The organism is Streptosporangium sandarakinum (assembly GCF_050942225.1).
Classification (GTDB): domain Bacteria; phylum Actinomycetota; class Actinomycetes; order Streptosporangiales; family Streptosporangiaceae; genus Streptosporangium; species Streptosporangium nondiastaticum.
Window position 1 is genome coordinate 6,468,578 of the sequence record NZ_CP192034.1, and the last position, 56,785, is coordinate 6,525,362.

At 73.4% G+C, this 56,785-nt stretch carries 52 protein-coding genes and 1 tRNA gene (1 of these 53 only partly in view); 42 read left to right on the forward strand and 11 right to left on the reverse strand.

Going from position 1 to position 56,785, the window contains the following annotated elements:
- Window positions 1-19 precede the first annotated feature (19 nt).
- The 4 genes from ACQP10_RS29750 to ACQP10_RS29765 all read left to right on the forward strand — a co-directional run bounded on the left by ACQP10_RS29750 (window position 20) and on the right by ACQP10_RS29765 (window position 6,672).
- Complete coding sequence (locus ACQP10_RS29750) at window positions 20-1,081, forward strand: lysylphosphatidylglycerol synthase transmembrane domain-containing protein (protein ID WP_346019491.1); 1,062 nt, start codon at window positions 20-22, stop codon at window positions 1,079-1,081.
- A gap of 38 nt (window positions 1,082-1,119) precedes the next feature.
- A complete protein-coding gene (locus ACQP10_RS29755; protein ID WP_433540109.1) occupies window positions 1,120-4,518 on the forward strand; it encodes a BTAD domain-containing putative transcriptional regulator in 3,399 nt (1,132 codons plus the stop codon).
- Window positions 4,519-4,937: 419 nt separating this feature from the next.
- Window positions 4,938-5,480, forward strand: a complete 543-nt coding sequence (locus ACQP10_RS29760) for a DedA family protein (RefSeq protein WP_346019489.1) — start codon at window positions 4,938-4,940, stop codon at window positions 5,478-5,480.
- Window positions 5,481-5,640: 160 nt separating this feature from the next.
- Window positions 5,641-6,672 carry a D-alanyl-D-alanine carboxypeptidase family protein gene (locus tag ACQP10_RS29765; RefSeq protein ID WP_390000108.1) on the forward strand — a complete coding sequence of 344 codons (1,032 nt, stop codon included), beginning with the start codon at window positions 5,641-5,643 and terminating at the stop codon, window positions 6,670-6,672.
- 19 nt (window positions 6,673-6,691) lie between these two features.
- On the opposite strand, the gene ACQP10_RS29770 is transcribed toward ACQP10_RS29765, so the two are convergent.
- The gene (locus tag ACQP10_RS29770; protein WP_346019487.1) at window positions 6,692-7,057 is read right to left on the reverse strand and encodes an ArsR/SmtB family transcription factor; all 366 of its coding nucleotides are present in this window, start codon (window positions 7,055-7,057) and stop codon (window positions 6,692-6,694) included.
- Between the two features lie 168 nt (window positions 7,058-7,225).
- Between ACQP10_RS29770 and ACQP10_RS29775 the strand changes: the two genes are divergently transcribed.
- Together ACQP10_RS29775 and ACQP10_RS29780 are read left to right on the forward strand one after the other, a co-directional pair.
- The gene (locus ACQP10_RS29775; protein ID WP_433540110.1) at window positions 7,226-8,332 is read left to right on the forward strand and encodes an NADH:flavin oxidoreductase/NADH oxidase; all 1,107 of its coding nucleotides are present in this window, start codon (window positions 7,226-7,228) and stop codon (window positions 8,330-8,332) included.
- 204 nt (window positions 8,333-8,536) lie between these two features.
- A complete protein-coding gene (locus ACQP10_RS29780) occupies window positions 8,537-8,824 on the forward strand; it encodes a hypothetical protein (RefSeq protein WP_346019485.1) in 288 nt (95 codons plus the stop codon).
- Window positions 8,825-8,887: 63 nt separating this feature from the next.
- On the opposite strand, the gene ACQP10_RS29785 is transcribed toward ACQP10_RS29780, so the two are convergent.
- On the reverse strand, window positions 8,888-9,703 hold the full coding sequence (locus ACQP10_RS29785; protein ID WP_179824231.1) for a TrmH family RNA methyltransferase: 816 nt from the start codon (window positions 9,701-9,703) through the stop codon (window positions 8,888-8,890).
- 117 nt (window positions 9,704-9,820) lie between these two features.
- On the opposite strand from ACQP10_RS29785, the gene ACQP10_RS29790 reads away from it, so the two are divergent.
- The 15 genes from ACQP10_RS29790 (at window position 9,821) to ACQP10_RS29860 (ending at window position 29,747) form a co-directional block, all read left to right on the forward strand.
- Entirely contained in the window at window positions 9,821-10,501 is a 681-nt protein-coding gene (locus ACQP10_RS29790; RefSeq protein WP_390000097.1) for a cation transporter, read from the forward strand.
- 327 nt (window positions 10,502-10,828) lie between these two features.
- Window positions 10,829-12,607 carry a substrate-binding domain-containing protein gene (locus tag ACQP10_RS29795; RefSeq protein ID WP_433540111.1) on the forward strand — a complete coding sequence of 593 codons (1,779 nt, stop codon included), beginning with the start codon at window positions 10,829-10,831 and terminating at the stop codon, window positions 12,605-12,607.
- A gap of 230 nt (window positions 12,608-12,837) precedes the next feature.
- On the forward strand, window positions 12,838-13,860 hold the full coding sequence (locus tag ACQP10_RS29800) for an RNA polymerase sigma factor (RefSeq protein WP_433540112.1): 1,023 nt from the start codon (window positions 12,838-12,840) through the stop codon (window positions 13,858-13,860).
- An 880-nt stretch (window positions 13,861-14,740) separates the two neighbouring features.
- Window positions 14,741-15,112, forward strand: a complete 372-nt coding sequence (locus tag ACQP10_RS29805; protein WP_179824237.1) for a hypothetical protein — start codon at window positions 14,741-14,743, stop codon at window positions 15,110-15,112.
- A gap of 11 nt (window positions 15,113-15,123) precedes the next feature.
- The gene (locus tag ACQP10_RS29810; protein WP_218912648.1) at window positions 15,124-16,293 is read left to right on the forward strand and encodes a GNAT family N-acetyltransferase; all 1,170 of its coding nucleotides are present in this window, start codon (window positions 15,124-15,126) and stop codon (window positions 16,291-16,293) included.
- A gap of 135 nt (window positions 16,294-16,428) precedes the next feature.
- On the forward strand, window positions 16,429-17,259 hold the full coding sequence (locus ACQP10_RS29815; RefSeq protein ID WP_179824241.1) for a glycosyltransferase family 2 protein: 831 nt from the start codon (window positions 16,429-16,431) through the stop codon (window positions 17,257-17,259).
- A gap of 2 nt (window positions 17,260-17,261) precedes the next feature.
- Entirely contained in the window at window positions 17,262-18,203 is a 942-nt protein-coding gene (locus tag ACQP10_RS29820; protein WP_346019481.1) for a glycosyltransferase family 2 protein, read from the forward strand.
- Entirely contained in the window at window positions 18,200-19,024 is an 825-nt protein-coding gene (locus ACQP10_RS29825) for a polysaccharide deacetylase family protein (RefSeq protein ID WP_179824245.1), read from the forward strand. Before ACQP10_RS29820 ends, ACQP10_RS29825 begins: the two co-directional genes overlap by 4 nt.
- Window positions 19,017-21,161 carry a lipopolysaccharide biosynthesis protein gene (locus ACQP10_RS29830; protein WP_433540113.1) on the forward strand — a complete coding sequence of 715 codons (2,145 nt, stop codon included), beginning with the start codon at window positions 19,017-19,019 and terminating at the stop codon, window positions 21,159-21,161. The genes ACQP10_RS29825 and ACQP10_RS29830 overlap by 8 nt, the downstream gene beginning before the upstream one ends.
- A gap of 72 nt (window positions 21,162-21,233) precedes the next feature.
- Complete coding sequence (locus tag ACQP10_RS29835; protein ID WP_433540114.1) at window positions 21,234-22,142, forward strand: glycosyltransferase family 2 protein; 909 nt, start codon at window positions 21,234-21,236, stop codon at window positions 22,140-22,142.
- 277 nt (window positions 22,143-22,419) lie between these two features.
- A complete protein-coding gene (locus ACQP10_RS29840; protein WP_433540115.1) occupies window positions 22,420-23,547 on the forward strand; it encodes a glycoside hydrolase family 26 protein in 1,128 nt (375 codons plus the stop codon).
- A 173-nt stretch (window positions 23,548-23,720) separates the two neighbouring features.
- Window positions 23,721-27,467 carry a glycosyltransferase gene (locus ACQP10_RS29845; protein ID WP_433540116.1) on the forward strand — a complete coding sequence of 1,249 codons (3,747 nt, stop codon included), beginning with the start codon at window positions 23,721-23,723 and terminating at the stop codon, window positions 27,465-27,467.
- On the forward strand, window positions 27,464-27,889 hold the full coding sequence (locus tag ACQP10_RS29850; protein ID WP_179824254.1) for a hypothetical protein: 426 nt from the start codon (window positions 27,464-27,466) through the stop codon (window positions 27,887-27,889). The genes ACQP10_RS29845 and ACQP10_RS29850 overlap by 4 nt, the downstream gene beginning before the upstream one ends.
- A gap of 182 nt (window positions 27,890-28,071) precedes the next feature.
- Window positions 28,072-28,653: an RNA polymerase sigma factor gene (locus ACQP10_RS29855; protein ID WP_433540117.1), complete on the forward strand. Its 582-nt coding sequence runs from the start codon at window positions 28,072-28,074 to the stop codon at window positions 28,651-28,653.
- Between the two features lie 2 nt (window positions 28,654-28,655).
- On the forward strand, window positions 28,656-29,747 hold the full coding sequence (locus ACQP10_RS29860) for an LCP family protein (RefSeq protein ID WP_433540118.1): 1,092 nt from the start codon (window positions 28,656-28,658) through the stop codon (window positions 29,745-29,747).
- A 55-nt stretch (window positions 29,748-29,802) separates the two neighbouring features.
- Here ACQP10_RS29860 and ACQP10_RS29865 read toward each other — a convergent pair whose 3' ends face one another.
- Both ACQP10_RS29865 and ACQP10_RS29870 read right to left on the reverse strand, forming a co-directional pair.
- Window positions 29,803-30,861 carry a phosphotransferase family protein gene (locus tag ACQP10_RS29865; protein ID WP_433540119.1) on the reverse strand — a complete coding sequence of 353 codons (1,059 nt, stop codon included), beginning with the start codon at window positions 30,859-30,861 and terminating at the stop codon, window positions 29,803-29,805.
- 44 nt (window positions 30,862-30,905) lie between these two features.
- A complete protein-coding gene (locus ACQP10_RS29870) occupies window positions 30,906-32,528 on the reverse strand; it encodes a PLP-dependent aminotransferase family protein (RefSeq protein WP_433540120.1) in 1,623 nt (540 codons plus the stop codon).
- Between the two features lie 34 nt (window positions 32,529-32,562).
- Here ACQP10_RS29870 and ACQP10_RS29875 point away from each other — a divergent pair, with 34 nt between their 5' ends.
- The 8 genes from ACQP10_RS29875 to ACQP10_RS29910 all read left to right on the forward strand — a co-directional run bounded on the left by ACQP10_RS29875 (window position 32,563) and on the right by ACQP10_RS29910 (window position 38,922).
- Window positions 32,563-33,210 (forward strand): pyridoxamine 5'-phosphate oxidase family protein, encoded by a 648-nt coding sequence (locus ACQP10_RS29875; protein WP_433540121.1) that lies wholly within the window; start codon window positions 32,563-32,565, stop codon window positions 33,208-33,210.
- A gap of 115 nt (window positions 33,211-33,325) precedes the next feature.
- Window positions 33,326-35,074, forward strand: a complete 1,749-nt coding sequence (locus tag ACQP10_RS29880) for a protein kinase domain-containing protein (RefSeq protein ID WP_433540122.1) — start codon at window positions 33,326-33,328, stop codon at window positions 35,072-35,074.
- Between the two features lie 169 nt (window positions 35,075-35,243).
- Window positions 35,244-36,071, forward strand: coding sequence for a hypothetical protein (locus tag ACQP10_RS29885; protein WP_433540123.1), 828 nt, complete (start codon window positions 35,244-35,246; stop codon window positions 36,069-36,071).
- Window positions 36,068-36,463 (forward strand): hypothetical protein, encoded by a 396-nt coding sequence (locus ACQP10_RS29890; RefSeq protein WP_433540124.1) that lies wholly within the window; start codon window positions 36,068-36,070, stop codon window positions 36,461-36,463. The genes ACQP10_RS29885 and ACQP10_RS29890 overlap by 4 nt, the downstream gene beginning before the upstream one ends.
- Before the next feature lie 52 nt (window positions 36,464-36,515).
- Window positions 36,516-37,706, forward strand: coding sequence for a DUF2510 domain-containing protein (locus tag ACQP10_RS29895; protein ID WP_399500109.1), 1,191 nt, complete (start codon window positions 36,516-36,518; stop codon window positions 37,704-37,706).
- 22 nt (window positions 37,707-37,728) lie between these two features.
- A complete protein-coding gene (gene orn / locus ACQP10_RS29900; RefSeq protein ID WP_179824271.1) occupies window positions 37,729-38,331 on the forward strand; it encodes an oligoribonuclease in 603 nt (200 codons plus the stop codon).
- Window positions 38,332-38,407: 76 nt separating this feature from the next.
- Window positions 38,408-38,483: transfer RNA gene (locus ACQP10_RS29905), tRNA-His, on the forward strand.
- Between the two features lie 154 nt (window positions 38,484-38,637).
- Window positions 38,638-38,922: a helix-turn-helix domain-containing protein gene (locus ACQP10_RS29910; RefSeq protein ID WP_179824273.1), complete on the forward strand. Its 285-nt coding sequence runs from the start codon at window positions 38,638-38,640 to the stop codon at window positions 38,920-38,922.
- On the opposite strand, the gene lat is transcribed toward ACQP10_RS29910, so the two are convergent.
- From lat to ACQP10_RS29930, 4 genes are all read right to left on the reverse strand, one after another.
- Window positions 38,919-40,220, reverse strand: a complete 1,302-nt coding sequence (gene lat / locus ACQP10_RS29915; RefSeq protein WP_390000053.1) for an L-lysine 6-transaminase — start codon at window positions 40,218-40,220, stop codon at window positions 38,919-38,921. The two genes, ACQP10_RS29910 and lat, sit on opposite strands and share 4 nt — an antisense overlap.
- Before the next feature lie 191 nt (window positions 40,221-40,411).
- On the reverse strand, window positions 40,412-40,972 hold the full coding sequence (locus tag ACQP10_RS29920) for an HdeD family acid-resistance protein (protein WP_346019468.1): 561 nt from the start codon (window positions 40,970-40,972) through the stop codon (window positions 40,412-40,414).
- A 124-nt stretch (window positions 40,973-41,096) separates the two neighbouring features.
- On the reverse strand, window positions 41,097-41,957 hold the full coding sequence (locus ACQP10_RS29925) for a universal stress protein (protein ID WP_346019467.1): 861 nt from the start codon (window positions 41,955-41,957) through the stop codon (window positions 41,097-41,099).
- A gap of 123 nt (window positions 41,958-42,080) precedes the next feature.
- A complete protein-coding gene (locus ACQP10_RS29930; RefSeq protein WP_346019466.1) occupies window positions 42,081-42,692 on the reverse strand; it encodes a hypothetical protein in 612 nt (203 codons plus the stop codon).
- Window positions 42,693-43,077: 385 nt separating this feature from the next.
- Here ACQP10_RS29930 and ACQP10_RS29935 point away from each other — a divergent pair, with 385 nt between their 5' ends.
- Window positions 43,078-44,277 (forward strand): M20 metallopeptidase family protein, encoded by a 1,200-nt coding sequence (locus ACQP10_RS29935; RefSeq protein ID WP_346019465.1) that lies wholly within the window; start codon window positions 43,078-43,080, stop codon window positions 44,275-44,277.
- Between the two features lie 85 nt (window positions 44,278-44,362).
- Here ACQP10_RS29935 and trhA read toward each other — a convergent pair whose 3' ends face one another.
- Window positions 44,363-45,037: a PAQR family membrane homeostasis protein TrhA gene (trhA, locus tag ACQP10_RS29940; protein WP_346019464.1), complete on the reverse strand. Its 675-nt coding sequence runs from the start codon at window positions 45,035-45,037 to the stop codon at window positions 44,363-44,365.
- Window positions 45,038-45,303: 266 nt separating this feature from the next.
- Here trhA and ACQP10_RS29945 point away from each other — a divergent pair, with 266 nt between their 5' ends.
- The 7 genes from ACQP10_RS29945 to ACQP10_RS29975 all read left to right on the forward strand — a co-directional run bounded on the left by ACQP10_RS29945 (window position 45,304) and on the right by ACQP10_RS29975 (window position 51,899).
- A complete protein-coding gene (locus ACQP10_RS29945) occupies window positions 45,304-45,867 on the forward strand; it encodes a carboxymuconolactone decarboxylase family protein (RefSeq protein WP_346019463.1) in 564 nt (187 codons plus the stop codon).
- Window positions 45,868-45,913: 46 nt separating this feature from the next.
- Window positions 45,914-46,762, forward strand: coding sequence for a spermidine synthase (locus tag ACQP10_RS29950; protein WP_246424470.1), 849 nt, complete (start codon window positions 45,914-45,916; stop codon window positions 46,760-46,762).
- Window positions 46,763-46,866: 104 nt separating this feature from the next.
- Window positions 46,867-47,202, forward strand: a complete 336-nt coding sequence (locus ACQP10_RS29955) for a hypothetical protein (RefSeq protein WP_346019462.1) — start codon at window positions 46,867-46,869, stop codon at window positions 47,200-47,202.
- A complete protein-coding gene (locus tag ACQP10_RS29960) occupies window positions 47,199-48,149 on the forward strand; it encodes a hypothetical protein (RefSeq protein ID WP_346019461.1) in 951 nt (316 codons plus the stop codon). Before ACQP10_RS29955 ends, ACQP10_RS29960 begins: the two co-directional genes overlap by 4 nt.
- A 120-nt stretch (window positions 48,150-48,269) precedes the next feature.
- Window positions 48,270-49,241 (forward strand): pirin family protein, encoded by a 972-nt coding sequence (locus tag ACQP10_RS29965; RefSeq protein ID WP_390000033.1) that lies wholly within the window; start codon window positions 48,270-48,272, stop codon window positions 49,239-49,241.
- 182 nt (window positions 49,242-49,423) lie between these two features.
- Complete coding sequence (gene bioB, locus ACQP10_RS29970) at window positions 49,424-50,572, forward strand: biotin synthase BioB (RefSeq protein WP_433540125.1); 1,149 nt, start codon at window positions 49,424-49,426, stop codon at window positions 50,570-50,572.
- Window positions 50,565-51,899: an adenosylmethionine--8-amino-7-oxononanoate transaminase gene (locus ACQP10_RS29975; RefSeq protein ID WP_433540126.1), complete on the forward strand. Its 1,335-nt coding sequence runs from the start codon at window positions 50,565-50,567 to the stop codon at window positions 51,897-51,899. The genes bioB and ACQP10_RS29975 overlap by 8 nt, the downstream gene beginning before the upstream one ends.
- Here the strand turns inward: ACQP10_RS29975 and ACQP10_RS29980 are convergent.
- Entirely contained in the window at window positions 51,880-52,593 is a 714-nt protein-coding gene (locus ACQP10_RS29980; RefSeq protein ID WP_433540127.1) for a hypothetical protein, read from the reverse strand. The two genes, ACQP10_RS29975 and ACQP10_RS29980, sit on opposite strands and share 20 nt — an antisense overlap.
- A gap of 107 nt (window positions 52,594-52,700) precedes the next feature.
- The gene (locus ACQP10_RS29985; protein ID WP_179824293.1) at window positions 52,701-52,991 is read right to left on the reverse strand and encodes a 4a-hydroxytetrahydrobiopterin dehydratase; all 291 of its coding nucleotides are present in this window, start codon (window positions 52,989-52,991) and stop codon (window positions 52,701-52,703) included.
- A 121-nt stretch (window positions 52,992-53,112) separates the two neighbouring features.
- On the opposite strand from ACQP10_RS29985, the gene ACQP10_RS29990 reads away from it, so the two are divergent.
- The 5 genes from ACQP10_RS29990 to ACQP10_RS30010 form a co-directional block, all read left to right on the forward strand.
- Window positions 53,113-53,760 (forward strand): class II aldolase/adducin family protein, encoded by a 648-nt coding sequence (locus ACQP10_RS29990; RefSeq protein ID WP_355642507.1) that lies wholly within the window; start codon window positions 53,113-53,115, stop codon window positions 53,758-53,760.
- 170 nt (window positions 53,761-53,930) lie between these two features.
- Complete coding sequence (locus ACQP10_RS29995) at window positions 53,931-55,142, forward strand: DUF4032 domain-containing protein (RefSeq protein ID WP_346019455.1); 1,212 nt, start codon at window positions 53,931-53,933, stop codon at window positions 55,140-55,142.
- 163 nt (window positions 55,143-55,305) lie between these two features.
- Window positions 55,306-55,683 (forward strand): roadblock/LC7 domain-containing protein, encoded by a 378-nt coding sequence (locus ACQP10_RS30000; RefSeq protein WP_179824297.1) that lies wholly within the window; start codon window positions 55,306-55,308, stop codon window positions 55,681-55,683.
- Window positions 55,684-55,696: 13 nt separating this feature from the next.
- Window positions 55,697-56,656, forward strand: a complete 960-nt coding sequence (locus ACQP10_RS30005) for a hypothetical protein (RefSeq protein WP_433540128.1) — start codon at window positions 55,697-55,699, stop codon at window positions 56,654-56,656.
- Between the two features lie 58 nt (window positions 56,657-56,714).
- A protein-coding gene (locus tag ACQP10_RS30010) for a roadblock/LC7 domain-containing protein (RefSeq protein ID WP_433540129.1) crosses the window boundary here: on the forward strand, window positions 56,715-56,785 show its 5' end (the start). 667 nt of this gene lie beyond the right edge of the window; only the first 71 of its 738 coding nucleotides appear in the window; its start codon is at window positions 56,715-56,717; its stop codon lies off the right edge, out of view.

Consider the following 56,785-nt stretch of genomic DNA (forward strand, 5'->3'; position numbering starts at 1 on the left):
ACTGGTTCATGGGGGTGTGATGAAGAACAAGTGGGTCCAGATCGGATTGTCGGCGGTGTCGCTGGCGCTGGCCGCCACGCTGGTGCTCTTCCTGCCGGAGATCCTGCGGGCGATGACGGGTGAGCACGTCTCCTGGTCGACGATCGGCGCCCAGTTCGCCAAGCTGAGCTGGCAGACGGTCGCGCTGATGACCGCCGTCTGGCTGGCGAGCCTGCTGGCCTACACGTTCGTGCTGACCGCCTCCCTGCCGAAGCTGACCCACCTTCAGGCGCTGACGCTCAACGCGGGCGGCAGCGCGGTGAGCAACCTGCTGCCGTTCGGCGGCGCCGCCGGGGTCGCGATGACCCTCGCGATGACCAAGGGCTGGGGCTTCCCGCTCCGGGCCGTCGTGGTCTCCACCCTGGTCAGCGGCATCTGGAACACCCTCTTCCGGTTCATCCTGCCCGCCGTGGGCATCGTGGCGCTGCTGTTCAGCGGCCAGGACCTCAACCCCGCCGTGACCGGCGCGGCCTGGGCGGGCGTGCTGTCCATCCTCGCCCTGGTCGCCGTGGTGACCGCCGCCCTCTACTGGGACCGCGCCGCGGCCCTGCTCGGCCGCGCCCTCGACGCCCTGGCCCGGCTGCTCCCGGCGAGGATCCGGCCCGACCGGCACGGGCTGTCGCAGGCGCTGGAGAAGCTGCGCGCCGACACCTCCGAGATCGTCCGGCGCCGCTGGTCCGGGCTGACGCTGGGCATGATCTCCTTCCTCGCGCTGCAGTGGCTGATCCTGGTCTGCTGCCTGCAGGCGACCGGCGCCTACACCGGGCTGGCCCAGTCGGTCGCCGCGTTCGCCCTGTCCAGGGTGCTGACCACCGCCCTGGTGACCCCGAGCGGGGCCGGGATCATGGAGGCCGGCACCGTCGGCGCGCTGGTCTTCTTCGGCGCCCCGGTCGATTCGGCGACCGCCGCCGCCCTGCTCTTCGGGTTCTGGACCTACACTGTCGAAATCCCCTTCGGCGGCCTGGCGCTCGGCGCGTGGGCGCTCCTGCGCCGGCGTGACAACGCCGCCCCGGCCCGCGAGGAGGAGCCGGTCCGCCGTTAGGAGAAAAACCTTGTGCGCGATTCGAAGGCACGCATAGCGTGGCGCCTGACATGGTGGCGTTCCGGGTTCTCGGGCCGGTCGAGGCGCATTCGGATGATGACGAGCTCGACCTGGGTGGGCTGCGCCAGCGCGCCGTCCTCGCCCGGCTGCTCGTGGCACGCGGGCAGGTCGTCCCGGTCGACTCGCTGCTGTACGACCTGTGGGACGACGACGGCGCCCGCGGCGCCCAGGCCAACCTCCAGGTGTACGTCTCCAGGCTGCGGCGGGTCCTGGAGCCCGGCCGCCCGCGCGGGGGCCCCAACCGGCTGCTGGTGACCGTCGCCTCGGGATACGCCCTGCGGGCCGGCCCCGACCAGGTGGACGCCCTTCGGTTCGAGGCGCTGGTCCGCACCGCCGGGGAGCAGCTGGAGGGCGACGACCCCGTCTCGGCCCGGGCCCGCCTCGCGAAGGCGCTGGGGCTGTGGCGCGGCACGCCCTACTCCGACTTCGCCGACCAGCCGTGGGCCGAGGCCGAGGTCAACCGGCTGGCCGAGCTGCGCCTGGTGGCGCTGGAACGGCACGCCGACAGCGGCCTGCGCCTGGGCATGCCCGCCGAGTCGGTGCCCGACCTGGAGGCGCTGACCGCGCGGCACCCGCTGCGCGAGGAGGGCTGGCGGCTGCTGGCCCTGGGCCTGTACCGCTGCGGGCGGCAGGGCGACGCGCTCGCCGCGCTGCGCCGGGCCCGCGCGATCCTCGCCGACGAGCTGGGCATCGACCCCGGCCCGGCGCTGCGCAAGCTGGAGTCCGACATCCTCGCCCAGGACCCCGGGCTGGAGCTGGCCGTGCCGGTCACCCGGCAGCGCGTCGCGGTCCCGGCCGACACCTGGCCGCCCAGGCCCGCGGCGGGCGCGGGCGGTACGGCGGGCGTGGTGGAGCCGCCGCCGCTGGAGACCGAGCCGTTCGTCGGCCGGGACGCCGAGCTGGGCCGGCTGACCGCGGCCGCCGCCCGGACCGCCCGCTTCACCGTCTCGCTGGTCGGCGGCGACGCGGGCGCCGGCAAGACCACGCTGGTCCGCCGGCTGGCCGCGCGGCTCGCCGCCGACGGCTGGGTCGCCGCCTCCGGCGCCTGCCCCGACAGCAGCGCCACTCCGCCGGGCTGGGCGTGGGTGGAGATCCTGCGGACCCTGGTGGACGCGGCCGGCCCCGGCGAGTACGCCCAGCTGCTCGCCCCGCTGCTGGACGACGCGGCTCCCGAGCCGGACGACGACCAGGCGTCCGGGGGTTTCCGGCTGCACCGGGCGGTGGGCGGCTACATCGCCGCCGCCGCCCGCGCGACGCCGATCCTGCTGACGCTGGAAGACCTGCACTGGGCCGACGACCAGACCCTGGCGCTGCTGCGCGCGCTGCCGAGCCTGCTGTCCACCAGCCGCGTGCTGCTGGTGGTGACCTGCCGCGACAGCGAGCTGAGCGACCAGCAGGCCGACGTGCTGGCCGCGCTGGCCCGGCTTGGACCGGTCCGGGTCGGCCTGGACGGTCTCGACGCCGAGGCCGTCGCCGAGCTGGTCCGGGCGACCTGCGTGCGCGAGGTCGACGAGGACGCGGTCGGCACCATCGCCGAGCGGACCGGCGGCAACCCCTTCTTCGTCCGGGAGACCGTCCGCCTGCTCGACGCCGAGGCGACGCGCGACCGCGCGACGGCCGCCGAGGTGCTCTCCGGCGTGCCGTCCGGGGTGCGCGACGTGCTGCGGCGGCGGATCTCCCGGCTGCCCGCCGCGGCCCAGCAGATCCTGCTGCAGGCCGCGGTGATCGGCCGCGACGTCGACGTCGACGTGCTGGTGGACGTCGCCGGCGACGAGGACGCCGTGGTGGACGCGGTGGAGGCGGCGCTGCTGGCCGGGCTGGTCACCGAGCCGGGGCCCGGCCTGCTGCGGTTCGACCACGACCTGGTCCGCGACACGATCTACTCCGACGCCTCCCGGCTGCGCCGTTCCCGGCTGCACGCCGCGGTGGCCGCGGTGATCGAGCGCAGGAACCCCGGCGACGTGGCGGCACTGGCCCACCACTACGACGCGGCGGGCACCGCCGAGACGGCGGGCAAGGCGGTCCACTACGCCCGGCTCGCCGCCGCGCAGGCCGAGCGCCGCTTCGCCCACCGCGAGGCCGCCACGCTGTGGGAGAGGGCCGTGGCCGCCTTCGACCGTTCCGGCGCGGCCCACACCCCCGAGACCACCCGCGAGCGGCTGCTGCTCACCCTGAACCTGATCAAGGCGCTGGCGCTGTGCGGGGACATGGCGGCGGCCCGCAGGCGGCGGCGCGAGGCGATGGACGCGGCCCGGCCGCTGGGCGACCTGGAGCTCACCGCCCGGGTGGCGGCCTCGCTGGCCGTACCGCACAAGGGCATGGCCCGCGACTTCACCCGCACCGCGTGGGAGATCGTCGACGTCGCCGAGCAGGCGCTGGTGGAGCTGCCGGCCGCCGAGCAGTCGCTGCGGGCGAGCCTGCTGGCCACGCTCGCGCTGGAGCTGGAGGGCTCGGCCACGTCGCGCGGCGAGCAGGCGTCGTTGGAGGCCGAGGAGCTGGCCCGGCGGACCGGCGACCCTGCGCTGCTGGCGACCGCGCTGAGCGGACGGCTGCGCCAGTCCTACGGCATCACCCCGGTCGGTGAGCGCGAGGTCATCGGCCGGGAGCTGCTGGAGGTCGGCGAGGCGAGCGGGCAGGTCTCGGTCCAGGCCCTGGCCCACCTGGTGCTGATGGAGTGCGCCGCGGCGCAGGGCGCGTTCGCCGAGGCCGACGCGCACGTCGCCGCCGCCGAGCGGCTGGCCAGGCGGTACGGCCTGCCCGCCCCGGCCGCCGTGGGCGCCTGGTACGCCGGGCAGCGCCTGATGATCGCCGGTGACTTCGCGGGCGCGGAGCGCGCCTACCGCGACGCGGCGCGGCTGACCGCGCGGGCCGGGATGCTGGAGGGCCGCCAGGACCTGCCGCTGATCACCGCGTTCTGCCTGCGCCTGGTGAACGGCCGGGCCGCCGAGATGGTGGAGTCCCTGGCCGAGGCCCACCGGCGCGGGGCCAAGTGGACCACCGACGCCTACGCGGTGGCGTTGGCCTCGGCCGGGCATCCCCTCGACGCCAGGGCGGTCATCGCGGTGAAGACGCCGGTGCGGCCCGACTTCCTCTACGAACTGGCGATGATCTGGCGGGCGCTGGCGGGCATGCTGCTGGACGACCGGGAGCGGATGACCGAGGCGTACGACACGCTCAAGCCGTTCTCCGAGCGGATCGCGGGGGCCGGTACCGGCGTGGTGGCGCTGTGGCCGGTGGCGCTGACGCTCGGCGACCTGGCGCTGCGGCTCGGTTTCACCGACGCGGTCCGGCCGCACTACGAGAAGGCGCTCGCGGTGGCGCGGCGGGTCGGGGTGACCCGCTGGATCGAGGCGGCGCAGCGGTCGCTCGGCGGCTGACCCGGCAGATCCGCTCCGGACGCCCGTCCGTGGTGACGGCCGCCGTGCCCGGGCCGGAGCGGGCCTGGCGGGCCGCCGTGTCCGGGGCGGAGCCGGCGTGGCGGGCCGCCGCACCCGGTGCGGGACCGGCGTGCTCCACGGCCGTGACGGTCGTGCCGGCGTAGGCTCCGGCGAAGGCGAGGCTCGCCACCAGCAGTCTCGTGACGCTCGCGGTTCCGCTCGCCAGCACCGTGACCCATCCGCTCCGCGGACCCATGACCGCACACCTTCCCCTCTTCGTGTCAGGTGTACGCCCGGCCGGTTGATCTTTACTTGACGCTCACTTGCAGGGGGTCCGTAGTATCGAACAGGTAAGCCTGACCTAATATCCGACACATCCGGCATGTGCCGACGATTCAAGCGCGAGGCGGTGTTCACCGGTGCGATCTCCGGCGGCGGGCATCCCCGACCCCACCTCCGCGGCGCTGTGGGGCCTGCCGCTGTGGCTGTGGGTCGTGCTCGGCGGCATCGGGCTGTTCGGGGCGTTCCAGGTCTACTACTGGGTGGGCCACCGTCTCGGCTCCCGGCTCTACGCCTCCCGGCTGGGCCGCAGGCTCGGCCGGGACAACATCCGCCGGGTGGAGAACGCCGTCCGGAGATGGGGGGCGCTCGCCGTCTACGGCTGCTTCTGGGTCCCCGGGCTGCGGCACACGCTGCCCTGGACCGCCGGGGTGCTGCGAATCTCCTACCCCTGGTACGTCGTGGCCAGCGCGCTCGGCTGCCTGACCTGGGTGCCCGTGACGTCCTTCGGCCTGTACTCGGTGATCTGGGGCTGGCTGCGGCTGGCCGCGCGGTCGCCCGCGCTGGCGGTCGTGGTCGCGGTCGTGGCCGTCGCCGCCGTCGCCGCCCTCGTCCTGCGGCGCCGCCGTCGCCGTCGCCGCGAGGCCGAGCGGCGCCCCGAGGACACCCTGACCACCGCCTGAGATCGCCGCCGGGCCGGGGAACTCCGCGGGAAAGAACACCGGGACTTCACGGGGGAGAACGCCGGGGAACACCGAGCCCGCAGGGGCCGCCGAGGCGACATCTCACCCGGAAAACGGTCAAGGGTCGTGTGCCGGCGGCCGGTTCTGTCACCATGATCCCATGCAGATCGGGGGAATCCGCCTCGGCGCGTGCGCCGCCCTTGCCGCCCTTGCCGTCTTCGGCACCGGCCTGTCCGCGCCGGCCCACGCCCACCCGGCGCCCGCCGCCGCGCGGGCCGGGTGGACCGCGCCGACGGTCACCGGCGCCCCCGGTACGGCGGGCTCCGCCGTACCGGCCCGGCTCACCGGGGCGGACGGGCTCGCGGGCGCGGTGGCCCGGCCGGTCGCCGACCGCGCCGCGCCGGCGATCACCGGAAAGGCCGCCTACCTCTTCGACGCTGCCACCGGGACGGCCTACTTCGGCAAGCAGGCGGGCAGGCGGCTGCCGGTCGCCAGCCTGACCAAGGTCATGACCGCCTACGTCGTGCTGCGGCAGGCGAGCCTCGACGCCGTCGTCAGGATCGACGCCTCGGACGTGCGGCACGCGCGGGCCAACGACGCGACCTCGGCGGGGCTGCGGGCCGGTGAGCGCCTGACCGTCAGGGACCTGCTCTACGGCGTGATGCTCCCCTCGGGGGCGGACGCCTCCCACGCCCTGGCCCGCGTCTACGGGCCGGGCGCCGCCCGTTTCACGGCCAGGATGAACGCCGCCGCGCGCGCCCTCGGCCTGTCGCTGACCCGCTACGCCAACCCCGACGGGCTGCCCGAGCCGGGCGGCGGCTACTCCACCGCCATCGACCAGGCCAAGCTGGCCCGGGTGGCGCTGAACGACCCGGTGCTGCGGACCATCGCCTCCACCAGGCGCCACGTCGTGCGGGCGTCGAAGCTGCACCGGGCGCACACCTGGACCAACAGCAACAAACTGCTCGGCAAGACCCCCGGGGCGCTGGGCGTCAAGACCGGCTACACCCGGGCCGCCGGGTACTGCCTGTCGTTCGCCGCCGACCGCGACGGCCGCCTGCTGATCGGCGTCGTCCTGGGCGAGTCGAGCTCCGACCGGCGGTTCAGGAGCGCCGACCGGCTGCTGGACTGGGCGGCCGGGCAGGCCGCGGAGCCGCCGGACCTGGGCGCCGGGGTCGTCCGGAACCTCTGAGGGCGCGTCCTCGCGGGTCTCAGAAGGGCACGGGCTCGGCGTCGCCCTCGCGGCGGCGCTGCGCGGCGCGGGCGTGCAGCACGGCGTCGAGCAGGCCGGGGAAGAGCTCGTCGAGGTCGCGGCGGCGCAGCGCGTTCATCTTCGCGGTGCCGCGGTAGATCTGGCTGATCACCCCGGCCTCGCGGAGCACCCGGAAGTGGTGGGTGCTGGTCGACTTGCTGACCACCAGGTCGACCGCCGAGCACGGGGCGCCCTCGTCGTCCACCCCGGACAGGAAGGCCACCACCCGCAGCCGCATCGGGTCGGACAGCGCGTGCAGCACGGCCTCCAGCCGGATGTCCTCGCGGCGGGGGTGATCGAGAGCCCTGTCGGACGTGACCCGCATGACGACTCCTTCCCTCGGGATCACCCGATTGTACGAGAAACATCGTAGTTTGACATACCTCGTACTACGAGGTTTATCGTACAAGGGTGCCCGGACGGCGAGACCCCCGCTCCCGGCACGGAGTGCCCGGAGCGGGGCGACCCCGCACGACGACGAAGGAGCAAGGCCGTGAGCGCGCTGTTCGAACCCCTCACCCTGCGGGGGCTGACGATCCCCAACCGCGTCTGGATGGCGCCGATGTGCCAGTACTCGGCGGAGGCCGAGGGCCCCGAGCAGGGCGTTCCGCACGACTGGCACTTCTCGCACCTGGCCGCCCGGGCGGTGGGCGGGACCGGCCTGATCCTCACCGAGGCCACGGCCGTCGCGCCCGAGGGCCGCATCTCCCCCTTCGACCTCGGCATCTGGAACGACCGCCAGGTGGAGGGGTTCGCCCGCATCACCCGCTTCCTGAAGGAGCACGGGGCCGTCCCCGGCATCCAGCTCGCGCACGCCGGCCGCAAGGCGTCCACCGACACCACCTGGCACGGCGGCGGTCCGGTCGGCCCCGACCGGTACGGCTGGCAGCCCGTCGCGCCGAGCCCGCTGCCCTTCACCGACCGCCACCCGACCCCGGAGGCGCTGAGCGTCGAGGAGATCGAACGGCTCGTCGAGGGGTTCGCCGCCGCGGCCCGGCGGGCGCTGGCCGCCGGCTTCCAGGTGGCGGAGGTGCACGGCGCGCACGGCTACCTGATCAACGAGTTCCTGTCGCCGCACACCAACCGCCGCACCGACGCCTACGGCGGCTCGTTCGAGGGACGCACCCGGTTCGCCCTGGAGGTCGTGGACGCCGTGCGCGCGGTGTGGCCGGAGGACCTGCCGGTCCTCTTCCGCGTCTCGGCGACCGACTGGCTGACCGAGAACCCCGAGGACGACCGCGAGGGCTGGACCGCCGACGACACCGTACGGCTGGCCAAGGAGTTGCTCTCCCACGGCGTCGACCTGCTGGACACCTCGACCGGCGGCAACGCCCCCGGGGCGCGCATCCCGACCGGCCCCGGCTACCAGGTGCCGTTCGCCGCCCGGGTGAAGGCCGAGACGGACCTGCCCGTGGCGGCCGTCGGGGAGATCACCGAGCCCCGGCAGGCGGAGGAGATCATCGCCTCCGGCCAGGCCGACGCCGTACTGCTCGGCCGGGAGCTGCTGCGCACGCCGTACTGGCCGAACCTCGCCGCCCGCGAGCTCCGCGAGCTCGGGGCCGAGCCCCGCTGGCCGAACCAGTACCACCGGGCGGTCTGACCCATAGTTCCCTATAATCCGGATATAAGGGCATTAATATCCAAATAACGCCTTACGCTTATTTATTTCTTATTTATGCCCACCCTACGGCCTTTGCCGAAGCATAGGTTCTTTGCGGTTTAATGGTCGACCCCTGTCCGGCAGTGTTGTTCCTCAGGGAACCCCGAGGACGAATCCTGTCCTCACTTTCACCCGGAGGGTCGCATGAGGACGAAGATCACTGCCCCGGCCGTCGCCGGCGCCGTGGGGGCGGGCCTGCTGGCCGGCACCCTGTTCGCCGGCCCGGCGGGAGCCACGGTGACGCCGGCGTCGGCGCCGCAGACCGTCTCGCAGAGCGTGGCGGCCACGACGCGGACCGCCGGCCTGCAGTTCCACCCCTGCCACCGCTGCCACCGATTCCACCATTTCCACCGGTTCCACCACTGGCACGGGTGGGGTAACTGGGGCGGCGGCTGGCGCTGGAACAACTGGAACGATTGGGGTGGCTGGTGACCGGATTCATCCGTACGGCGGTCCGCCCGGACCGCCGTACGGGCGGACCCCCACCCCCGGGACTCAGCGCCCGCGCATCAGGCCGTGGCAGGCGATGGCGGCCGCGGCGACCACGTTGAGGGAGTCGACGCCCAGGTCCATCGCCCGCGGGCTCATCGGGATGCAGACCGGTTCGTCGGCCTCGCGCAGCCAGCGCGAGGAGAGCCCGTCGCCCTCCGAGCCCAGCAGGAGCGCCACCCGCTCGGTCATGACGGCCCGGTCCAGGGGCGTGGCCGACTGGTCGGGGGTCAGCGCCAGGGTGCGGAACCCGGCCGCGCGCAGCTCCGCCAGCCCGCCGTACCAGTCGGTCATCCGCGCGTACGGCACCGCGAACACCGCCCCCATCGAGACCTTCACCGACCTGCGGTAGAGCGGGTCGGCGCAGCGGGGCGACAGGATCACCGCCTCGACGCCGAGCGCGGCGGCGCACCGGAAGATCGCGCCGACGTTGCCGTGGTCGACGAGGTCCTCCAGGACGACGACCCGGCGGGGCCCTTCGGCGGACGGCCCCCCCAGGACCCCGGCCACGGAGGGCAGCTCCCTGCGTTCCATGGCCGCCAGCGCGCCCCGGTGCACCGGGAAGCCGGTGACCTCCTCCATGACGGCGTCGTCCACCACGTGGACCCGATCGCCGAGGCCCTCCAGCACGTCGGAGAGGGAGGCGACCCAGCGGCGGGTCAGCAGCACCGAGCGCACCGGATAGCCCGCGGCGACGGCCCGGCGGATCACCTTCTCCCCCTCGGCGACGAAGAGGCCGTGCCGGGCCTCCAGGCTCTTGCGCAGCTCGACGTCGCGCAGGTTGGCGTAGTCGGCCAGTCGGGGATCGGAGGCGTCAATCACCCTCGCATACTGCCACGACGGCCCCGCGCCGCCACCCGGCGGTCCGTTCCCCCGCGGGCGGGCCGCGCCGCGTTCCGGCGGGAGCCTCGCGTACGCGCCTCCGTGACGCTCCGTGACATGTATGTTGCTGGGAGCTTCATCGCGGAGATCGGGGGCGTCGTGACCGACCAGGTCGTGCTGTCACAGCCGGTGGCGGGAGACGGGTGGCTGCGCGACGCCCGGCGGGCCCGGCTCCTGTCGCTGGCGACCCTGGCGTGGCTGGGCGTCGAGAGCGTGCTCGGCCTGGCCGCCGGGCTGGGCTCCCACTCGCTGGCGCTGATCGGCTGGGGGGTGTCGTCGCTGGTGGAGGCGGCGGCCAGCCTCATCGTCGTCTGGCGGTTCACCGGGTCGCGCACCCGCTCGGCGGACGCAGAGGTCAAGGCGCGCAGGGCGGTGGCGGTCAGCTTCTGGGTGCTCGCCCCCTACCTGGTGCTCCATGTGGCGCACGACCTGGAGGCGGGGCACCGGGCCGCGCCCAGCCTGCTGGGCGTGGTGGTGACGTCGGTCAGCCTGGTGAGCATGCCGCTGCTCGGGCTGGCCAAGCGGCGGCTCGGCGCGCGGCTGGGCTCGGCGGCCACCTCGGGCGAGGGCACCCAGAACCTGCTGTGCGCCGCGCTGGCCGCCGGGGTGCTCGCGGGGCTGGCGCTGAACGAGGCCGGCTGGTGGTGGGCCGATCCCGCCGTGGCGACGCTGCTGGCGGCGGTCGCCGTGCGCGAGGGCCGCCGGGCCTGGCGCGGGCACGCCTGCTGCCACCACTGAGGACCCGCGAAGGGCTCATCCCGGCACACGCTGTGATCTCCGCACCACGAGTGGTGTTTCGTCGCACCGGTTATTCCCAGTACAGTTCCCCGCACATTGCTGGACATCTGCCTATAAGGTGACCGGCCAAGGCGCGTTCCGCACGTCGTGCCCGCCGTACCGGCGGGTCGGCGCGGCGGGTCTCCCGGCGTGGCGAGACCGCCCGCGCGGACGCCTCCGGACGCCACCGGACGGCGGCATCCCCGGAAAGGACGAGCCCGGCGCGGTCGCCGGGGCGGATCGGCGTAGCGTGCCCAGCATCGGACTTCGAACCCCTGAGAGGGCATCGTGGGCGGACGCCACCGGACGGATGAACTCGACGACGGCCACCCGTCCCCCTCTCCCCGGCCGGCCAGGCGGCGCCGTACCCGGCCCGGCATGGTGCTCGCCCCGCTGGCCGGCGCGGTCGCGCTGGCCGTACTGCTGGGCGTCGCCGCCTTCGTGGTCGTCAACCGGGACCGGGGGTGCACCGGGGGGCAGGTCGCGGTGCGCGTCACCGCCTCGCCGGACATCGCGCCGGCCGTGTCCCGGATCGCAGAGCGCTTCACCAGGGCCCGGCACGACGTCGGCGGCCGCTGCGTCAAGGTCGCGGTGACGAAGGAGGCGCCGGCGACCGTGGCCTCCGCGCTGGAGGACGGCGCCGGCACGCCGGGCGCGATGGACGTGTGGATCCCCGACTCGTCGCTGTGGGTGACCGGGCTGCGGGAGAGGAACCCCGGCGTGCCGGCCCCCGGCGCGTCGCTCGCCCGCTCCCCCGTCGTCCTGGCGGCGTCCGAGGCCGTGGTCGGCGACCTGCGGAAGAACCTCGGCGAGGTGAGCTGGCGCGGCGTGGTCGACGCCGCGAACGTCGCCAACGTCGAGGGGCCGGGCCGCGAGGTGCGGGTGCTCGCGCTCGACCCCGCGGCCAACGCGGCCGGGCTGGGCGCGCTCCTGGCCGCCTCCGGAGCGGCCACGGCGGCCGGGACGAGCCAGGAGCAGCTCGCCGGCGCGCTGAAGACGCTGTCCGGCTCCGCGGTCCGCGACCCGGAGGCGCTGCTGTCGAGCCTCGGCGTCAAGGGCAGCCGCGCCCCCGTGGGCGTCGCCTCCGAGCAGGCCGTGTGGGCGTTCGGCGCGGCGGGCGGGCCCGAGGTCCCGGTCGTGCCGCTCTACCCGGCCGAGGGGACCCTCGACCTGGACTACCCGATGGTGGTCATCGGCGACGACCCGGCCGTGCGCCGGGCGGCGGCGGCGTTCGCCGCCGAGTTCGGCACCGAGGCGGCCCGCGAGGTGCTGCGCGGCCAGGGTTTCCGCGCCCCGGACGGCACGGCCGGCGCGGCGCTGTCCGCCGCCGGCGGTTTCAGGGCCGAGGCGCCCCGGCGGCTGGAGACGCCCGGTCCCGCGGAGATCGCGCGGATGACGCGGTCGTGGTCGCGGCTGAACCTCGGCACGCGGCTGCTGGCGCTGGTGGACGTCTCCGGCACGATGGCCCTGCCGGTCCCCGGCACCGGGCGCGACCGGATGGAGGTGATCTCCAGGATCGCCATCGAGGGCATGCGGCTGTTCCCGCCCAAAAGCGAGATCGGCGTCTGGGAGTTCTCTACGGACCTCGACGGCCCGGGGGTGGACTTCCGGAAGACGGTCCCGGTCGGCCCGCTGGCCGAGCGCGTCGACGGCGTGCTCCGCAAGGACCTGCTGGCCCGGAGGCTCTCGGCGATCCGGGCCGTGCCCACCGGCGACACCGGGCTGAACGACACGCTCCGGGCCGCCTACGAGCAGATGACCGAGGAGTACCGGAGCGACAAGATCAACACGGTTCTGGTGCTGACCGACGGCGCGGGCGACGACGACCCCGGCGGGGGCCTGTCCGACGCGGAGATCCTGAAGTACCTGCGCAAGACCTACGACCCGGACAAGCCGGTCAGCATCCTGCTCATCGCCTTCGGGCCGGACGCCGCCCGGGGCAAGGCCCGGATGGACGCGCTGGCCAAGGCCACCGGCGGCGAGGCGTTCATCGCCAAGGACATCCTCCAGGTCCGCGCGTTCTTCCTGGAGGGCATGCGGCGCCGCACCTGCCTGCCGGACTGCTGAGCCCTCCGGTCCCGAACGGCCCCGCGACGGGTGCTGTGACGGGTGCTGTGACGGGCGTCGCGAGGCATTCACAACAGCCCCATCAATCACTGTTTTACCAGTTCATGCCGTGTCGGCATGGGATGGGGCGATCAGGACAACCCGCCGCCCGGGGGTGGCGTCTCCTACGCGTATGGGGTCTCGGGCGTGGCCCGTGAACGAACGAGCCCGTCCCGCGGGGAGGAATGTACGTGCCCGGATGGCCGGCCGTGGGCCGAACCGACGATCAGCGACTGGTGGAGGAGCTCCGGCGTGCCGACGCGACGGCGGCGGCGGGCCTCTACGACTCCTATGCCGAACGTCTCTACGACTACGCCCGCTCGCTGCTGGGCGACCGTGACGGCGCGGCCGGCGACGCGGCCGACGCCGTGCACGACGCCCTGGTCACCGCCCGGGAGCGGGTCGGCCTGCTGCGCGAGCCGGAACGGCTGCGCCCATGGCTGTACGCGCTGACCCGGGTGGAGTGCGCGGAGCGGTCCCGGACCCCGCGGGAGCCGGCCCGCACCGCGGTGCTGGACCCCGGCGACCTCCCCGACGACCCCGGTGAGCGGGAGCTGGCCCTCCTGGTGCACGAGGCCCTGGCCGAGCTGGGCGGGCAGGAGCGCGAGGCGCTGCTGCTGTCGGTCCGGCACGGTCTCGACGCGGCGGAGGCCGGCGCCGTGCTGGGCCTGAGCTCCCGGCAGGCCGCCGCCCGGCTCGCCCGCGCCCGCGACCACCTGGAGAACACCGCCGCCGCGGTGGTGCTGGCCAAGGTCGGCCGGGCGCACTGCCCGGACCTGTCGGCCATGGTGGACTCGCTGGAGGGCCCGCTGCCGGCCATGCTGCGCAGGCGGCTGTCGAGCCACATCGGCCGGTGCGAGGTCTGCGTGGAGCGGCGCGGCCGGCACGTCTCGGCCGAGCGGCTGCTCGACCTGGTGCCGGCGGCCTTCGCGCCGCTGTCCCTGCGCCGCCGGGTCGTGGAGACCTGCGTGAACCCGGAGCTGCGCGACGCCCGGGCCGCCGCGGCCTGGCCGGTCGGCCGCTTCGACCGGTCGGGGTTCCCGGTGGCCGCCGGGGAGCGCGGGGGGCGGCGCCGTACGGCGGGGGCGCGGCGCGCGAAGGCGGGCCGGGGACGTGAGACCGCGGGCCGGGCGGATGGGGCCGCGCGGCGTGCCCCGCGGGGGCGAAGCCGGTGGTCGTGGCGGCGGCGTGCGTGCTGGCCGCGACCGGGGTGATGGTGGCCGTCACCGGGGGCGGCTTCGCCGGTGGCCCGCCGCATGGCGCCGCGCCCGCCGGGGAGCCCGCCGTGATCTCCCTGGAGCCGGGACCGGAGGCGGACCCTTCCGAGCCGGTGCCCGATGACCCGGCGGACGACGGGGAGACCGCGCCGGCGGCCCCGGAGCCGACCGGGGACGGGGAGGACGGAGAGGACGGCGGAGCGGACGGGGCCGGCGGGTCCAGGACGTCCGCCCCGGCCGTCCCCACCCCCTCGCGGGCCGCCGGCCCGGCCCGGCCGGCCCCGCCGCGGCCCGCTCCCCGGCGCAGCCCCTCGCGCCGCGCCTCCGCGACCCCGGCGGCCGGGCGGCCGGCCGTCTCGTGCCCGGCGGACCTCGGCAGGGGCGCGGGGCGGGTCCTCCTGACGGCGAGCGGCGGCGCGCTGTCGTGGTCGGCGTCCGCCTCCGGCGGGCTGGATGTCAGCCCCGCCTCGGGCCGGTTGACGGCCGGTGGAAGGGCTGTGATATGGGTCACAGCCGCCGATCCGAGCGAGAGCGGTTCCGGCCGGGTCTCCATCAGGGCCGCGGGCCGCACCCTCGGCTGTGCTCTTTCTTGGGAAGTGCCTGGTCAGGAGGATGATGACCCGCCGGGCGACCCGCTGCCCGTCCCCTCGTCCGACCCCTCGGCGGCCACTTCCGCGGACGTCCCGTCCGCGCCGGAGGCGACCTGATCTCGTGACCTTTCGCTGACTGGATTCGGCACTTCCTTTTGCGATCCGGTAAACCGGAAACTTCCGCCAGGCGTCGGCATTGACGTGCGGTGCAGTGGTTGGTCACATGAGGTTGCGATCAACCGTGCGAAGAAGAGTGCGAAGACGAGATCGGATCGGGGAGCCAGGAGATGCCGGGTCACCGCGTGGTGCTCAGGTGGATCCTGGTGCCGGCCTGCGCCGCGGGCGCAGTGATCGCGCTGACGGGGTTCGACACCCCACTGCGTCCGGTATTGACGGGTTTGTTCATTTTGCTTACCCCCGGGGTTGCCGTGGTAGGACTGTTGCGTGATCGTGACCCTCTCGCGGCAATATCGACCGGGGTAGCGGCAAGTCTGGTCATGAACGTTTCCCTTGCCACCTCGATGCTGATCCTTGACGCATGGTCGCCTCGCGCCGGAGTGGCGACGATCGCGGTGCTCAGCGGCTTCATCTACGTACTACGCCTGCTGCAGCCGAAGAACGCACGCTTGCAGACCGAACAGGGGGCCGGGTCGAAGTGAAGATCACCGTCGTGAGTCCGAGGGATCTCGGGGAGTCCGAGGCGTCACGGTGGCGCGAGCTCCAGAAGGCCTCTCCCAGCCTCGACAACCCCTTCCTGTCGGTGGAGTTCACCCAGGCCATGGGCCGGCTGCGCGACTACGTGCGGGTCGCCGTGATCGAGGACGGCGGGACCGTCGCCGGGTTCTTCCCCTACGAGCGGCACGGCCTGGGCGTCGGCAGACCGCTGGGCGGCTTCCTGACCACCTGCCACGGGCTGATCTCCGTACCGGGTCTGCGGCTCGACTCCCGCGAGCTGCTGCGGGGCTGCGGGATCTCGGCCCTCGAGTTCGAGTACCTGGTCCCGGGCCAGCCGACGTTCGCCCCGTACGAGACGGATGTACGGCCGGCCCCGCTCATGGATCTCCGCGGCGGCTTCGACGCCTACATCGAGCAGGTGCGCGCCCAGTCCGCCAAGAACTACAAGACGGTCCGCTACAAGGAGCGCAAGCTCGGCCGCGAGCAGGGCGAGATCCGCTTCGAGTACGACTCCGCCGACCCCGCGACGCTGCGCACGCTGCTCGACTGGAAGTCCGACCAGTACCGGCGGACCGGCCGCGTGGACCGTTTCGCCCAGCCGTGGATCGTCCGGCTCGTCGAGGAGCTGCACGCCCGGCCGTCGGACGGCTTCGCCGGCGTCCTGACGATGCTCTACGCCGGTGACACCCCCGTCGCCGGGCACTTCGGCCTCCGTACGGAGACCACCCTCGTCGGGTGGTTCCCCGCCTACGACCCCGAGTACGCGCGGTACTCGCCCGGGATCATGCACCACCTGCACATGGCCGAGCACGCCGCCGCGGCGGGCCTTGAGCAGGTGGACATGGGCAAGGGCGGGCGCGAGTACAAGGACTGGCTCAAGACCGGCTCCGTCATGGTCGCCGAGGCGCGCGTCTCGCGGCCGTCCCCCGTCGCGGCCGCCCAGTGGCTGCGACGGGTACCGGTGAACCGGCTCCGCGCCGTCGTGGTGGAGAACCCCACGCTGTTCCGCGCGGCCGACCGGGTGCTCAAGAGCTACGGCCGGGCACGGTCGAGCCTCCAGGCGCGCCCCGCCCCGCGGGAGGCCGGCCTCGCGTCGCAGCCCGCCGCTCCGGAACGATCCGCCGCGCCGGAACGGCCCGCCCCGGAGTCGTCTCGGGCGCGCTGAACCTCCCGGCCCCATTTTCTCCCCTCCAGCCCCTGTCCCTGTCCCCAACGCAAGGCTCCCTCTATCGAAGCCGCGCCGTTCTCATTTCCCGAGTGAGGGCGAGCGGGCGGAAGGACCAAAGGAACATCCGTCATCATGAACCCTGACACCGTCAGACAGAACTCCAAGCAGCTCGGCGTGCTGCGCTCGGTACCGCCCATCGAGCGCTTCACCCCCATCACCCCGCACGTGGCCGTCTCCCCGACCGTCAGCGTCGTCGTGCCCGCGATGAACGAGGCGGAGAACCTCCCACACGTCTTCGCCACGCTGCCGCAGTGGATCGACGAGATCGTCCTGGTGGACGGCAACTCGGTGGACGACACCGTCGCCGTGGCCCGGCGGCTGCGTCCCAACGTGAAGGTCGTCACCCAGCGCGGCAAGGGCAAGGGCGACGCGCTCTCGGCGGGCTTCGCCGCGTGCACCGGCGACATCATCGTGATGATCGACGCCGACGGCTCCACCGACGGCCGCGAGATCATCCAGTTCGTGGGCGCCCTGGTCACCGGCGCCGACTTCGTCAAGGGGTCGCGCTACGCCGCCGGCGGCGGCAGCGACGACCTGACCTTCAGCCGCCGGTTCGGCAACACGGTCCTGACCACGCTGGTGAACTGGTTCTACGGCACCCGCTACACCGACCTGTGCTACGGCTACAACGCCTTCTGGGCCCGGCACCTGCCGGCCCTCGACCTCGACTGCGAGGGTTTCGAGGTCGAGACGCTGATGAACATCCGCGCCGTCAAGGCCGGGCTGCGCATCCAGGAGGTGCCCAGCCACGAGCGGTGCCGGATCCACGGCCAGAGCAACCTGCACGTCGTCCGCGACGGCCTGCGCGTGCTGCGCACCATCCTGCGCGAGCGTTACCGGCGTCCGTCCGCCGCGCTGCCGGAGCCCGCGACCACCCCCGCGGCGGATCAGGGCGCGGCATAACCATGAAGATCAGTGTCGTCATCTGCGTCTACACCGAGGACCGCTGGGAGGACATCCGGGCGGCCGTCCGGTCCGTGCGGGACCAGCGGCGCACGCCGCACGAGATCATCCTCGTGGTCGACCACAATCCGGACCTGCATCTGAGACTCAAGCGGGAGTATCCGGACGTGGTCGTGGTGGAGAACACGCACCAGAAGGGCCTGTCCGGTGGCAAGAACACCGGCGCGGAGATCGCCACCGGCGACGTCGTGGCCTATCTGGACGACGACGCGGTGGCGGAGCCTGGCTGGCTGGAGGCTTTGGAGGAGGGCTTCCAGACCCCGTCCGTCGTGGGGGTGGGCGGGCTGACCAGGCCTCTGTGGGCCACGGGGCGCCGCCCCCGCTGGTTCCCCGAGGAGTTCGACTGGACCGTGGGCTGCACCTACCGGGGCATGCCCACGGTCCGGGCGCCGATCCGCAACGTCATGGGCGGCAACGCCGCCTTCCGCCGCGAGGTCGTCGGCGAGGTCGGCGGCTTCCACACCGGGATCGGCCGCAGCGTGCAGGGCCGCAAGAGCCGCCCGCTGGGCTGCGAGGAGACCGAGTTCTGCATCCGCCTGTCCCAGCGGCGTCCCGGCTCGGTGATGCTGTTCGAGCCGGGGGCGGTGATCGGCCACAAGGTCCCCGCCCCCCGGATGGGCTTCGCCTACTTCCGGTCGCGCTGCTACGCCGAGGGCCTGTCCAAGGCCCTGGTCGCCTCCAGCGTCGGCACCGAGGACGGGCTGTCGAGCGAGCGCAGCTACGCGACGAAGACGCTGCCCCTGGGGGTGCTGCGCGGCGTCGGCGCGGCGCTGCGGGGCGACCTCGCCGGCCTCGGCCGGGCCGGGGCGATCGTGGTCGGCCTGGCCTGGACCGCCTGGGGGTACGCCGTGGGCACCGCGCGGCTGAGGCTGGGACGGTCATGACCGGCGTTCCGATCCTGATGTACCACTCGGTGAGCGACACCCCGAACGACGAGACCCGGCCGCTGGCCGTCTCGCCGCGGCGCTTCGCCGAGCAGCTCGGTCTGCTGCGCGACCGGGGCTTCACCCCGATGACGCTGTCGGACCTGGTCGCGGGAGTGCACCGGACCGGGAAGCTGCCGGCCAAGCCGGTGGCGATCACCTTCGACGACGGCTACGCCGACTTCCACAGCGAGGCGCTGCCGGTCCTCGACCGGTTCGGTTACCCGGCCACGGTCTTCGTGACCAGCGGCTGGATCCAGGACGCCGGCCCCGACGAGGCCGGGCGCAGGCTGGCTCCGATGCTGACCTGGAGCCAGGTCCGCGAGGCCGTCTCCTGCGGCATCGAGATCGGCGGGCACAGCCACAGCCACCCGCAGCTCGACCAGCTCCCCGACGCCGAGCTCCGCAACGAGCTGCGCACCAACAGGGCCCTCCTGGAGGACCAGATCGACCGCCCGGTGGCCACGATGGCCTACCCCTACGGCTACTCCAGCGCGCGGGTGCGCCGGGAGGTGCGCCGGGCCGGGTACTGGACCGCCTGTGCGGTGGCGAACGACGCCTTCGAGGAAGGCGACGAGATGCTCACGATCCCCCGCCTGACGGTCACCGAGCGGACGTCCATGACGAAGTTCGCCAGGGCCGTCGAGGGAGAGGGGATCCCGCTGCTCTATCTGCGGGAGCGGGCCCTCACCAAGGGCTACGCGCTGGTGCGCCGCGCGCGCTACGGGTTGCGCCAGGTCTCGACGATGTACACGCGGGGGCGGGTAACGGCAGGTGAGTGACACGAGTCTCTCCGGCGGAACGACGGGGACCCGGGCGACGCGGGGCGGACCGCTGAAGAACCTGTGGAGCCGTCTTCCCAAGGACCTCAACGATCCCCTGCTGCGCAACGCCTACTCGCTGATCGTCAACGCGGGCGCCGCGGGCGCCCTGGGGCTCGCCTACTGGACGGTGGCCGCGCGGTTCTACGACGAGGGCGACTACGGCCGCTCCTTCGCGCTCATCGCCGCGATGCGCCTGCTCGCCGCGATGACCGCGTTCGGGTTCGTCGGCGCGCTGACCCGGTTCCTGCCCGAGGGCGGGCGGGCGACCGGGCGGCTCGTCGGCGCCGCCTACCTCGTGGGCGGCGGCGCGGCCGCCCTGGCCACCGGCTTCTTCCTGACCACGCTCGACCAGTGGGGTTCCAACTACGGGAGCCTGCACGGGATCGGCACGGCCGGGTGGTTCCTGCTCTCGGTCGTCCTGTGGTCGGTCTTCACCCTCCAGGACGTGGTGCTCACCACGCTGGGCAAGGCCACCTGGGTGCCGCTGATCGGGGTGGGCGTCGGAATCGCCAAGATCGTCCTGGTGGCGGTGCTGGCCCCGATCTTCCCCGGCACCGGGATCTTCCTGGCCTGGACGATCCCGGTGGCGTTCACCGTCGTGCCGATCAGCATCGCGATCTTCGGCAGGCTGTCCCCGCTGGCCGCCGCCCGGGGCGCCCACCGCACCCCGCCCCGCCCGCGCCGTATCGGCCGCTTCCTCGCCGGGGACTTCCCCGGAACGCTGCTCACCCTCATCAGCGTCTACCTCATGCCGGTGATCGTGTCCGGCGGCGTCAACGCGGAGATGGCCGGATACTACGGCGCGGCCGTCACACTCGTCGGCGTCTTCGACATGCTCGCCCTCAACATGGCCATCTCGCTGACCATCGAGGGCTCCGGCGACCCCTCGCTGCTGGCCGGCAAGTGCCGCCTCGCGCTGCGGCGGACCCTGATGCTGCTGGTCCCGGTGGTCACCGTGACCGCGCTGAGCGCGCCGCTCATCCTGCGCCTGGGCTGGGGCGCCGCCTACGCCGAGCACGGGGCGGCGGTGATGCGGCTGCTGGCCCTCGCGTGCCTGCCGCACGCGGTGATCGAGATCTACCTCGGCGTGCTCCGCGCGCGCAGCCGGGTGCGGACGCTCCTGATGCTCCAGGCGCTCCTGTGCGTCCTGGTCGTGGGGCTGTCGTTCGTCTTCTTCCGGCTCTACGGCATCACCGGCGTGGGCTTCGGCACGCTGACCGCCCAGCTGGTCGTGGTGGCCATCGTCGCGCCCGGCCTGGTCTCCGTGCTGCGCGCGGCGCCGCGGGCCCCGGCCGCGGAGGCCGAGCTCTCGCCGGACGAGACCCCGACCCTGGTCATGATGATCGTGGACGCCCAGCCCACCGTGGCGACCGTGGCGTCGGCCGCCCACGACCCGGGACGGGCCGCCGGACGGGAGGCGGCGCCCGCACGGCCCCGCGTGCCCCTGGTGGTGCGGGCCAGGGCCTGGCTGCCGCCGCTGATCACCGCCGAGGGGCTGGCCGTGGCCGCGCTGGCCGCCCTGGCCGGCGGCGCCCTGTCGTTCCCGTCCACCACCGCGGCCGTCGCGGCCGCCGGGCTGGTGATCGTGGCCTTCGCCGCCGAACTGCTGATGAACCGCCGCCGTCCGGTGCTGTGGACGCAGCTCGTCGCGGTCGCGGTGTGCCTGAACGCCACGGCGGCGCAGACCGGCCCGGCCGCGGAGCTCGCCGGCCGGGTGACGCGCATCATGACCACCGGCGAGGCCACGGGCGGCGACCTGCTGCTGGCCCTGCCGGCCTTCCTGGCGCGCGCCCTGGGCCTGACCGACCCCACCTGGCTGCTGGCGTGGGCGCCGGCCGCCTTCGCCGTGGCCGCGCTGGCCCCGACGGCGCTGGCCGTACGGACGATCCGTCCGGGCGGGCGGCTGCGCTGGCCCGCGGTGATGCTGGTGACGATCGTCTTCCGGCTCGTCTCGGCGGGTTCCCCGCAGGTGGCCCTGGCCGTCCTGCTCGGCCTGTGCGCCGCCGCGCTGGCGCTGGTACCGGCGCGCAGGACCCGGCGCGGGCCCGAGCCGGCCGTCTCCGCGACGGACGAGACCCTGAGAACGGCGGCCTGAACCGCCTAGACTGCCGCCGCGGGGCTCGACCTGCGTCCCCCCACGGCTCAAGCTCCATCGAAAGGACCCATCGTGAACGACTGGCCGGCGGTCACCGCAGTCATTCCCACCCGTAACCGCCCGGACATGCTCCGGGAGACGATCGGCTCGATCCTCGGCCAGGACTACCCGGGCGACGTGACCTGTATCGCGGTGTTCGACCAGAGCGACCCGGACGAGTCGTTCGTGTCCGACACCCCGGGCCGCCGCGTGCTGGTCACCCCGAACAAGCGGCAGCCGGGGATCGCCGGAGCCCGCAACACCGGCAGTCTCATGGCCGACAGCGAGCTGGTCGCCTTCTGCGACGACACCGACCTGTGGCTGCCGCACAAGCTCCGCGCCCAGGTGGCCGCGCTCGGCGACGGGCACTTCGTGACGTGCGGGGTCGAGCTGTTCAACGACCGCGTCTCCTACCCCAGGTCGATCCCCCTGACGTCGGTGACCCTGCGCGACCTGCTGAACAAGCAGCTCCCCACGATGCACCCCTCGACCTACCTGATGCGGCGCGAGGCGCTGGTGAACGGCTTCGGGCTGGTCAGCGAGGAGCTGCCCGGCGGCTACGGCGAGGACTACGAGCTGCTGCTCCGCGCCGCCAAGATGGGGCCGATCGTCAACCTCACCGAGGTCGGGACGCGGCTGCGGATGCACAACTCCTCCTATTTCTCCATCGTCGACACCAGCGCGACCATCTCCGAGGCACTGCGCTGGATGCTGGACCGGTATCCGGAGTTCTCCGGGGCGGGCGGCTACGCGCAGCTCGCCGGGAAGATCGCCTTCGCCGAGGCGTCCCTGGGCCACTCGTCGCAGGCGCTGCGCTGGATCGGCCGCACCGTCCGCAAGCGTCCCTGGGAGCCGCGTGCCTACCTCGCGCTGGCCGTGACCGCCGGGGTGCCCGCCGACGCGATCGTGAGCCGGCTGCAGCGGATCGGCCGCGGCATCTGAAGGACGCGGGCCCCGCGGCGGCGGGCTCGCGTCCACGGTGGGACCGGAGCACCCCCGGCGGAATCCGGCGGAATCCGTGGGTTCACGGATTCACAGGAAACCGTAAGAAACGGCCAGAACGGCGATCACCTGCGGCTAAGCACTTTTCCTTATGCTCGCCATAACAACGGACGAGCATGATCTCATATAAAAATCAATTAAAACTCGAACGACCCGGAAAGCCGCGCTCTATGTTGATCATCACCGGTCCACCGGCCTCACCCACTCGGACGGATTCATGATCCAGCCTGGAAACAGAAAGCGCGCCGGAGCCGCGGCGAAGTCCCCGGCCTCACGGTGGCTGCTCGCCACCCTGGCCGTCGTCCTCGTGGTCGCGGCGGGCGTCTACGCGCTCGTCTCCAGGGGCGGCGGGAGCAACGAGACCGCCGCGCCCCCTCCTCCCCCGACGATCCCCGGGGAGAGCACCCCGCCCGCCTCTTGCGCCCCCACCGACAAGCTCGTGCCGCCCTGCGGGGCCTGGTGGGGCATGCACGTGCCGGTGTCCAGCGACGCCGAGCTCGTCTCCGGCGTGGAGGGCATCGAGAAGCAGATCGGCCGCAAGCTGGATGTCACTATCAGCTACCACGACATGTCCGACAGTGAGGCAGGACGGTTCTTCCGGGACGGCGAGGTCGCGCTGAGCTCCGACCGCATCACGTTCCTCGGCTGGGAGTCGTCGATCTGGAGCGACAACCTCGACATCCCCTGGCGGGAGATCGCGGCCGGATACTACGACCAGGCCATCACCGACCAGGCCGCCCGGGTCAAGGAGTACGGCAAGCCCGTCCTGGTCGGCTTCGACGGCGAGAAGGACCGCGACGAGACCGGCCAGGACCCGAAGGACTACATCGCGGCCTACAAGCGCATCGTCGACGGCTTCCGCCGGGAGGGCGCGACCAACGCCGTCTGGGTCTGGGGCGTCACCGGCTACTACCCGTTCCGCGACCGGTGGAAGGCGTACTACCCGGGCGACGAGTACGTCGACTGGATCAGCTACGACCCCTACAACTTCGCCTCCTGCCGCAACGCCTCCTGGCAGAACTTCGAGGAGACCGTGAGGCCGACCTACGACTGGTTCCAGGAGAACGGCTTCGCGGGCAAGCCGATGATGCTGGCCGAGTACGGCACCGAGAGCGACAAGGGCGACTCCTCGGCACGGGCCGACTGGTACCGCGACATCCCGAATGTGGCGAAGACCATGCCCAACCTCAAGGCGTTCATCCAGTGGAACAACGTCGACGGCGACTCCTGTGACTTCCGGCTGACCGGTTCCGGTGTCATGGAGGCGTTCGCCGAGGCCGGCCGGGACCCCTACTTCAAGCAGCCGGGCGCGGCCCAGGGCGACGCGGCGCAGGCCACGGGCTGAGCGGACGGCATACCCCCGTCCGGATCGTCCCCGGACGGCGGTATGCCGGGAACGGGGTGGATCCCGGCGGAACACGCCAGGCGGGAGTCCCGGCCGACACGCACGGAGAAGAATCCGCGCGGAGTAAAGTCGTGGTCTGGCATTGACATGGCGGGGACCGGGAAAGGGCGAGCGTGGAGGGCAGGAAGGCCGAAGAAGTGATCGAGGAACCGGCCACCCGAGTGTTCGCACGACCGCCGTCCACCCCGGCCGCGCCCCCCGGCCACCCCGCGGAGACCGGGACGTCCGGAACGCCGGAACGCTCCCCGGACGACGAGAAGACCCCGGACCACGTGGAGCCCCCGGGCGAGGGGGAACCCTCGGACGGCGGGACCGCGTCCGAGAAGCCCTCGGACCGCACGGCCGCGTCCGAGAAGCCTTCGGATCGCACGACCGTGGCCGGGGAACCTTCGGACGCCGCCGACTCGGACCGTACGGCCGGCGGAGCGGCCCCGGATCGCACGGACGGCGAGAAGGACGAGTCTCCCCCCTGGCCCGTGTGGCGTGCCCTGCGGAACGAGGACTTCGCCGGGGTCGGGGACGAAACGGGGGACGGGGTCCCCGACGCTGACGGACCTGCCGGTGACGGACCCGCCGGAGAGGGGCCCGCGGACGGGCCCTCCACTGACGACGAGGCCACCGACGGACCCTCCGGTGACGACGAGACCGCGGACGGGCCCTCCACTGACGACGAGGCCATCGACGGACCCTCCGGCGATGACGAGACCGCCCACGGGCCCTCTGACGGGGGCGAGTCCGCCGACGAGGACGAGATCGAGATCCTCCTCGAAGACGCGGACGAGGACGCGGGCGCCTCGCCCGGTGACGAGGACGCGGAGAGCGGGAAAGCGGACGACGCCCCGCCCCGGACCCCGTCCGGCGACGCCTCACCCGAGGACGAGAGCGACGACAGCGACGAAGGCGACGCGCCCGGCGAGAAGGCCGGGGAGGACGAGGGGGACGAGGAACTCGTCGTCGTCGCTCTTCCCATAGAGGACGACGACGCCACCGTGAGCTGGCGCATCCCGGCCGACCTCCTGAGCGGACAGGCCCGCGGGTCCTCCGTACCGTCCGCCGGATCGTCCACCTCGCCGGCCGCCGGTTCGGTGCGGACGGCCACGAGGACGGCGGTGCGGACCGCGGACCCGTCCCTGTCGGTGGTCCTCGCCGGCGACTCCATGGACTCCCGGGCCCGGCTGACCGCCACGGTCGCGGCGCTGCGCGCCCAGGACCCGGCGCCCGAGGAGATCATCCTGGTCGTCGACCAGTGCCCTGAGCTGGCCTCCTGGGCCGAGACCGAACTCGCCGGCGTCACGGTGCTGCCGGGACGCGAGGCGGGCGGCTCGGCCGCGGCGCGCAACCTCGGGCTGGCGAACGCGCACGGCGACGTGATCGCGTTCCTGGACGAGGGCTCCCTGCCCGAGCCGGGCTGGTCGGCGTCCCTGCTGGCCGCCTACGCCGACGACGACGTGGTCGCGGTGCGCGGCCGGGTGACGCCGCGCTGGAGCGCCGGCCGTCCCGACTGGTTCCCCACCGAGCTGTCCTGGGTCCTGGGGGTGCCGTGCACCGGCTCGCCCGACGAGACCGAGGAGATCGACGACCTGTACGGCGGCGCCCTGTCGTTCCGGCGCCGGACGCTGACCGAGGCGGGCGGCTTCCCCGAGACGCTGGACCGCCGGGCGGGCGACGCCGCCGCCGAGCCCGCCGGGGGGACCGCGACCGAGCTCCGTTCGCGCCTGCGGGAGCTCGCGCCCGAGGCGAAGCTGGTCCACGAGCCCTCGGCCGCGGTGCGGCTGAACGTCCCGCCGCGCCGGGCCCGCCTCTCCTACTTCCTGGCCCGGTGCTTCGCCGAGGGCCGGTCGCAGGCGGGCGTGCCGCAGCGGGCCAGCGGGCGGGAGGGGGCGCTGGCCCACCTGGCGCCCGTCAGGGCCGGGCTGCCCAGGGCGATCTTCCGGGCCGTCACCTTCACCGGCCCGGTGGACGTCAAGGGCTGGAAGGCCCTGATGGTGATGCTCCTCGGCCTGCTGACGGTCAACGCCGGTTACGTCGCCCGGCGGCTGCGCACCACGCGCACCGAGGGGACCGCCCGGCAGGTGAACACCCTGACCTGGTTCGTCTCCCGCACGTCGCTGCCGCTGGCCAGCATCCTGTGGGGGTTGTCGCTCCGCGGCGTCCATCTCGACGGGATGACCGATCTCGGGCTGATAACGGTCATGCCGGTCACGTTCTGGCTGGCGATCGCGGTCATGGTGATCGGGTTCGTCTGTTTGCTGGGTGACCGGGAGGCGCTGGAGTTATGGCACGCGGGCTACGTGCTCGTGCTGATCGCCGTACTCCACGCGACCCCCGCCCTGCTCTACCCCTCGCTGCGCTACTCCTGGGCGTGGAAGCACGTCTCGGTCATCGACTACCTGATCAGGCACGGCGCGACCGACCCGGACGTCACGCCGCTGTCGGCCTACCACCAGTGGCCCGGGTTCTTCTCCTTCTTCGCCCTCATGACGAGGGCCGCGGGGCTGGAGAACGCCCTCGGCATCGCCGTGTGGGGACCGGCCGTCTTCAACGTCGCGCTGCTCCTGCCGCTGCTGCTGCTGTGGCGTACGGTGACCCGCAACCGGCAGCTCGTGTGGGGCGCGGTGTGGGTGTACTTCTCCTGCTCCTGGGTCGGGCAGGACTACTTCTCCCCGCAGGCCACCACCCTCGTCCTCTACCTGATCGTGCTCTCGGTCGTGGTCAGGCGCTTCCGGCGCGGGCCGATCCGGGCGGGTGATGATCCCGAGGCGCTGGGCGCCGAGCCGCCGCCCGTCTCCGACACCCGGACCCGTCTGGTCTGGTCGTGCCTGCTGTTCGTCGTCGTCCTGGGGATCGCCTCCTCCCACCAGCTCACCCCGCTGGTGCTGACGGCCGCGCTCTTCTCCCTGGTCCTGCTGCGCCGCCACCGCAACGTGGGCATCCTGGTGGTCACCGGGCTCGTCGTGGCGGGGTGGGACCTGCTGGCCGCCCGGCAGCTCCTGGAGGAACGCTTCGGGGACATCGTGGAGTCGCTCGGCGACGCCGGCGGCAACCTCGACGACGGGCTCATCGCCCTCGGTGACGCCTCCCCGGGCCAGGTGATCGTCGCCTACGCCGACCGCGCGCTGTCCGCCGGCCTGTGGCTGCTGGCTTTCGCCGGAGCCTACAAACGCCGCCACCTGCTCAGGCGGGCGTGGCTGCCGCTGGTCGCGATCGGGCTGAGCCCGCTGCTGTTCCTCGCCGGCGGAAGCTACGGCGGTGAGATCGTCTTCCGGGTCTACCTGTTCACGCTGCCGCTGACCGCTTTCCTGGCCGCGGCCCTCTTCCTGCCGGCCCGCCGGGAGTGGATCCGCCTGGCGGTGCTGCCGCTCGTCTTCCTGCTGATGGTCACCGGCTTCTTCTTCGGCAACTACGGCAAGGAGCAGACGAACTACTTCACCTCCGCCGAGACCGCGCTCGTCCAGGCGGTCTACAAGGTCGCGCCGAACGGCTCGCAGATCGTGGCGCCCACGTTCGTCCTTCCGGGGGCCTACGACTACTACGAGCGCTACGACCACACCTGGCTGGACGAGCTGCCGCCGACACGCACCGCCGTGAAGAACCTGCCCGACTACGTCCCCACCCTGCCGGAGATGATCAAGGATCCGATACCGTCCCTGACCAGCCTGATGTCGAGGCTTCCACCGGGAGGAAAGGCTTATCTGATCATCAACCGGGCGCAGAAGGCCGCCACCGAGACGGCGGGCATCTTCCCCAAGGGGACGGTGGACCGGATCGACAAGGGCGCCGCCGCGTCAGACCGTTTCAAGCTGCTCCTGCGCACCTCCGGGGGCGTCGTCTACGAGCTGGTCCCGGAGAAGAGCAAATGACCCCCTCGAACCGGCCGAGCTGGCCGATGCCCCTGCTCGCCCTCACCGGATGGCTGGCCCTGCTGGTGACGCACGTGGCCGACCCCGGCTTCCTCCGGGTCACGGTGACGATCGTCTTCATGCTCACCTGCCCCGGGGCCGCCGTGCTGGCCCTGGCTCGCCCGCTGTTCGGACGCCGTGACCACGCCGGGGACGCCACGGAGAGCACGGCGCTCGCCCTGGCCCTCAGCGTGGCCATCGGGATGATCGTGAGCGAGGCGTTCTTCATGAGCGGCACGTTCACGACGGACCGGGCGATGATCGCACTGGCCTCCATCACCACGGTCGCCGCGCTGGGCGCGCTGCTGACCGGGCGGCTGGCGCGGCGTTCCCGCCGTGACGCCCGCCGCCGCGCCGTGGCGGCTTCCACCGACCCTTCCTGACGTACGGCGCGCCGGGGTCGCCGTACGCCCGGGAGAGCCGTACGCCGGGGAGAGCCGTGTGCCGGGCGGCGGCGCGCCCCGGGGCGGCGCGGCGCCGAGCGTGAACCCGAAGGCGGGTGTGTGGCGATACATCACGACCACCCGTCCCACGGAAGGCCGGCCTCGATGCCATGGTGCCCGCGATGACCGCTCCGCCCACCGTCCGGAGCCTCGACTCCGACCTCGTCAGGGAGTCCCTGACGCGGCCGGAGGCGTTCTCCGCGCTGTTCGACCGCTACGCGGCGATGCTCTACCGGTACGTCTCCCGCAGGCTCGGCCCGGAGATCGCCGAGGACCTCGTCGGCGAGACGTTCCTGGTCGCCTTCGCCCGCCGGAAGAACTACGACCTGGCCTGCGAGGACGCCCGCCCCTGGCTGTTCGGCATCGTCACCAGGCTGGTCTCCCGGCACCGCCGCACCGAGGCCGCCCGCTACCGGTCGCTGCTGCGCACCGCCCCCGAGGACGTCGTGGAGTCGCCCGCCGACCGGGTGGCCGCCGGGGTCACCGCCCAGGCGTCCCGGCCGGCGCTCGCCCGCGCCCTGGCCGGGATCGCGGCCCGCGACCGCGACGTCCTGCTGCTGGTCGCCTGGAGCGACCTGTCGTACGAGGAGGTGGCCCGCGCCCTGGACATCCCGGTCGGCACCGTGCGGTCCCGCCTCAACCGGGCCCGGCGCAAGCTGCGCGCGGCGCTCGGCGACACCAACCCGCTGCACGAGGAGGCGTGACCATGGACGACCTGACGACGCTCCGCGACCTCGGCCGCGACCTGGAGCACGAGCCGCCGGCGACGCTGGCGCACCAGCGGCGGCGCCTCCTCGACACCGCCTCGGGCCCGCGCCGGACGTTCCGGGCGGTCCGGCCGCTCTGGACGCTCCGGGTGACGCGCGGCTGGGCGGCGCTCGGCCTGGCCGCCGCGGTCACCGCGGCCGCCGCCGTCGCCGTCCCCGTGGTGTTCCGGACCTACGGCTTCCAGGCGGCCGTCGGGGACCCGTCCGTCACCGCTCCGCGGGGCGAGCGCCCGCCCGGAGCGGACGAAACCCTCGACATCCTGTTCGTCGGAACCGACAGTGAGGCGCTCAACCCCCGCCACCGGGCGGGCACCGGCGCCCGCAGTGACACGATGCTGCTGATCCACCTGCCCGCCGGGCGGAAGAAGGCCACGGTCGTCTCCTTCCCCCGCGACTCGATCGTCCGGATCCCCTCCTGCGAGACCCCCGGCGGGAAGCCCGTACCGGCCCGGACCGACATGATCAACTCCGCCTACGGCAAGGGCGGGCTGAACTGCGCGTGGAAGACGGTGGAGTCCCTGACCGGGATCCGCGTCGACCACGCGATGGAGACCGACTTCTCCGGGTTCGCGAAGCTGGTGGACGCGCTGGGCGGGGTGGAGGTGACGCTGCCGCGGGCGGTGTACGACCCCAAGGCGAAGGTGAGGCTCCCCGCCGGCCGGCAGACGCTGAACGGCGAGGCCGCGCTGGGCTACGCGCGGGTCCGCTACGCCCTGGGGGACGGCTCGGACCTCATGCGCGTCAAACGCCAGCAGCAGCTGATGAGCGCCCTGCTGAAGAAGGCCGAGAAGCTGACCGGCGATCCGGCGAAGCTGGCGGGCTTCCTCACCGAGGCGCGCAAGTGGGTCAGGACCGACCCCGGCTTCGACATGGAGACGATGTCCGCCGTCGCCGGGAGCCTGCGGAAGGTCGGGCCCGGCGACGTCGAGTTCGTGACCGTCCCCGTGCACACCCACCCCGAGGACCGGAATCGGCTTCAGTGGGACGCCCGCGGCGCCGAGCGGCTGTTCGCCGGGCTTCGGAAGAAGTAACGCCGGGATGCTCCCCGGTGGACGAGCCGGGGAGCACACCCGGGGCGGGCGCGCGTCAGAGGCCCTCGTCCAGTGCCCGGTGCGCCCGGGCGACCAGCAGCGGCACCGCGGCGCCGATCTCGTCGAACCCCTCCCCGACCGTCTTGCCCTGGACGAAGCGGGCGTGGATGCCCTCCACGATGACGGCCAGCTTGTAGTTGCCGAACGCCACATAGAAGTCCAGGTCGCCCAGGTCGGTGCCGGACACCCGGGCGTAGTGCTCGGCGAACCCCCGGCTGTCGAGGAAGCCGGGGGTGAGGGTGATGTCACCGGCGACCGGCAGGGCCGATCGCTCGTCGTCGCCGGGGTCGTGCCAGTAGGTCAGCGTCAGGCCGAGGTCCGCGATCGGGTCGCCCAGGGTGGACATCTCCCAGTCGACGACCGCCCGGATGTCCGGGGCCGCGCCGGGTGCGAGCCGTACCAGCGTGTTGTCCAGGCGGTAGTCGCCGTGCACGAGGGCGGCGCGGGAGGCGGCGGGCAGGCGGTCGCGCAGGCGCACGGCGAGCCGGTCGTACTCGGGCAGCTCACGGGTCTTCGAGCGCTCCCACTGCTGCCCCCAGCGTTCGAGCTGGCGGACCATGTAGCCGTCGGGGCGGCCGAAGTCGGCCAGGCCGACGGCCTCGTAGTCGACGGCGTGGATGGCCGCCAGGATCTCGGCGAGCCGTTCCGACAGCGCCCTGGCGTCCTCCGGCGACAGCTCGGCGTCCTGCCGCCCCCGGACGGCCCGCCCTTCGACGTGTCCCATCAGGTAGAACGGCGCGCCGATGACGTCCTCGTCGACGCAGAGCGCGACCGGCTCGGGCACCGGCACCGCCGTCCCGGCCAGCGCCGAGATGACACGCCACTCCCGGCGCATGTCGTGCGCGGTGGGCAGGACGTGGCCGAGCGGGGGACGGCGCAGGACCAGGGCGCGGTCCCCGGTGTCGATTCGGGTGTCGATTCGGGTGTCGATCCGATACGTCAGGTTGGACTTCCCGCCCGAGATGAGGGAGACCCCGGTGGGTTCCCCCACGTCGGGGACGTTGCTCGCCATCCAGGCGACCAGGCGGGACCAGTTGATGCCGGGCGTGCTCATGACCAAACATTAGAACGTCATTCGGCTTTTATCCGCCAGACGGGTCACCGCCGGGCGCCCTTTCCGGCCGGCCCCTCTCTTCTCCCGCCTTCTCCCGTCCGCTCTCCCCGCGTCTCCCCTGTTCTCCCCGGCTCTTCCCGCGCCTCCCCTTTCCGGCCCTCCCCGTCCCACCAGGCCGCGACCAGTTCGGCGATCACCGTGGAGCCCCGCCTGACCTCGGTCAGGGAGGCGGAGCCGTACCCGAGCACCAGCCCGTGACCGCGCGGCCGGTCGCTGCGGCGCGGGCCCTCGGTCCAGTCGACCAGCACGCCCCGCTCGGCGGCGCGGGCGACGACGAACGGGACGGCGGCGGGCGGGACCTCGATCATCACGTGCAGCCCCGCGGTGTCTCCGCTGACCAGCGGGCCCAGGACGTCGACGACGGCGGCGCGGCGGCGGGCGTACTCCAGCCGCATGCGCCGCAGGTGCCGGTCCAGGTCTCCCCTCTCCAGCAGTACGGCGACCGCCTGCTGGGCCGGGCCTCCGGTGCGGTCGGCCAGGTCGTGGCGGGTCCGGGCGACGGCGGCGAGCAGGTCGGGGGCGGCCACCAGCCAGCCGACCCCCACGTCCGGGGCCAGGGACTTCGACAGCGTGCCGAGCAGGACGACGCGGCCGGGGTCCAGGCAGTGCAGCGCGGGCAGCGGGGCGACGTCGTAGCGGAACTCGGCGTCGTAGTCGTCCTCCACGACGATCGCTCCGGTACGGCGGGCCCAGGCCAGCAGGCGCTCCCGCCGCGGGATCGGCAGGCGTCCGCCGAGCGGGTACTGGTGGGCGGGGGTGGTGTAGAGGACGCGCAGGTCGCCGGGGAGCTCCTCGACGACGACCCCGTCCCGGTCCACCGGACAGGGCACGATCTCGGCGCCCCGGGCGGCGAAGACGTTGCCGGCGACGCGGTAGCCGGGGTCCTCGACGCCCGCCCGGTCGCCGGGGCGCAGCAGCGTGGCGGCGACGAGGTCGAGGCCGTTGCCGGTGCCCCTGGTGACCATGATGTTCTCCGGGCCCACGGCGACCGCCCGGGTCTTGCGCAGGTGCTCGGCCAGCGCCTCGCGCAGGCGGGGCAGGCCGTAGGGGTCGGGGTCGTCTCCCGGCGGCAGGTCGGCGGCGGCCCGCCAGGCCCGGCGCCAGGCGGCCCGGTCGTAGTCGTGGACCCACGGCCGGCCGGGCCGCAGGTCGATCACGGGCCCGGCGGGAGCGGCGCCGTTCCCGGCGGGGAGGTCGGGCGGAACGACGCCGGACCAGGCGGCTCCGGCGGCCCCGGCCGGCCCGGCGAAGGCGGCCGGCCCTGCGGAGGCGAGCGGCCCGGCGGGGGCGGCCGGCGGGGAGGGGGCGTGGACGACCACGTCGGCCACGTAGGTGCCCGAACCGTGGCGGCCGTCCAGCCAGCCCTCGGCGTACAGCTGCTGGTACGCCTCGGTGACGACGGTGCGGCTGACCGCGAGCTGGCGGGCGAGGGCGCGGGTGGAGGGCAGGCGCTCGCCGGACTTGAGGGTGCCGTCGCGCATGGCGGCGCGGAGCCGGTTCCCGAGCTGGACGGTGAGCGGGACGGAGGCGTCGCGGTCCACCGAGACGGGCAGGTCGATGGAGGTGCGCGGCAAAGTGGTCTCCCGGAAGCACGGAAAAGTGGCCATGTTCCCTATGTCCACTTCTTCCTAGATTAGAGCCATGCTTTCCACGACTCCGCGCACCCGGCCCGGCCGCATGAAGGAACGCGCCAGGACCGGCCGCGAGGACCTGTACGCGGTGCTGGACGCCGGGCTGATCTGCCATCTGGGCGTGGTGAGGTCCGACGGGACGCCGACGGTGCTCCCCACCTGCTACGGCCGCATCGACGACACCCTCTACCTGCACGGCTCGACCGGCTCGCCCTCGCTGCGGGGGGAGGGCGAGGTGTGCGTGACGGTGACCCACCTGGACGGGATCGTGCTGGCCCGCTCGGTGTTCAACCACTCGGTGAACTACCGCTCCGCCATGGTCTACGGCCGTCCCCGCGTCGTGACGGACCCCGAGGAGCGGCTGGCGGGGCTGCGCGCGATCACCGAGCGGCTCGCGCCCGGCCAGTGGGACGCCGTCCGCCTGCCGACACGGAAGGAGCTCGCCGCCACCGCCGTGGTGGCCCTGTCCCTGGCGGAGGCGTCGGTGAAGGTACGGCAGGGCCCGCCGGGCGACGAGGAGGAGGACTACGCGCTGCCCGTCTGGGCCGGTGTGCTGCCGCTGCGCGCCTCCTGGGGCGAACCGGAGGCGGACCCCGCGCTGCCCGCGGGCGTGGACGTCCCCGGACACATCGCCTCCCGCGCCGCCCCCGGCCGATAGGGCGTGTTTTCCGGGCGTTCTGACGGTTTGTGGTTAATCCGCGGAAACCGATGTTCTGTCGCTAAGCTACGGTCCGTCTTTCATGGGTGGGGGCCCAGTCAACTGAGGAGACCGCATGTACGGCACGTCATCGGCATGGCGAGTCCCCGGCTACACGGAGATCCGCGAGCTGGGCGCCGGCGCGGCCGGCCGCGTGATGATGGCCCGGCACGACGCCGACGACGTCCTGGTCGCGATCAAATACCTGTCCGACAGGCTCAGGGGCGACGTCGGCTTCGTCGCGCGCTTCCGGCACGAGGCCCGGGTGCTCTACACCCTCGACAGTCCCCACGCCGTCCGGCTCTACGACTACGTCGAGACCGGCGAGGGCGCCGCGATCGTCATGGAGCTGGTCAACGGCGTCCCGCTGCGGGCCGTGCTCCGCTCGGAGGGGCCGACCGGCCCGGAGGCCGCGCTGGTGGTGCTCAAGGGAGCGCTCACCGGCCTGGCCGCCGCGCACAAGGTCAACATCGTGCACCGCGACTTCAAGCCGGAGAACGTCCTGATCGAGCCGGACGGCACGAGCCGGCTGGTCGACTTCGGCATCGCCGTCCGCACCGGCGAGGGGGACGTCCCGGCGGGCACGCCGCCCTACATGGCGCCGGAGCAGTGGTCGGGGGGCCCGGCCTCCCCGGCCACCGACGTCTACGCCGCCACCGCGGTGTTCTTCGAGTGCCTGACGGGCACCCGGCCGTTCCGCGGGACGAACATCGCCGCGCTGGCCCGGCAGCACCAGAGTGCGGCCCCTCCGTCGGAGGAGGTGCCCTCGGCCCTGCGGGGCCTGGTGGAGCGGGGCCTGGCCAAGCACGCGGCGGACCGCCCGCCGACCGCCATCGCCTTCCTCACCGAGCTGGAGGCGGTGGCCGCCGACGCCTACGGCCCCGACTGGGAGGAGCGGGGCCGCCGCCGCCTGGCGGCGCTGGCCGGGATCATGGCGTCGCTCTTCCCCTTCCCGCGCAAGTCGGCGACCTCGGAGGCGCACACCTCGCTCGCCGAGACCGACCTGGGTGACCCGGTGCCGGGCGAGGCCGACCTGGACGGGCCGGAGGACCTGGACCTGGACGACCACGGCTGGCGGGCGGTGCTGTCCAGGCGGACCTCCAAGATCCTGGTCGGCGTCGGGTGCGTCGCGCTGGTCGGCGTCATCGGGATGGTGCTGGTCAACTCCTCCGGCTCCAGCGAGATCCAGGCCCGCAGCTCGGCCGCCACCGCGAGCGCGACCCCCTCGGATCCGGTGGAGTCGATCACCCCTGAGGAGACCGACGAGCCGCAGGAGGAGACGACGGAGGAGCCCCCGGCGAAGGCCACCCCCAGCGCGTCGGCGACCGACGAGACCCCCACGGCGACCGCCGCCGCCAGCCCGCCGCCGGTGTCGCCCGCGCGCAGGCCCACCGCCCGGCCCACCAGGACCACCGCGGCCCCGTCGGCCACCCCGACGCGGACCCGCCGCCCGCACCGGCCCACCCCCACCCGGACGGCCTCACCGGCCACCACCGAGGAGGAGACCTCCGACGTCGGCCGCTCGGGTGAGCAGCCGGCGCGGACCTCGACGCCCCGGGCCACCTCCACGCCGCAGACCTCCGCCCCGCAGGCGACGCGGCCCCCGAGGCCCGTCCCCACCCCCACCAGGGGTGGCGACGACTCGCCCGGCCCCTCCCCGTCGGACACCAACAGCGGAGGCGGCGAAGGCAACGGCTTCTCGCCCACCCCGCCCGCCACGACCGCGTCCGCCGCGTTCCTCGCCCTCGGGGCGCTGACCGGCGGCGCCCTCCCGTTCGCGGCCGGACGGCGCCGCGGGCGTCCGAACGGCCGGACCCGGCGGTGAACCCGGGCCCGGAGGGCCCGGCCGGGTTCCGGCCGGGCCACCGGACACGGGCCGGCGAGCTGGGCGCCTGGTGGTCCGCGGTGACGGCCGACGGGCGTCCGGGCGGCGCCCTGCGCTTCTCCCCGAGTCGGTCGCCGACCCGGCGGCGCGGCGACGGCTGGCCGGGGCCGTGACCGCGGACCTGGGGCTCGCCCGGGGCGGCCGAAGCGGGCTGCTCCCGGTCGCCGACCTGGTCGCTGCCGGGGACGACGTGTGGCTGCTCACCGCCGAACCCGCCGCCCCCACGCTGGCCGACCTGCTGTCCGAGCCGCCCGCCGCCCACGGTCCCGGTCCGGGCGGGGCCGCCGCGGTCCTGGTGGAGACCGCGCAGACGCTCCTGACCCTGCACGCGGCGGGCCTGGCCCACGGTGCGCTGCACCCGGGCACGGTGGTGATCGCCGCCGACGGGTCGGCGCTGCTCGCCGAGCGCGGGCTGGCCGGGGCGCTGCACGACCGCCCCGCCGCTCCGGAGCACGACGTCGCGGCGTGGGCCTCGCTCGCCACGGAGCTGGCCGCCCGCTGGGCGGCGCCGTACCCGGAGGCGGCCGGGCTCCTGGAGCGGGCCGCGGCGACCGCCTCCGCCCGGGGCCTCGCCCAGGCCCGCGACGTCCTGCTGGCCGGGCGCGACCTGCTGCCGGACGGCTTCGCCGGACGCGACCGGCTGGCGGAGGCCGCGCGGCGGCGGCAGGCGGAGGCCACGCTTCCCCGGGGCCCGTCCCCGGGGCTCCCCTGCCGGACGAGGGAGGGATCGCCACGCTGCTGCCGGCCGCCGCGGGCGGCGGGCGCGCGGGCGGCGACGAGAGCACGGTCCTGGGGTTCGGGTCCGGGGCGCCGGCGGAGACCGAAGCCGCGCGGATCTGGCGGGGCGGCCGCGACGGGTCGTCCGGCGCGGCCTCCCGCGGGCGGCGGGCCTCCCGCGGGAGGGTCCGGCGCGGCCGTACGGCTCTCGCCTCGGTGATCATCGCGTTGATGGTGGTCGCGGGGGTGCTGGTCTGGCTGTTCCGCGAGCCGGCGGACCCGGGGACGCCGCTGGCGGTGACCGGGGTGCGGGTGACCGCGCCGAAGAAGCCGCAGGGCTGCGGCACGACCGTCAGGATCACCGGCGTGCTCTCCACCAACGGCTCCGCCGGGAGGATCCGCTACCAGTGGCGGCGCAGCGACCGCAGGACGCCGACCGAGCAGACCGAAGAGGTCGAGGCCGGGAGGACCTCGCACGAGGTGACCCTGCTGTGGACGGTCCGCGGCGACGGGGACTTCCGGGGGACCGCCACCCTGCGGGTCCTCTCTCCCCTGCCCAAGGGCGGGAAGCTCCAGGGCAGGGCCGCTTTCGTCTACCGGTGCAAGTCATGATCCGGATATGCCGATAATGCAGGATAAATAGGTTCTTACTACTCTGACGGCCATGACCACGCAGACCCCCGCCGGCTGGTACCCGGATCCCTACGGCTCACCGCTGCTGCGGTGGTGGGACGGGAACCAGTGGACCGACGCCACCCACCCGGTGGAGACCCCCGCCGGACCGGCGTCCCCGCCCCAGACCGGACCGTCCCCCGGGCAGACCGGACCGTTCCCCGGCCAGGCGGGCCCCACCGGACCGCACGACCAGCCGGGGGCGTCCCCGTCGCAGCCGCCGGGACAGGCCGGGCGGCAGGGACCGGCCGATCCGCCGGGAGGCCCTCCGGCTCCGGAGGTCCAGCAGGGCCGGCCGGGTCCGGGAGGCGGGCCCGACCAGCACGGCCAGTACGGACAGCCCGGCCAGTACGGGCAGCCGCCGTGGGGCGGCCCGCCGAACGTCACGGCGCAGCTGCCCGCGGGCGCGTACGGCCCGCCGCCGCGCCGGAGCACCCCCTGGCCCTGGATCCTCGGCGTCGGCGCGGTGGTCCTGGTCGCGGTGATCGTCGCCGCCGCGTTCCTCATCCCCAGGGGCGGCGACCTCGCGGACGACCGCCCCTCACCGCTTCCGACGACCGCGGAGCCGACCTCCCCGTCGACGCCCGCGCCGTCGGACCCGGCGACGCCGGAGTCGCCGCCCTCGGACGGCCCCGAGCTGCCCCAGCCGGAGGACGGGCGCATCACCGACTCCACCTCCGGCCTGTCGTACGACTTCCCCGGCGAGCCCTGGAAGGTGCCGCCCGGCACCCGTACGGACGGCACGAGCTTCCTGGGCGGCAGCAGGGTCGAGGCGATCTCCCAGAAGAACTTCGACGGCGAGGGCCACGACTGGGTCGGCAACCTCTTCACCGGCGAGCTGCCGGACAGGTTCGGCTACGACGGCGTCCCCGGCATGCGGGCGACCCTCGCGTCGCTGCTGCTGGGCGTCGAACCGGTCTTCTACAGCCCCCCGCACACCAAGAAGATCGTCGAGAACAAGGCGATCAAGGTGAGCGGCAGGGACGCCTGGCTCCTCGTCTTCGACATGGACTTCTCCCAGGAGGCCAAGGCCAACGGCTGGAAGTTCAAGAAGGAACGCGGCGCCATGGTGCTCGTGGACCGCGGCGCGGGCAGGCGCCCGGCCCTGATGTACATGTCCGTGCCCGACAATCTCGGTCTCGCGGTGATCGACCGGGTGGTCGGCTCTCTCAAGCTCTCCTGAAGGGGGGACTACGCTGAAGGCTATGAGTGACCTGCTGGTCTGGATCGACTGTGAGATGACCGGGCTCGATCTCGGCCGAGACGCCCTTGTCGAGGTGGCCTGCGTGGTCACGGACAGCGAGCTGAACCAGCTCGACGAGGGCATGGACGTGGTGATCAAGCCTCCGCCGGAGGCGGTGGAGCAGATGTCGGACGTCGTCCGGGAGATGCACACCGCGTCCGGCCTCCTGGAGTCCCTGGCGGGCGGGGTGACCCTGGCCGAGGCCGAGGCCCTGGTCCTGTCCTACATCAAGGGCCACGTCCCGGAGGCGAAGCGGGCGCCGCTGTGCGGCAACTCCATCGCCACCGACCGCTCCTTCATCGCGCGCGACATGCCGGAGGTGGACGCGTTCCTGCACTACCGGATGGTCGACGTGTCCTCGATCAAGGAGCTGTCCCGGCGGTGGTACCCGCGGGTGTACTTCTCCGCGCCGGAGAAGCAGGGCGGGCACCGGGCGCTGGCCGACATCACCGAGAGCATCCGCGAGCTGCGCTACTACCGCGCGGCGGTCTTCGTGGCCCAGCCCGGCCCCGACTCCGCCACCGCCCGCGAGCTGGCCGAGGGCGTCTCGGCGGAGCCGGTCTGACGGCGCTCGCGAAACCCGGTACGAAACGACTCCCGGGAACCGCTACACTTTTCCATGTGCTGCTGCGGCAGACGCGGTGGGTGTAGCTCAGTTGGCAGAGCGCCAGGTTGTGGTCCTGGATGTCGAGGGTTCAAGTCCCTTCACTCACCCCACGGAGAACGGCCGGTCCTACGGGACCGGCCGTTCCGCTTTCCACCCGCGACTGGATCACCAAATCCAGATATAACCGGTTATGCTCACTTCTATCGCCTCGCCGTAAGATCGGGGGGTTCGGCGACCTGACCGTGTAGCCGCCACGGAGGCCGGATGAGACCCGACGACGCCCCCCACGCCGCCGACCCGCGAACCGCGGCGGGCCTGAGCAGACGCGAGGCCGAGGTCATGGAGCTGATAGCCACGGGCCGCTCCAACGGGCAGATCGCCCAGCACCTCTTCCTCAGTGAGAAGACCGTGAAGAACCACGTGAACCGGATCTACGCCAAGCTCGGCGCCGACTGCCGGATGACCGCGATCGGCCTGTGGCGGCAGCGGTCCGGCAAGGGCGACGTCCCGGCCAGGGCCGCGGACAGGACGTCCAGGGCGGCCGGTTAGGCGCGCGAGGGCGCGTCCCGCAGGGTGGTCAGGGCGCGGGAGATCGCCTCCGTGCCCTCCTCCAGCTCCTCGCGGGTGATCGACAGGGCCGGGCGCAGCCGTACCGACCGCTCGCCGCAGGGCAGCACGAGCACGCCCTCGTCCTGCCGGAGCAGGGTGACCAGCCGGTCGCGCGCGGCCGGGTCCGGCAGGTCGAAGGCGCACATGAGGCCGCGCCCCCGGGCGCTGCCGACCAGCTCGGGGAAGCCCGCCTGGATCTTCTGCAGCGTGGCGAGGAGTTCGGCGCCGAGCTCGCCGGCCCGGGCGATGAGCCCGTCGCGTTCGATGATCTCCAGGATCCGGCGGGAGCGGACCATGTCCACCAGCCCGCCGCCCCAGGTGGAGTTGATGCGCCCGCTCACCCGGAAGACGTTGTCGGGCACCAGGTCCACCCGGCGGCCCGCCATGATCCCGCCGACCTGGACCTTCTTGGCGAAGGCCACGATGTCGGGGCGCAGGCCGAGCTGCTGGTGGGCCCAGGGGGTGCCGGTGGTCCCGGCGCCGGTCTGCACCTCGTCCACGATGAACAGGGCGTCGTGCTCGTGGCAGAGCCGTTCCATCGCCTGGAGGAACTCGGCCCGCATGTGGTTGTCGCCGCCCTCGCCCTGGATGGGCTCGGCGATGAAGCAGGCGATGTCGTGCGGGTGACGTTCGAAGGCCGCCCGGGCCTGGGCGAGAGCCCGCTCCTCGGCGGCCTCGACGTCGCCGAGGTGGATGGCGGGCACGTCGATCCGCGGCCAGTCGAACTGCGGGAAGCGGTCGGTCTTGACCGGGTCGGTGTTGGTCAGCGAGAGGGTGTAGCCGCTGCGGCCGTGGAAGGCCCGGGTGAGGTGGAGGACCCGGGCGCCGAGCCCCGGGGAGCGGCCCTGGGCCTCGTTGCGACGGCTCTTCCAGTCGAAGGCGCACTTCAGCGCGTTCTCGACGGCCAGCGCGCCGCCTTCCACGAAGAACAGGTGCGGCAGTTCGGGGTCGCCCAGCACCCGGACGAAGGTCTCGGTGAAATCGGCGAGGTGGACGGTGTAGAGGTCGGGGTTGGCCGGCTTGTTCGCGGCGATCCTGCCGAGCCGGTCCAGGAACGCGGGATCGTCGTCGAACGGGTTCACGCCCAGCGGCGCGGAGGCGAAGAAGGTGTAGAAGTCCAGGTAGCTCCGGCCGGTGCGGGCGTCGACCAGCCGGGAGCCCCGGCTGCGTTCCAGGTCCAGCACCAGACGGTAGCCGTCGACGAGCAGATGACGAGAGAGCCGGCCGTGCACGTCCATATCGCCTCCACGGTGTTTGGGAAGATGATTCCCCGTTGAACGGTCATCCCTATGGAGACGTTACGCAGAAGAGGCGGTTTTTATAAATATTCTTCGGCGTCTGCCCTTGGTGACCTTTTCGGCCGCCCGGCCGCCCGGCCGTCCCGGGCCGCCTCCCCGCCGGGGAGGCGGCCCGGGGCCCGCGGTCCCCGTCAGGCGACGGTGGGCGCGGCCCCCGCGGGACCGGCCCTGCGGGAGTGGAGCGCCCGCACCCGGAAGGCGAGCGCCACCAGGGCGACGCCGTAGACGATCGCCATCGTGCCGATGAGCCAGACGACCGCCAGCGCACCGGAGGCCGGCCAGACGAACAGCAGGACGCCGAACAGGACCGCCAGCACCCCGCTGAGGATGAACGCCCACTCCCCCGTCGTGGCCTTTCGCAGGCGGATCCCCGCCATGATCTCCGCGACGCCGACGACGACGGCCCAGGCCGCGATCAGGAACAGCAGGGCGAGCGCGGTGATCCCCGGCCAGACCAGGGCCGCGACGCCGGCCAGAACGCTCAGCACACCGTAGGCGATCATCCAGGTCCGGGAGCCGCGCTCCCTCGACCCGAGGAGCGCGAACACGCCGTTGACGATGGCGTAGACACCGAAGACGACGACCAGCGCGAAGACCGTGATGCCCGGCCAGAGGATCGCCAGCAGGCCGAACAGGATCGCGCATGCTCCACGAACGAGATAGACCCACCATGTACGGGTCAGCTCTTCCATGACCCACCTCCCCCTTTGACCGATTTATGCCCAGAAACCCCCCGAGGGCGGCCCGGGATTCGGTCAAAACGGTCTTATTCTCCGGAGATCGGTCGGTTCGTCGCCCCGGTCCGCGCTCCCCGCCCTACGGGCGGGGCCGCACGACCGCGACCGGGCAGTGCGCGTGGTGCAGCACGCCGTGGCTGACCGAGCCCAGTACGGCCGAGCCGAACCCGCCCAGCCCCCGCGCCCCGACGACGACCAGGTCGGCGTCCCGCGACTCCTCCGTCAGGAGCGGCACCGGGTGGGTCAGGACCGCCGACTCCGCCACCTCGACGTCGGCGTACTTCTCCCGCCAGGGTTCCAGGCGCTGCCGGGCCGTACGGACCTCCTCCTGGAACGAGTCCTCCAGCAGGGACGCGTAGTCGAAGGTGTGAGAGGGGACCACCGGGGCCCGCCAGCCGTGGACCACGCGCAGCCGGGCCCCGCGCAGCCGGGCCTGGGCGAACGCGTGACCGAGGGCGGCCTCGGAGTGCTCGGAGCCGTCGAAGCCCACGACGACCGTCCCGTGGGCGGTCCTGGCGGGGGCGCGGACCACGACGACCGGGCCGGGGGCGTGCCCGGCCAGGCCCAGTCCCACCGACCCGAGCAGCAGCTCGGCGAAACCGCCCGCGCCCCTGTTGCCGATCACGACCTCGTCCGCCCGCTCGGCCTCGTCCCGCAGCCGCTCGACCACCGCGCCGGTCACCACGGCGCCGGTGACCTCGACCTCCGGCGCGCACTCGCGGGCCCGCCCCACCGCCGCGTCCAGCACGTCCTGGCAGTACCGGGTCCGCACGTCCTCACTCAGGCCGGTCCCGGCCGGCGGGAACGCCGCGGCCCACGGCTCACGCACGTGCACGACCCTCAGTGCCGCGCCGGTGCGCGCGGCGTCCAGCGCCGCCCACTCCACCGCGGCCGTCGCGGACGCGGAACCGTCGGCTCCGACGACGATCAGTCCGGTCATCGTTCTCTCCTTCTCCGTCTTTCCTCACGTCCTGCGATCATTGCCCGTCACCCCCGCGCATTCACCCGGACATGCCGGTGCCCGTCCCGGGGGCGGGGACGGGCACCGGACGGGGAGTGGGCGCTACCGCAGGATCGGCAGGCGGCGGACCAGGGCGGTGTTGCCCCACCACCGGCCCAGGCCCAGCGTCTCACCCGCGCCGGCCAGGGCCAGCCCGATGAGGACGACGGCGTAGATCAGGTGCTCGTCCAGGAAGGGGTTGTTGGCCAGCGGCAGTTCGGCGGCCCACATCAGCACCAGCATCAGGGTGCCGGCGGCGGCGGCGATCCGCATGCCGACGCCGAGGACGAGGGCGGCGCCGATGCCCAGCAGGCCGGTCATGAACAGCCAGTCGACCCAGGCGTGCCCGGCCAGGGCGCCGAACAGGCCGCCGAGGGCGTTGTCACCGGCGCCCTTGAGGAAGCCGGTGGTGGGGCTGCCCCCGTTGATCCAGGCGCGGTCGGCGGGGGTGGCGAGGCCCCAGCCGAAGACCTTGTCGAGGAAGGCCCACAGGAAGACCCAGCCGATCCCGATCCGGGCCGCGGCCCAGGCGTAGGCGGCCGGCCGCGCCGTGGCCGCGGTCGCGGTCTCCCCGGCGGCTCCGGCGACGGTCGCGGTCCCGGTCGGCGCGGCGGTCCCGGCGGCGGCCCGGTGGACGAGCTTGCGGTTGGTGTGGTGGTGCGCGGTGACTGCCATGGAGGGCTCCTTCGTCGCCGGCCGCTGCCGGTTTTCCCTGTTCTCCGGTACGGCTCCATCACACTCTTTACCGGGTCTTTACCGCAGGTGCCGTACGGCTCTCCCGCGGCGGCGGAGGTCCCCGGCGGCCCGGGACCTTGGTCACTTACCGCCCACGAGCCGCGCGGGCACCCGCGGGAGCCGTACGGAGAGTCCCGCCGGAGCCCCGCGGAGGCGGCACGCCTACGACGTCCCCGCACCGGGAACGTCGGCGCGGGCATCGGGCCGCGGCGGACCGGGCGTCCAGGATGACCGATTTCATGCCAGAAGATGACCGCCGAGAAACGACAATCCACACAAAACGGTCTTATGGTTCTTCAGTCCCACGAGCGCAGAGGAGCCTCCGATGTCGCTTCGCGCGTCAGCCGACGGCATGCGGGACGAACTGACCCGCCTCCGTCACGACCTGCACCGCGAGCCCGAACTGGGCCTCGACCTGCCGAGGACCCAGGAGAGGGTGCTGGCCGCCCTGACGGGCCTCCCCCTCGACGTACGGCTCGGCCGGCGGCTGAGCTCGGTCACGGCGGTGCTGCGCGGCGCGTCCCCGGGGCCGGTCGTGCTGCTGCGGGGCGACATGGACGCCCTGCCGGTCACCGAGCGCGGCGACCCGGCGGTCGCCTCCCGGGTGGCGGGCCGGATGCACGCCTGCGGCCACGACCTGCACACCGCCATGCTGGCCGGGGCGGCACGGCTGCTGGCGGCCCGGCGCGACCTGCTCGCCGGAAGCGTGGTCTTCATGTTCCAGCCGGGCGAGGAGGGGCAGGGCGGCGCGAAACTCATGATCGAGGAGGGCGTGCTGGACGCCGCGGGCGAGCGTCCCGTCGCGGCCTACGCCCTGCACGTGTTCAGCTCGGGGCTCCCCCGCGGGGTGTTCGCCACCCGGGGCGGGCCGATGCTGGCCGCCTCCGACACCCTCTCGGTGACCGTGCGCGGCGTCGGCGGCCACGGTTCGGCGCCGCACCGCGCCAGGGACCCGGTACCGGTCGCGTGCGAGATCGTCACCGCGCTGCAGACGATGGTCACCCGGAGCTTCGACGTGTTCGACCCGGTGGTGCTCACGGTCGGCAGCTTCCACGCGGGCACCACCGAAAACGTGATCCCGGACCGGGCCCGCCTCGAGGCGACGGTCCGCTCGTTCTCACCGGCCTCCCACGCCCTGGTCCGGGACCGCTCGACGGCCCTGGCCCGGGGCATCGCCGCGGCGCACGGGCTGGAGGCCGACGTCGAGTACCGGGTGAGCTACCCGGTGACGGTCAACGATCCCGAAGAGGCGGCCCTGGTCGCAGAGACCGTGCGGGAGGTGTACGGCGAGGACCGGTTCGTCATGGTCCCGCGGCCGTTCCCCGCGTCGGAGGACTTCTCGTTCGTCTGCGCCGAGGTTCCGTCGGCGTTCGTGGCGCTCGGCGCGTGCCCGGAGGGCGTCGACCCGGCCACCGCCGCCGTCAACCACTCCCCGGACGCGCTGTTCGACGACGCCGTGCTGCCCGACGGGGCCGCGCTGTACGCCGAGCTCGCCGTCCGCCGCCTGGCGCGCGCCGCGGGCTGAGCCACCGGGGAGCGGACCGGGCGCGCGGGCACGGGCCGGGCATGGACCGGGCACGGCACGGACCGGGCGCGCGGGCGTCTCAGCCTCAGGAGGCCCCGTAGACCACCAGGGAGACGGCGACGTACTGGACGACGTAGGCGGCGACGGTGAAGGCGTGGAAGACCTCGTGGAAGCCGAACCACCGGGGCGAGGGGTCGGGGCGGCGCAGGCCGTACACCACCCCGCCCGCGGTGTAGAGCACCCCGCCCGCGATCACCAGGGCCACCGCGGCCACCCCGGCGCCGGACAGGAGCTGGGGCAGCACGAACACCGCCGTCCAGCCCAGGGCGATGTAGAGGGCGGTGGACAGCAGGCGCGGGGCGGAGATCCACAGCACCCGGAACAGCACCCCGGCGACCGCGCCGGTCCAGATCACGGCCAGCACCACGACGCGGGCCGGGCCGTCGAGGGCGAGCAGCGCGAACGGGGTGTAGGTGCCCGCGATGATCAGATAGATGTTGGCGTGGTCGAGGCGGCGCAGCACCCCCTCCAGGCGCGGGGAGAGCGTGCCGCGGTGGTAGGTGGCCGAGACGCCGAAGAGCAGGCCCGAGGTGATCGCGTAGACCGCGGCGGCGAGCCGCGCCTGCAGGGTGGGGCCCAGGGCGACCAGGACGTACCCGGCGATGATCGCGACGGGTAGCGCCCCGGCGTGCAGCCAGCCGCGCAGCCGCGGCTTGATCGACATGGAGAGGGAGGGTCTCTGGGTGCCGGTCGAGCTCATGAACCTACGGTAGCGTAAGTTACGCCTCCGTAGGTTGTGATCTTCCCTACATCGCCCTCTCGCGGGGCGGCCTTGCCCGTAAAGACAACTTGGTTTACGGTTTAGACAACCGAGTTGACCTTCTGGCCCGGCGCACCGAGTCACCGCGTCCGGCCGGCCCGGTCACGCCGGACGCCCGGCCCCGTCCACCGGCCCCGTCCCACCGCCGCGCCGCGCTCCGCCGTACGGCGGTGGGCGACCCCCGACACCGAGAAGAGAGAAGACACGTGCTCGACGACCTGTTCGTCCCCCACACCCTCGAAAGCGCCCCCGCCGAGGCCCGCCCCATCATGGAGGGCACCGCCCGCAAGTTCGGTCACATTCCCGCGGCGGTCGCCCTGATGGCCGGCGCCCCGCAGGTGCTCAAGGGGTTCCTCGCGGCCAACGGCGCCTTCGAGCAGACCTCCCTGACCCCGCTCCAGCGGGAGGTCGTCGTCATGACGGTCGCCACCCGCAACGCCTGTCACCTCTGCGTGGCGATGCACACCGCCACGCTGGCCGGGTTGGAGGCCCCCGCCGAACTCGTCGAGAACCTGCGGGAGCGCAAGCCGCTCCCCGAGCCCCGGCTGGAGGCGCTGCGGCTGTTCACCCTCACGGTCATGGACCGCCGGGGCGCGGTCACCGACGAGGAGATGCGCGCCTTCCTCGACGCCGGCCACACCCCGCGGAACGCCCTTGAGGTCGTCCTCGGGATCGGCGCCTACACGATCTCCACCTTCGCCAACCGGATGACCGCCGCACCCGTCGACCCCGCGTTCCAGCCCTTCGCCTGGGAGGGCGAGCCGACCTGACAGTATGGTCGGGAGCACGACGCACCAGGAAGGCGGGCCGCGGGCGATGAGCAGGCGGGAACCACGGGAGCCGATGCCGGGCCGCTACCCGGTCACCTTCGGCGAGGTCGAGCTCCTGGCCGACCTCGACCGGCCCGCCGGATGGGTGATCTCCAAGGACGGCGTGCCCCAGTCCTACGTGGACCTGGACGACCCCACCTACCTCGACTTCGAGTACGTCCAGCTCATGGCCATCGTGATCGACCTCCTGGCGGAGGGGCCGGTGGACGCCGTGCACGTGGGCGGCTGCGCCTGCACGCTGCCCCGATACGTCGCGGCGACCCGCCCGGGGTCGCGGCAGATCGTCGTCGAGCCGGACGGCGACCTCGTCCAGCTCGTCAGGGACCAGCTCCGGCTCAAGTCGGTGCCCCGGCTCAAGGTCAGGGTCCTCGACGGCCGCGCCGCGACCGCCGCGCTGCCGGACGCCTCGGCCGACCTGTTCGTGCTCGACGCCTTCAGCGGCGCCACGATGCCGCTCGACCTGGCCACCCGCGAGTACATGGACGACGTCGCCCGCGTCCTGCGCCCCGGCGGCACCCTGCTGGTCAACGTCGCCGATGGCAAGGGCCTGGCCTTCGCCCGCCGGCTGCTCGCCACCGTCGGCGGCGTCTTCCCGCACACCGCCCTGCTCGCCGAGCCGGGCGTGCTGCGGGGACGCCGCTTCGGCAACCTCATCATCACGGCCTCCCCCGCCGAACTGCCCACCGCCGGCCTGACCCGCCGGGGCGCGGGAGGCCTCACCCAGGCCAGATGCCTGTACGGCGAGGCGCTGACCAACTTCGTCGCCGGAGCGCCGCCGCTGCGGGACGGCGACCCGGTGGTCACCCCGGTCCCACCCCCGGGCGTATTCGGCTGAGCGCACGTCTCGCCGGCCTCGGACACGGCACCACCCCCGTCCGAGGCCGGCGAGACGTCGCGATGGCCGCAATATACTATTTTCCGGTGGGTAAAGGAGGTTTTATGCCGTACATGGCCATGTCCCCCGACACCGTGAAGTGGTCCGTCGCGAGGCCCTTCACGGCGGAGGGCACCGAGCTGACCGAGTCCGTCGTCATCGAGACGAACAGGCTGTACTCGGTGGGGAACTTCTGGGGGGACGACCGGGCCGGGAGGCTCTTCTACGACGGCGACTCCGGATCGCCGGGCTACCGGCACATGACCGAGGGGGTCATGGGCGAGGCGCACGCCCTCGCGGGCCTCTGCGTCCGGATCGGGGACCGCCTCTTCGCCATGGGCGCGAACGTCGAGGCCGCCGAGTGGGAGGCCATCGCCCAGGTGCCGCGGATGCCGTGGTGAGGCTCGGACGCCCGGCGCTGTACCCGCTGGGCCTCACCGGAATGGCGGGCCTCGTCGCCCACGACCTGTACGAGCACTGGCCGGAGGGCGACCCGGAGGGGGCACGCGCCGCGGCGGCCGTCTGGAGGTCGCTCGGGGAGCGGGTGCGCGGGGCGGCGAGGACCCTCGACCCGGTGGCGGCGCGGATGTGGCACGACCACCCGGGTCAGGGCAGCACGGCGTTCCGGCGGTTCTGGCAGGGCGGCCTCCTGGCCGTCGCCGCGCGTCCCGCCGGCGGCCGGGACGAGGGCGTCCGCCTCTCCTTCGAGGAGTACGCCGGGACCGTCGTCGCCCACTGCGAGCTGACGGCCGAGGCGTGCGAGGGGTACGCGGAGGCGGTCGAGGCGACCCGGCACGCCCTGAAGGTCCTGGCCGCGACGAGCATGGCGCAGCTCGCGTTCGCCGGATCCTGGCCGTGGCTGGGCGGGCCCGGCACGGCCGCCGTCAAGTGGGCCGCCGAACGCCTGTACCGGAGGATCCGGGCACGGCTCATCGGGCAGCTCCTCGAACGGCACGTCGCACAGATCGTGCGGGAGAAGGCGGCGACGTACGTCGCGGGCAGCGCCTTCTTCGCGCTCGGCGACACCGCGTTGTCGATCGGCACGAAGGCGGCCTTCGGCGACGGCCCCGGCTCCTTCGAGGACAACGCGGTGGCGACCATGAAGGACTTCGCCTCCTGCCTGGTCTTCTTCGGTGTCTGGGACCTCACCAAGGTCGGACCCCTGTCCCGGGTGTTCCGGAACAACGACCTGGGGGACTTCGCCTCCTACTACGTCGGGTCGACCTCCTACACCGTCACCTACAACGCGCTGAGCGGCGAGACCGGGACCGACCTGGCGCCCACCCCGGAACAGCTCGCCGGCAAGCTCTTCATCGGTACGGCGCAGCGGGGCAAGGCCCCCGGCTGACCACCGCGGCGACCGGACGGCCGTGCGCCGCGGCGGCCGGACGGCGCGGGCCCGTCCGGCACGGAATAGTTGAAGTATCAACTGAGTTGATGTCAACACGTTCTTTGGAAGGAGCCGTCCATGCCCGCCGTGACCGTGGAGAACCCGCTGACCCTGCCGCGCGTGGCCGCGCCGGTGGATGCCGTGCCGCGCCCCGTGATCGGTGTGACGACCGCACCGAGCGGTTTCGAAGGCGAGGGTTTCCCCGTTCGCCGGGCCTTCGCCGGGATCCACCACCGCCATCTGGACCCGTTCATCATGATGGACCAGATGGGCGAGGTGGACTACCAGCCCGGGGAGCCGAAAGGAACCCCGTGGCACCCGCACCGCGGCTTCGAGACCGTCACCTACATCATCGACGGCGTCTTCGACCACCAGGACTCCCACGGCGGTGGCGGCACCATCACCAACGGCGACACCCAGTGGATGACGGCCGGCGCCGGCCTGCTCCACATCGAGGCGCCGCCGGAACACCTGGTCATGTCCGGCGGGCTCTTCCACGGCCTCCAGCTGTGGGTGAACCTTCCGGCCAGGGACAAGATGATGGCCCCGCGCTACCAGGACATCCGCGGCGGCAACGTCCGGCTGCTCACCTCCCCGGACGGGGGCGCGCTCCTGCGCGTCATCGCGGGTGAACTGGACGGCCACGAGGGCCCCGGCATCACGCACACGCCGATCACCATGATCCACGCGACGCTGGCGCCGGGTGCGGAGATCACGCTGCCGTGGCGGGAGGACTTCAACGGCCTCGCGTACGTCCTGGCGGGCCGCGGGGCGGTCGGCGCCGAGCGCCGGCCGATCCGCCTGGGCCAGACGGCGGTCTTCGGCGGCGGCGGCTCGCTGACCGTCCGCGCGGACGAGAAGCAGGACTCCCACACGCCGGACCTGGAGGTCGTGCTGCTGGGCGGACAGCCGATCCGGGAGCCGATCGCTCACTACGGCCCGTTCGTCATGAACACCCGGGAAGAGCTTCGGCAGGCGTTCGAGGACTTCCAGAAGGGCCGGCTGGGCACGGTCCCGGCCGTGCACGGCATGTCCGAGGGCGGCCTGTAGGGCTCGCCGGCACCGCATGCGGACGAGTCCGGCCCGGACAGGGCGGGACTCGTCCGCGCTCGCCGCCCGCCTCTGACGTCCGATATCTCCCCGCCCCGCACAGCGCCCTACAAACTTCGGGGCCGGACCTTTGTCCGGTCCGGCCATTGGGAGAACCGGAGCCGGGTCAGAGGATCGGTTCCATGGATCTGCTGACCCGGCTGGTGGACAAGGGCCTGCGCGGCGAGTCCGCGACGCGCGAGGAGGCGCTGGCGGTGCTGGCGACCTCCGACGACGACCTGCTGGCGGTGGTCGCCGCGGCGGGGCGCGTGCGGAGGCGATGGTTCGGGAACCGCGTCAAACTCAACTATCTGGTCAACCTCAAGTCCGGCCTGTGCCCGGAGGACTGCTCCTACTGCTCCCAGCGGCTCGGCTCGACCGCGGGCATCCTGAAGTACGGCTGGCTCAGGCCGCAGGAGGCGGCGGAAGCCGCCGAGGCGGGCGTGGCGGGCGGCGCCAAGCGCGTGTGCCTGGTGGCCAGCGGGCGCGGGCCCACCGACCGCGACGTCGAGCGGGTGGCCGACACCATCGCGGCGATCAAGGACCGCGCCCCGGACGTGGAGATCTGCGCCTGCCTGGGACTGCTGTCGGACCGGCAGGCCACCCGGCTCCGCGAGGCCGGCGTGGACGCCTACAACCACAACCTCAACACCTCCGAGGAGGTCTACGGCGAGATCTGCACCACGCACACCTTCGCCGACCGCGTCCGGACGGTGCGGAGCTCCCACGAGGCGGGCCTGTCGGCCTGCTCGGGACTGATCGCGGGCATGGGAGAGACCCCCGAGGACCTGGTGGACACCGTCCTGGCGCTGCGCGAGCTGGCCGTGGACTCGGTGCCGGTGAACTTCCTGATCCCCTTCGAGGGCACCCCCCTGTCGGAGAACTGGACGCTGACCCCGCAGCACTGCCTGCGGATCCTGGCGATGACCCGGTTCGTCTGCCCCGACGTGGAGGTACGGCTCGCCGGCGGCCGGGAGATCCACCTGCGCACCCTCCAGCCGCTGGCCCTGCACGTGGTGAACTCCATCTTCCTGGGCGACTACCTCACCAGCGAGGGACAGCCGGGCGCGGCCGACCTCGACATGATCGCCGACGCGGGCTTCGAGGTCGAACAGGCCGGCGAGCCGTCGCTTCCCGAGCATCGCCGTACCCGGGACGGCGGCACGGCCGCCGACGCCCCGGCCGCCGACGCGTCCAGCGGTACCGCCGCGGGCTCCCAGGCGTCCGCCCGCACCGACCTGGTCACGCTGCGCCGCCGCGGCGCCGGCACCGGCCTGCCGCCCAATGCCTGAGCCCGGAACGCCCGCCCGGGGCGACGCCGCGCGGCTGCTGGAGCTGGACCGGGCGCACGTCTGGCACCCGTACGGGCCGATGCCGGGGCAGGAGGCCCCGCTGCTGGTGGAGTCCGCCTCCGGGGTACGGCTGCGCCTGGCCGAGCCCGTCGAGGGCCGGACCGAGCTGATCGACGCCATGTCGTCGTGGTGGGCCGCCATCCACGGATACGGTCACCCGGCGCTGGACGCCGCCGTCCGCGACCAGCTGGGCCGGATGAGTCACGTGATGTTCGGCGGGCTCACCCACGAACCGGCGATCCGGCTGGCCGCCCGGCTGGTGGAGGTCACCCCCGAGCCGCTGGAACACGTCTTCCTCGCCGACTCCGGCTCGGTGTCGGTCGAGGTGGCCGTCAAGATGTGCCTGCAGTACTGGCGCTCGCTCGGCCGGCCCGCCAAGCACCGCCTGCTGACCTGGCGCGGCGGCTACCACGGCGACACCTTCCTGCCGATGTCGGTGTGCGACCCCGACGGCGGGATGCACTCGCTGTGGACCGGGGTGCTGCCACGGCAGATCTTCGCCGACGCCCCGCCCGCGGGCTTCGACGCCGAGCCCGACCCCGCCTACCTCACCCACCTGGCCGACCTGATCGGACGGCACGCGCACGAGCTGGCGGCGGTCGTCGTCGAGCCGGTGGCGCAGAACGCCGGCGGCATGCGCTTCCACTCCCCCGGCTACCTGCGGGCGCTGCGCGAGCTGTGCGACGCCCACGACGTGCTGCTGGTCTTCGACGAGATCGCCACCGGCTTCGGCCGCACCGGCGCCTTCTTCGCCGCGGACCACGCGGCCGTCGCGCCCGACGTGATGTGCGTGGGCAAGGCCCTCACCGGCGGCTATCTCACCATGGCCGCCGCCCTGTGCACCTCGGAGGTGGCGTACGGCATCGGCCGGGGGGAGCATCCCGTGCTCGCCCACGGGCCCACCTTCATGGCCAACCCGCTGGCCGCCGCCGTGGCCCGCGCCTCCCTGGACCTGCTCGGTGACGGGGCGTGGGAGTCGCAGGTCAAGCGTGTCGAGGCGGGGCTGCGGGCGGGACTCGCCCCGGCCCGCGAGCTGGACGGCGTCCGCGACGTGCGGGTCCTCGGCGCGATCGGCGTGATCCAGCTCGACCGGGAGGTGGACAGGGTCGCGGCGACCCGCGCCGCCGTACGGCACGGGGTGTGGATCCGGCCCTTCCGCGACCTGATCTACACCATGCCCCCCTACGTCACCGGCGACGCCGACCTGGCCCGGATCACGGCCGCGCTCGTGGCGGCCGCCAAGGCGGTCAGCTCGGCACGAGGGTGACGCAGGCGACGCGGGCACCGGCCGCGCCGGCGTCGGGGCCGGACGTCGTGGTGGGCTCGGCGTGGACGACGAGGGAGCGCGGCCGATGGGCCGGGGTGAACGCCCAGTCCTGCCGGGAGGTGGCCGTGGCGGCACCAGTGGCGTCGGTGGTGAAGTCGAGCCAGAACTCGGTGGCGGCGCTCGCCCCGGCGCCGTCGTGGCCGTGACCCGCGCCGGGATCGGAGTGGCCGGCCTTGGCACCGGGATCGGAGTGGCCGGTCTTGGCGCCGGGTCCGTGCCCCGCGCCGGAATGGGAGTGGCCGGCGTCGCCGGGACGGCGGAAGTGCGGGCCGGCGGCGGCCGGCTTCTTCCCGCAGGGGTCGACGTGCAGGTGCGCGCCGTACGTCCGGCCGGGCAGGAAGCCGCTGACGGTGGCGGTGGTGACGGCGAACACCGACCCCGACTCGGCGGTCACCTGGACCGAGGCGCCGGGCGGCGCCAGCGCGGCGTCGTAGACGATCGCCGTGGCCTTCGGCGCGGCCGCGGTGAGCACACCGCCCCCGGAGAGACGGATCTCGGCCGGGAGCGGGTCCCGGGCCGGGATGGGGTCCTGGGCGGGGACGTGGCCCACCGGGTGGGACGCCACCTCCCGCTGTTCCCCGCAGGCCGCGCAGAGCAGCCCGGCGGCGACGAGGACGACGACGGCGGCACGCATACGGCATCTCCTTCGGCGGATACGGCGTGGGCGGCCACTCTATTGAGTGACCACATGATCACGCATGGTATTCGCCGTTCCCGTCCGGCGGCCGTAACCGGCGCCCGTCAGGCGTGTGAGGCGGCGATCTCGTCGATCCGCGCGGCCAGGGTGAAGTCCAGCTCGGTCAGGCCGCCCGCGTCGTGGGTGGTCAGGGCGAGGTGGAGGGTGCGCCAGCGGATGTCGATGTCGGGGTGGTGGTTGAGCTTCTCCGCCTCGACCGCGATCTCGTCGACGATGCGGATCGCGGTGGGGAAGTCGCGGGCCTCGACCGTGCGGCGGATCTCGTCGCCTTCGCGCCGCCACTGGGGCACGCCGTCCAGCCTCTGGTTCACGGTGGAGTCGTCAAGCGGGTCCATCGGGCCATGACATCACACCGGGAAGGGCCGTGCCGAGCCGAGGCGCCTTCCGGGCGTGGCCCGCCGTCCGGTGCGTGGACCGGGTTTGCCGCTCCTCACGGCGAGCGCCTACTTTGATCGCATGTTGCTGGCGGAGCAGCGGCGCCTGCTGTGTGAGTACGGCCGCCGGGTGGTCGGGACCGGACTGGTCCTGGGGACGTCCGGGAACCTCAGCGTGCGCGCGGGAGACCTGGTGGCGGTCACCCCGGCCGGGGGCGCCCTGGACCGGCTGGAGCCGGAGTCGTGCCCGGTGGTCGACGTCGAGGGCCACCTGGTCGACGGAGACCTCCAGCCGTCCTCGGAGACCCCGATGCACCTGGCGGTGTATGCCTCCGCCGACGTCCGGGCGGTGGTGCACACCCACTCCACCTTCGGCACCGTGATCGCCACGACCATGACCGAGCTGCCGCCGGTCCACTACAACACCCTCCTGCTGGGCGGCACCGTCCGGGTGGCCGACTACGCGACCTACGGCACGCCCGAGCTGGCCGCCAACGTCCGGGCCGCGCTCGACGGCAGGCGCGCCGCGCTGCTGGCCAACCACGGCGGAGTCACCGTCGGCGACGACCTGGAGGCCGCCTTCGAGGCGGCCCGGCTGCTGGAGTGGCTCTGCGAGGTCTACATCCGCGCCAGGTCCGTGGGCGAGCCCAGGGTGCTCACCGAGGAGCAGCTCGCCGCGGTGGTCCACCGCTCCCGGAACCCCCCGAGGTTCCCGCGCCGCGAGGGCTGACCGGCCCGCCCGGCGCCCCGCCCCGGAGCCCTCCGGTCCGGAAAGCTCCGGGAAGCCCTGGAAAGCCCCCGGGACACCCGACGCCCCGTGCCGCCGGCCCCTCCCGCCCCGGAGAGCCCTCGGAAAACCCCCGGAACGCCCGCCCCGCTCCCCCGTCGGAGGTTCGACCCATGCCCCTGCAACTCACCGGCACCCCCGGCGACCCCGACCTGATCCGGCTGCCCTGGGACCGGCCGCTCGCGGAGTGGCCCGAGCATCACCTCGTCTCGCTTCCGCGCGGCATCTCCCGGCACGTCGTGCGCTTCGCCCGCCTGGCGGGCCGGGTCTACGCGATCAAGGAGATCAGCGAGTACTACGCCAAGCGGGAGTACCGCCTGCTGTGGGACCTGCACCGGCTGGACACCCCGGCGGTGGAGCCGGTGGCCGTGGTCACCGGGCGGACCGGTCCCGACGGGGAGCCGCTGGACTCCGCGCTCGTCACCCGGCACCTGCAGTTCTCGCTGCCCTACCGCGCGGTCATGTCGGGCACGCTCCGGCCCGAGACGCTCAACCGGCTGCTGGACGCGCTGGCCGTACTGCTGGTGCGGCTGCACCTGACCGGGTTCTACTGGGGCGACTGCTCGCTGTCGAACGTGCTGTTCCGCCGGGACGCCGGCTCGTTCGCCGCCTACCTGGTGGACGCCGAGACCGGCGAGCTGCACCCGTTGATCAGCGAGGGGCAGCGCCTGCACGACATCGACGTGGCGCACGTCAACATCTTCGGGGAGATGCTGGACCTCCAGGCGGGCGGCCTGCTGCCTCCCTCGATCGACCCCGAGGAGGTCGCGGACTCGGCCCGTGACCGCTACCACGGCCTGTGGGAGGAGCTCACCTCCGACGACATCATCGAGGAGGTGGACTGGCACGTCATCGACCAGCGCATCCGCCGGCTGAACTCGCTGGGCTTCGACGTCGCCGAGATGATGGTCCGCCGCAAGGCGGGCACCGGGCGGCTGGTCGTCCGTCCCAAGGTCGTGGACGCCGGCCACCACCAGCGCCGGCTCCTGCGCCTGACCGGCCTGGACGTGGAGGAGAACCAGGCCAGGCGGCTGCTCAACGACCTCGACTGCTTCCGGGTGGCGCACGGCCTGCGCCACGAGGACGAGGCGATCGTGGCGCACCGCTGGCTCGCGGAGGTCTTCCTGCCGACGGTGGAGGCGGTCCCCGGGGAGCTGCGCGGCAAGCTGGAGCCGGCCCAGTTCTTCCACGAGGTGCTGGACCACCGCTGGTTCCTGTCGGAGGAGGCCGGGCGGGACGTCGGGCTGACCGCCGCCGTGGAGTCGTACGTGAAGCACGTTCTCGTCTACAAGCCGGATGAGGAGGCGTTCATCTCCGGAGAATGATCCGGGGCGGATGATGTTTTCCCCCGGGGGATGAACATCCTTCTTCTCAGACGAGGAATATCACCTCCTGACATATCTGCGTTTCACATAGAACGCTTCCTTCCTCAGGAATGTCCCTACGCTAACCGGGCGACGCCTTGAAGTCGTCGGCGAGGGAGATCCCGTGCTCGGAATCGAAGACTGTGTGACGGAGGCCATGGCCATCCCCGGCGCGCTGGACGCGCTGCTGATCGACCAGACCAGCGGGATGGCCGTGGCGGTGGGCGGTGGCCGCGACGAGGACGTCGACGAGTCGGCCGCCGCGCTGAGCGAGACCCTGCGGGCCGCCATGGACGGCCTCGCCCTGAACTCCCCCGGCGGAACGATCCGGATAAACGACATGATCGTAACCGCGGATAACGGACATCATTTACTCCGGCCGATGGAAACGGTATTCGACGGCCCGCTGGTGATTTACGTCCGGCTTGACCCGGAACGCTCGAATCTCGCTCTCGCCCGCCACCGTCTGCGGTCCATTTCCGGCCGGCTCGTCACGACGTGACGCCATGCCGACGATGGAGAGCGTTCTCATCGACCTGGCCGAGGACCGCGTCACCGGCGCGCTGCGCCTGGACGAGGCCGGGACCGTCTACCTGACCGACGGCCGGGTGACCTACGCCGAGAGCCCGGCCGTCCCGAGGCTGGAGGACCTGCTGACCGCGGACGACAGGATCCCGGCGCAGGCCGTACGGCAGGCCAGGCAGGCGGCCACCGAGGACCGGCCGGGCGGCGAGCGGCTGGTCGGGCAGGGTGTGCTGACCCGCGGCGAGCTGGAGTTCTGCGTGCTGAGCGCGGTGCTCGACGCCGCCTACTTCCTGTCGGGCTCGGCCGCGCACCACAGGGGGTTCCGGCCCGGGGACCGGCACTGGCTCGGCCCCCAGTGGTATTTCGACGTGGCCGGGCTGTCCCGGGAGTGCGAGCGGAGGAGGGCGCAGTTGGACCGTGCCTGGCCGTCCGGCGAGCTGGACACGCTCCCGGTCGTCCCCCTGGCGCGTATCCCCGCCCAGCGGGTGGTGCTGACCTCGCTGCAGTGGGAGGTGCTGGTCGCGGCCGACTCCGTCGCCACCCCCGCCGAGCTGGCGCGCAGGCTCGGCCGGCCCGCCTACTCGGTGCTGCTCGCCGTACGGCGGCTGGCCGCGGCGGGGCTGCTCCGCGTCCCGGAGGCGGGCGGACGTCCCGGCGCGGCGCCCATCGGGACGGGAACGCCGGCACCGGCCCCGCAGACGCCGCAGAGCCCGCAGAGCCCGCAGACGTCACCGGTTCCGCAGACGCCGCAGAGCTCGCAGACGCCGTCGGCTCCGCCGGCGCTGCCGCGGCGCCCGAAGACCACCGGGGAGCCCCGGGCGGGTGGGGAACCCCGGGAAGGCGCCGTGGGGAGCGCCGCGTCCGCGCGGTGGCTCCCCTCGGCGACCGGTGACCCCGCCGACGTGAACCTGCTCATCCGGCTGAGGAACGCACTGGAGGCACTGACATGAGCTCGTCCCGATGCCGCTGAGGTTGCGGACGTTGAAGCTGATCGGAAGGAGACCGCCGGTGGAGGCGCGTGACCGGGAACCGCAGGGGGCGCGGCCGTACGCGGACCCCGCCGTGTCCCGCGACCGGGA

Coding starts and splice junctions, on each gene's coding strand:
- ACQP10_RS29950 (WP_246424470.1), top strand. CDS start 45,914: ATGAGCAGGCGGGAACCACGGGAGCCGATGCCGGGCCGCTACCCGGTC.
- ACQP10_RS29995 (WP_346019455.1), top strand. CDS start 53,931: ATGCCCCTGCAACTCACCGGCACCCCCGGCGACCCCGACCTGATCCGG.
- ACQP10_RS29975 (WP_433540126.1), top strand. CDS start 50,565: ATGCCTGAGCCCGGAACGCCCGCCCGGGGCGACGCCGCGCGGCTGCTG.
- ACQP10_RS29895 (WP_399500109.1), top strand. CDS start 36,516: ATGACCACGCAGACCCCCGCCGGCTGGTACCCGGATCCCTACGGCTCA.
- ACQP10_RS29770 (WP_346019487.1), bottom strand. CDS start 7,057: ATGCGGGTCACGTCCGACAGGGCTCTCGATCACCCCCGCCGCGAGGAC.
- ACQP10_RS29840 (WP_433540115.1), top strand. CDS start 22,420: ATGATCCAGCCTGGAAACAGAAAGCGCGCCGGAGCCGCGGCGAAGTCC.
- ACQP10_RS29965 (WP_390000033.1), top strand. CDS start 48,270: ATGCCCGCCGTGACCGTGGAGAACCCGCTGACCCTGCCGCGCGTGGCC.
- ACQP10_RS29790 (WP_390000097.1), top strand. CDS start 9,821: ATGTATGTTGCTGGGAGCTTCATCGCGGAGATCGGGGGCGTCGTGACC.
- ACQP10_RS29875 (WP_433540121.1), top strand. CDS start 32,563: ATGCTTTCCACGACTCCGCGCACCCGGCCCGGCCGCATGAAGGAACGC.
- ACQP10_RS29910 (WP_179824273.1), top strand. CDS start 38,638: ATGAGACCCGACGACGCCCCCCACGCCGCCGACCCGCGAACCGCGGCG.
- ACQP10_RS29990 (WP_355642507.1), top strand. CDS start 53,113: ATGTTGCTGGCGGAGCAGCGGCGCCTGCTGTGTGAGTACGGCCGCCGG.
- lat (WP_390000053.1), bottom strand. CDS start 40,220: ATGGACGTGCACGGCCGGCTCTCTCGTCATCTGCTCGTCGACGGCTAC.
- ACQP10_RS29935 (WP_346019465.1), top strand. CDS start 43,078: ATGTCGCTTCGCGCGTCAGCCGACGGCATGCGGGACGAACTGACCCGC.
- ACQP10_RS29815 (WP_179824241.1), top strand. CDS start 16,429: ATGAACCCTGACACCGTCAGACAGAACTCCAAGCAGCTCGGCGTGCTG.
- ACQP10_RS29765 (WP_390000108.1), top strand. CDS start 5,641: ATGCAGATCGGGGGAATCCGCCTCGGCGCGTGCGCCGCCCTTGCCGCC.
- trhA (WP_346019464.1), bottom strand. CDS start 45,037: ATGAGCTCGACCGGCACCCAGAGACCCTCCCTCTCCATGTCGATCAAG.
- ACQP10_RS29985 (WP_179824293.1), bottom strand. CDS start 52,991: ATGGACCCGCTTGACGACTCCACCGTGAACCAGAGGCTGGACGGCGTG.
- ACQP10_RS30005 (WP_433540128.1), top strand. CDS start 55,697: ATGGAGAGCGTTCTCATCGACCTGGCCGAGGACCGCGTCACCGGCGCG.
- ACQP10_RS29930 (WP_346019466.1), bottom strand. CDS start 42,692: ATGGCAGTCACCGCGCACCACCACACCAACCGCAAGCTCGTCCACCGG.
- ACQP10_RS29750 (WP_346019491.1), top strand. CDS start 20: ATGAAGAACAAGTGGGTCCAGATCGGATTGTCGGCGGTGTCGCTGGCG.
- ACQP10_RS29980 (WP_433540127.1), bottom strand. CDS start 52,593: ATGCGTGCCGCCGTCGTCGTCCTCGTCGCCGCCGGGCTGCTCTGCGCG.
- ACQP10_RS29860 (WP_433540118.1), top strand. CDS start 28,656: ATGGACGACCTGACGACGCTCCGCGACCTCGGCCGCGACCTGGAGCAC.
- ACQP10_RS29855 (WP_433540117.1), top strand. CDS start 28,072: ATGACCGCTCCGCCCACCGTCCGGAGCCTCGACTCCGACCTCGTCAGG.
- ACQP10_RS29850 (WP_179824254.1), top strand. CDS start 27,464: ATGACCCCCTCGAACCGGCCGAGCTGGCCGATGCCCCTGCTCGCCCTC.
- ACQP10_RS29955 (WP_346019462.1), top strand. CDS start 46,867: ATGCCGTACATGGCCATGTCCCCCGACACCGTGAAGTGGTCCGTCGCG.
- ACQP10_RS29870 (WP_433540120.1), bottom strand. CDS start 32,528: ATGGCCACTTTTCCGTGCTTCCGGGAGACCACTTTGCCGCGCACCTCC.
- ACQP10_RS29805 (WP_179824237.1), top strand. CDS start 14,741: ATGCCGGGTCACCGCGTGGTGCTCAGGTGGATCCTGGTGCCGGCCTGC.
- ACQP10_RS29920 (WP_346019468.1), bottom strand. CDS start 40,972: ATGGAAGAGCTGACCCGTACATGGTGGGTCTATCTCGTTCGTGGAGCA.
- ACQP10_RS29925 (WP_346019467.1), bottom strand. CDS start 41,957: ATGACCGGACTGATCGTCGTCGGAGCCGACGGTTCCGCGTCCGCGACG.
- ACQP10_RS29780 (WP_346019485.1), top strand. CDS start 8,537: ATGAGGACGAAGATCACTGCCCCGGCCGTCGCCGGCGCCGTGGGGGCG.
- ACQP10_RS29865 (WP_433540119.1), bottom strand. CDS start 30,861: ATGAGCACGCCCGGCATCAACTGGTCCCGCCTGGTCGCCTGGATGGCG.
- ACQP10_RS29880 (WP_433540122.1), top strand. CDS start 33,326: ATGTACGGCACGTCATCGGCATGGCGAGTCCCCGGCTACACGGAGATC.
- orn (WP_179824271.1), top strand. CDS start 37,729: ATGAGTGACCTGCTGGTCTGGATCGACTGTGAGATGACCGGGCTCGAT.
- bioB (WP_433540125.1), top strand. CDS start 49,424: ATGGATCTGCTGACCCGGCTGGTGGACAAGGGCCTGCGCGGCGAGTCC.
- ACQP10_RS29820 (WP_346019481.1), top strand. CDS start 17,262: ATGAAGATCAGTGTCGTCATCTGCGTCTACACCGAGGACCGCTGGGAG.
- ACQP10_RS29825 (WP_179824245.1), top strand. CDS start 18,200: ATGACCGGCGTTCCGATCCTGATGTACCACTCGGTGAGCGACACCCCG.